The organism is Rickettsia aeschlimannii (assembly GCF_047973405.1).
Lineage (GTDB): Bacteria > Pseudomonadota > Alphaproteobacteria > Rickettsiales > Rickettsiaceae > Rickettsia > Rickettsia rickettsii.
In genome coordinates, this window is record NZ_JBFQGO010000001.1 from 57,188 (window position 1) to 114,858 (window position 57,671).

Consider the following 57,671-nt stretch of genomic DNA (forward strand, 5'->3'; position numbering starts at 1 on the left):
CCTTTCGGTGACTCTTTATAGCCTTTTAAATAGTTAACCGCTGCCCCGTTATAGTCTTTTTGTTTAAAAAAGCATTCCCCATACCAGAAATAAGCATTACTAATTAGCGAACTGTTAGGATATTTTTGGATAAAATTTTTAAACTTATCTTTTGCTTCAGTAAGTTTATTATCTTTATAAGCAGCAAGAGTCAAATCGTAAGCTTGCTTATCAGGAGCTATATCCTTATTAACCGCAATAGGTTTTTTAGGAGCATTATCCGGCATATCTTTAAGCAAAGCTATATCAAAAACATCTTGTTTTTTTGAATCACCAGCTTCTAAAACTTCAGTACTTTCTTCTTGATTTGAAATATTTGAGTTCTGCGTTAGCATATCAATTTTATGCTGTAAAACCTCAACTTTACCGATTAGCCTTCTGATTTCTTGTTCCTGTTCATCTAGTCTATTTTCAAAATCATTATTTGCTGCATATTTTAAAGGCTTTCCTTTAATAGTTTCGCTTTCTCCGAAAGAAAACATAGAAAATAAAAAAGTAAATAATAAGACAATTAGTTTCATATATTTTTTAAAAATTTATAATTTTTTATAATACCGAAAATTTTTTAATATTCCACACAATTTTTTATATTTCAATACTACCGTCATATGTAAAAGTTATTGTTATGGTGGTACCTTCATTTATCTTACTTTGCAAATCAAATTTACCGTTCATAAGTTCAACCAGCTTTTTAGTAAGCGGCAACCCAAGACCGGTACCTTCATATTTTCTACTAAGCTCACTATCAATTTGACCGAACACCGATAAAGTTTTTGGGATATCTTTTTCCTCAATACCGATACCGGTATCTATAACTTTTATATATACTAATTTTGCTAACTCATCTTTTTCAAGTGCAATAGTAACACTTCCTCCGGAATTTGTAAATTTCACGGCATTTGATAAAAGATTTAAGAATACTTGTCTTAGCCTTTTTGGATCAGCCTTTATAACCACATGCTCTTTTGGTAATCTACTAATTAAAGCCACTTCGGCTTGATCGGCACGAGACTTAACAAGTATCAGCGAAGAACTAATTAATTTATTTAAATCAAGATCTATACTATCCACTTTTAATTTATCGGCAGAAGCTTTAGAAAGATCTAAAATATCATTAATCATACTAAGCAAATGCTTACCGGCATCATTTATATCTTTAATATAATTTTTACTTTTTTCTGCATCTCTTTCCGACATAAGAATTTCCGAAAAGCCTATTATAGCATTAAGCGGTGTACGCAATTCATGACTAATATTAGCCAAAAACTTTGTATTTGAAGAGCTGGTTTTTTCTGCTTTTACTATTTGAGCTTTTAAATTTCTATTTGTTTCAAGCTGCTCCTCAATAATTTGTCTAGCATAGTTAGTATTACTAATAATTATAGTGCAGAATATTATAAAAATAATGATAAAAGTTATAAAAACCTTTTGCTCAAGAGAGGTTATATTTTGCCACTGGCTGGTAATATTAGTGTTAATCTCAAATACTGCATCTACAGGGAGACCTAAATTATTATCTATAACAGGAATATAGCTAGTAACAAAAGAAGCCTCTTCCACTGTTAAATCACTTTCATTTTCTATTACTACCCTTGGTAATAATATATGACTTGTAATACCTTCAAAAGCATCTTGAAGCGGAGCTTTTGAAGTAAAGGATTTAAAAAAAAATTTATCGATTTTTGCGGTAACTATCTCAACCAAACTATCATCTTTATAATTGTCTACACTATACATATGTAACATATTACTAGTGATGAATTTATTACCTTTGAAATCGTAGAGAGAAATATTAATATTAAGACTGGTGAACCATTGAGCAGTAATCTTTGCAAAATTAATAAAATCTTGATCTTGTAATAGTTTTAAATAATCGAATTTATGTAATTTACTGATTACGTTCTGATGAGTATTCCAAATATTATCAGTGTAAAGTTCTACAATTTTAGTATGTTCCAAAGCCACTTGTTTTACTATCATTTCTTTTATCATAAAATAACGATAAAACATCATATTTACTACAATATTAAGAAACAATATAATGAATGACAATCTTACTATATACTTATTATGGTTCATTATAAGACCTAGTAGTTATTTTTAGCTCAACTGATGTCATCCCTGCGGAAGGCTTGCTTGCATACCAAATCGTCATTGTGAGTGACTAAAAGGAGCGTGGCAATCTCATAAACCAGGGTTCCTGAGATTGCGTACGCACAAAACTTACAGTTTTTCCGTAGCTTATGACGAAGAATCTATCCATGCAGCAAAACCGAGAATGATATTATCCTCTCTACTTATCTTCTTGTTTAACTTTCTCTTTTGTTTCCAGCTTCTTATTAATAATCAACCCTGTAATTACATCATAAGCACGAGCAAATTGATAATCTTTTTTGTATAATTCCGATAATTCATTCTCTTCTTGTTTATTATTTTTGGCTTTTGTTTCTTTTTTGCTATCTTTGTTTTTTTCATTATCATTCTTCAAATAATTTTTTAAAGAACTCTCAGAAAAACGCTTATCTATTTTTTTCACTTCTGGATACTCAACTTTCGCCGGCTCAATTAAAATATCAGGTTCTATTCCTTCTGCTTGAATAGAACGACCGCTTGGGGTGTAATATTTAGATATAGTCAGTTTTACGGCAGCCCTAGAATTGATTTGCGTTAAAGCCTGAACCGATCCTTTACCGAAAGACTTAGTGCCAAGTATTATTGCTCTTTTATGATCTTGCAAAGCTCCGGCAACTATTTCCGAGGCAGAGGCAGAATTACCGTTTATTAAAACTATCATAGGTACTTTGGGAGCTTTTAACGAAAACTCATTTGCTTTAGTTTCGCTATTACTTGATGTAGTTCTACCTTTTGTTGTTACAATTACACCGGAATCAATAAAATAATCACTAACGGCAATAGCTTGATCGAGTATACCTCCGGCATTATTACGTAAATCTAGAATTATACCTTTAAGGTCATCTTTACTCTCAGTTTTTAACTTCTTTACTGCTGCCTTCAGCTCAGAAATTGTTGACTCATTAAAAGTAGTTATACGTATATATGCAATATTATTTTTTTCTAAATGTGCTTTTATCGGCTTGATTTTTACTATTTCGCGAGTAAGCTCTAGCTCTTGCGGTTTTGCCTCTTCTTCCTTAATTATCAACAATTTAACCTTAGTACCAGGCGTACCACGCATCTCTTTTATAGCTTTATTAGGACCAAGTGTAGAGACTAACTGGTCATTCACACCTACTATATAATCCCCGCCTTTAAGCCCTGCTTTGAAAGCCGACAAATCGTCGATAGGCGATATTATCTTAATTGCTCCGCTATCATACATTATTTCAACACCGATTCCACCGAATTCACCTTTTGTAAAAGTAAAAATATCTTCTAAATCCTCATCGGTATAATAGCTTGAATGAGGATCAAGTGAGTTTAACATACCGTTAATTGCTTCATCTATCATTTTTTGCCTATCGGGTACCTGTACATAATCCTTTTCGATACGTTCAAATACGTCTTGAAATTGCTTATAAGCTTCCTGATTTGATATTTTATTTTCAGTTTCTTTTTCTCCTTCTGCAAATGCACAAATAGAATTTATAATAAAAAATAGTGTTATAATTAAACGTAATAACATAATACTCCAAATATGTGTGTTTTTTAAGCAAAGCATCATTGCGAGGGAAATTGCGAAGTAATTTGACGAAGCAATCTTAGGATATTTGACGAGATTGCCGCGTCGCCTACGGCTCCTCGCAATAACGATTAAATATCCAGCTCACTAATAATTTTATCCATTTTAACTAAAGCCTGTTCATAAATAAATTGAAATCTTTTTTCCGGCTTTTTACCCATTAAATCATCTACTATTTTATCGACATTTTGAAAATCTTCTAAAGTTACCTTTAAAAGCGATCTTTTCTCCGGATGCATAGTAGTTTCCTTTAATTGTGCAGGCATCATTTCACCGAGACCTTTAAACCTACCTACTTCAATTTTAGCTTTACTAGCTTTTAATAATTTATCCGTTAACTTAGCTTTTTCCTCTTCATCGCCTGCATAATAAGTTTTATTAGACTGCGTTAAACGATAAAGCGGAGGCTTAGCTAGATATAAATGCCCCTCTTCTACCAATTTCGGCATTCGTAAAAAAAAGAAAGTCATTAATAGCGAAGCTATATGAGCACCGTCAACATCTGCATCAGTCATAATAATTATTTTTTCGTAACGCAGATTTTCTTTTTTATAATTCTTTAAACTACCGCAGGCAAGAGCTATTTCTAAATCTTGTATTGCTTGATTATTAACAATTTTCTCAAGCGTAGAACTCGCAACATTTAGAACTTTACCCCATAGCGGTAATACTGCTTGCGTTTCTCTATTACGTGCTTGTTTTGCAGAGCCTCCTGCTGAATCACCTTCTACAATAAATAATTCCGTCCCTTCAGGTGAAGTGCGTGTGCAATCAGCAAGTTTACCCGGTAAACGTAATTTTTGAGTGGCATTTTTACGGGAAATATTTTTTTCGTTTTTCTTACTGATTCTAAACTCAGCAATGCTAATTACATGCTCAAGTAAATTAGTAGCTAAAGCTTTATCGCTACTAAGAAAATGGTCAAAATGATCTTTTATTATATTCTCGACCGGTTTACTTACACCGTTTGATACTAATTTTTCCTTAGTTTGTCCTTGAAAAGATGGCTCAGCTATAAAAATAGAAAGTAGGACACTTGCGGTTTCTAAAATATCCTCAATAGTTAGATTAGCAGCTTTTTTATTCCCTATCATTTCACCATATGCTTTAAGCCCACGTAAAATAGCCGACTTAAGTCCTTGCTCATGTGTTCCTCCTTGAGGAGTCGGAACAGTATTACAATATGATTGAATAAATGCCGAGCTATCGTTATTTTGCCAACAAATCGCCCATTCAAGTTTTATCCTGTCCGGCGTAGACTCTATATTACCTGCAAAAATTCCCGGAATAACTAAATTATCTAAAGTTATTTTTGAATTTAAATAATCTTTTAAACCGTTCGGGAAACTTATTAATGCCTTTTTAGGTATATCTGACGGTACTTCTACTTCGCATACCCATTCTATAGTAACACCGCGATATAAATAAGCTTTTGACCTTGCAAGCTCATAAATCTTTTTAGGATTAAAATGTAATTTTTCACTAAAAATTTCCGGATCGGGAGTGAAATTTATTGATGTACCTCTTAGCCTTTTAGATGCTTTTTCACATATTAAATCAGTTAATTTTTCTCCTTTAGAATAACTTTGGCTATATAATTTACCTTGTTTATAAACCTTTATTTCTAAATGTTTAGATAAAGCATTTACTACCGATATTCCAACACCATGCAATCCACCTGCAGTATGATAAACATTATTTGAGAATTTACCTCCTGAATGAAGAGTAGTTAAAATTACTTCTAAAGCTGATTTGTCAGGAAATTTAGGATGATGATCAATAGGGATACCACGACCGTTATCAAATATAGTAATACTATGATCATGATGCATTTTTATCGTGATGATACTTGCAAAGCCGGCGACTGCTTCATCCATAGCATTATCCAGCACCTCAGATACTAAATGATGCATAGCATTTGAATCAGTACCCCCGATATACATCCCCGGTCTTTTACGAACAGGCTCAAGCCCCTCTAATACTTCAATATCTTTTGCACTATAGTTATTATCGACTAGCTTATTTTTCTTTTCTTTGTTAAAGCTGAATAAATCGCTCATATATTAGAGATTTAATTAATTATTTTCTCTCCTAAATTAAACTATTTAACATAGAAAAGCAATTAAGCTTTAAAGAAATTGTTTGAAAATTCTACGTTATTGCAAGACAAAACTATAAGTTTTGACGAAGCAATCTCAGGATTTTATACTATTTCATGAGATTGCCACGCTCCTTACAGTCGCTCGCAATGACGATAAAAATAATCTTATCAATTATATCCCTTAGCTTTGATTAACATACAAGCTATGTTAGCGTTTCCTTGAGCTAATGCAATATCTAATGGATATTGGCACTCATCATTTAGAGTAGAAATTTTAATACCTCGTATGACCAAAAATTTTACTAAATAGTAATTATCGTTATAAATAGCAGCAGTTAGTAATGTCTCACCGCTTCTACCTTTTTCTTGCAATATAGGATAAGCGTCAAGTAACGCACGCAACCCAAAAAGATTGTTTCTATCCACTGCTCTAAAAGCATTCTCTACTGCACTACAATAAGATAGATTGGCATAAATATCTTTCTTTTTATTTATATCATTATCATATTTAATAAAACTCTCTACAACTTTTCTTCTTTCGGCACTTGCTATCCATTCTTCTTTCTTTTGGAACAGCTCTATATATGCATACATATCCATCTGCTCTAAAGTCGCCTGCTCTGTTAGTTTACCAAGAACTATATCATCATCAGGTAAAAGTAACATTTGTGTTTCATCTTTAACAAATTTTGTTACCAACTCCGATGTTTCATTATTTATGTTATTATCTTGTTTTTGAATCGTGACATTTGGAGAGCTTACCGGAGGTGATTTCTCTTGATTATTTGTAGGTTGATTATTATTAATTTGCTTCTCTAAAGGCTGAAGTTGATTCGGCTTCACTACAACAACGGGTATAAGCGGCGTATTCCAATCTTGTTTTTTTGGGACATCTGAAACAGCCACAAATGTCTCTTGCGAGTTATTGATTTCCGCCGAAGAATCGGTTGTAGGAACTACTTTAGACGGAGTAGTAACGGGTGTATTTAGGCTAGTCGGTGTTATAGGTTGTGTAAAAGGTTGATTTGTAGGCATTACCGGAGGTGCAGGTACATTACTAGGTATTGCCGGAGTTCCTGCAGGAGGTACTGTTGTCGGCATAGTACTTGATGTAGTATCTTGGGTTACCGGCGGACTAACCACAGGTGGAGAAACAGCAGGCATATTAGGTATAGAGGGCGGTGCTATAGGTGCTACGCTTTCTTCCTCTTTATTAGCATCAGGAGGAGGATTAAGCGGAATAGGCTTATGCACAGACGGCAAATTGGTTGGTTTATATATTTGCACCGGTCGCTGCGGAGGCACTACATAACTTCCTGCTTGAGCCGGAGGCATAGATACTATCGGTCTCGGTACATTAGGAGTTATAATATTAGAAGCTAAATTTGTATCATTATGCTCATTAGCAGCAACTTGTTCTTCATGCATTTCATTACTTGTAACACTAGGTAACGTTGCACTACCAATATCTATAAAATGCTCAGATACCTCGTCTTCATTAGATTCCTGAATGTTATGAGAAGCTAAATTTACACTAATTTCATGACTGGGATTTGTATGAACGTTATCACTTGTAGCACTAGGCAATGCTGTATTACCGACATCTATAAACGGCTCAGCTTGTTCATTGTCATTAGGCTCTTGGGAAGCTAGCTTTGGTTCTTCTTGATGGGCTGCTTTAGTTTGTTCATTTGCTTGTTTAGGAGGTATATCTTTCTTTTTTGGTTTACTAAAAAATTGCTTAAATTTATCAAAAAAAGAAATATCGGCACTAGAGCGAACATCCTTATCTTTAGTATCTACTTCGACAACTGGTAATGATGGCGGTAAGGGCGGAGGTGAAGCATAACTTTGAACTGTCACTAATAACAAATTTATAAAAAATAATATCTTATATAATTTATTTAACATATAATTCCTTATTAAATAATTTATTTGATAGCATAAGGTTGTTCGATGTCATTCCTGTGAAAGCAGGAATCCACGGTAAAACGAGATAAATCGAGCTTTTAATATTAAAAACTTACTGTGTATATACCTTTTAATTGCTGGATTCCCGCTTCCGCGGGAATGACATAAACGAGCCATACACCTCCCCCACGCTTTTAGCTAGCAATGACATTCACTCCCCTACCTCTTACTATTCTGCACCAATTTCTTTATCTCAATCTCTACTAACTCTTTAACAAGTACAGGTAGATTTTTATCAAGCCAAGCTTTAAGTTCTGGTTTTAACATCTCAATGACTAATTCTTCAAGTGCATTTTTAGATGAGATATTATTATCCAGCTTTTTATCTTTAATAGTATCGGTAAAATTTTTAAAAATATCACCTACCTCTTCAGCAGATTTAGTTGATATTAACTTTTCTTCTTCATCTTGATTTACTATTTCCGTTAGCTCTAATACATCTTCATCTTCGCTATCATTTTCATGAATAGGATTTTTACGCTCGTTTATTACTCCTTTAATCGATTTTAATATGTCTTCTATCGACATGTCTTGGTTCTTTTTATTCTCCTTACTCACGTTAAAAACCTATAAACATTTTCTTTTTAATAGTCTTAAACTCTTCTTCAGGACTAAAATATTTTACTTTAAGTTTTAAACTTTGAGCCGTTAGCTCGCCGGTTAACAATTTCATTTGATATGCCGCAAGTACTGAAGATTTATACGCATCCACACGAGTTATTTTTGCTTCGTATAATTTTTCTTCGGCAGTTAAAACATCTAATATTGTTTTAGATCCGACTATTTCCTCTTGCACAGTACCGTCATATGATATTTGAGCAGCATCCACTCCTTGATTAGCGGCAACAATACGAGATTTTGCTGCTTCAAATCCCTCCCACACGCTTACAACCCCTGCTTGGGTCTGCTTTATCGCACTATCAAGCTGAACTGCACTATTTCTTGTTTGATTTTTAGCTGATCTGATTCTTGAATATTGAGCTCCTCCCTCAGGATAAATAGGGATATTTATCGAAAGAGTAGTAGTATAGCTTCTATTATTTATAGCATTTATATCATCTTGTGGATTGTAGTGTGTTCTACCGGATTGCAGTTGCACACTTACTTGCGGTAATAATTTCCCTTTTTCTGCCATTTCTAAAGCTTTAGCCGAAGTTACATTATGCCTTGCTGAATCAATATCAGGATTAAGCTTAGCAGCTCTTCTGGTTAACTCATCTAATGAAGCAGGTAACATTTTAGGTAACTCAGGCATAGTTATATTAGTCGGCTCTATTCCAAATACTCTAATAAAATTTGCTTTTTTTCCTTGAAAATCGGCATAAGCAGTTAGTTTATTCGTTTCTGCTGCTGCAAGCCCCGCTCTTGCGGTTGCTATATCTACTTCCGTTGCTTCTCCAAGTCTTAATTTTTCCTCAACGGTGTTAACTTGTTGTATGTTAGTGCGAACTCTACTTTCGAAAATATCATATTTCGCTTTGCTCTCAAAACAATCAAGATACGCAGTTATTAAATTTAATAATATTTTTTGTTCACCGGCATAATATGCACCACGTGCGGCTCTAAATCCTGCTTGAGCAGCTTTAAGAGCCGCAACGCTAGAACCACCATTAAATAGAGACTGTTGAATTGTTAATGCACCTTGATCACTATCTGTTTCCCTTGGAGTAATACCAAGCCTATCAGCATATTTTTTATTATATTTAGTCTTATTATTTTGTCTATTAATCTGTAATCCGGCACTAGGCATAAACCCCGAAAAAGCTCGCGGAAACTGCTCAATCGAGTCTAAAAACTTAATTCTAGCAGCTTTCAGCTCCTCATTATTCTTATATCCTTGAGTTAAAGCTTCCTGCAAATCAACTGCTGCAACCGAACTAGTTAGTAATAATGTAACAATAAATGTAGTTAATTTACGCATAAATTTCTTGAATAATTGATAATATGTTAGTTAGATTAGTTTAATCTTTCAAGAATATACCTATATCCTAATAAAACAATATAAATCTATTGTAGCAATGTTAGCACGTAATATAACAAAAATTAATCTCAAGGGCAATGATAACTATTTTACATTTTATTTTACGGTTATAAAGCTTTAAGATTAATTAATATTTGATAACAAAATAATAAATTTTATGTCTATAATTGATTTTTCTAGTTTCAGCGGGTTAAATAAAGAACAACAAGAAGAACTAAAAAGACTTTTAATAAAATTAAAAGGTTTTAGAACAAATTTTAAAATTTCAGCAAGAATTAGATAAACTCTGTCCTGGAGCTTCTAAAAAAATTATAGAATCATTAGACAATATATTAGTCGGGGTTATATCGACTCAAATACCGATTCTTGGAATATTTATACAAACAAGCGGAATACTTGAAAAAGTAAATAATCTTATTGACTCTGAAAAATTATTGCCAAAAATAACAAAATTGCATAATGATATAAAAGAAATAAGGTAAGGGAAGAGGCTAAATCTCATGAGAAGCTTGAAAACATCTATGAAAAAGCTAAAAAAGTTGCCACAATTTCAGAAATATCAAAAGAACCGCCTTGAAAAATTATTGAAATAGCAAATAAAAACCCTAATAACCAAACTTCACTAGAGAATGTTGTAAAAGCTGCTAAAGCTATACCAAAAAGCAAAGATGAAGTAGAAGAAAAAATAACAGAACTAAAAAGTAATATTGAAAGTGCAATTCCACAAGATATAAATATTGACAAATTAAACTCTGTAAAGAATTCTATTTCTGGTAATCTAAATGAAGCTAAAACAGAATTATTAAAAGTATTAAATCCGGAAGCTTCTTGTAGCGAAAAGATAGAGAATCCTTATTTATGTAAAGCAGCAGAAAAAGCTACGGAAATTGCAAGCGACATAAAAAAATAGTAGGAGTAATACCAGGAAGTAAAGAACTCGGAAGTGTTATAAGTCTAACAATAAAAACTAACTTATTACCACCTCCGATCTTAGCAATTGCAAAGCTAACTCCTGATATAGCTAACTTAGTTAATATAGGTAAAGCAGTGGTTACTATACTTTCTAAAACACACAACTTAACTCAACAACAAGGAAGAGCAAAATAATGTCTAATTCTAATACTCATATTTTAATTGCCATAGGTTGCTTAGCATTATTATTAATATTTTTAATGTATAAGAAAATAGCAGCACGTAAAAAAAATATATTACCTGCTGAAGGAGGTAATATTGATGATTCGCCAAATGTTGCCCTTAATAGTCAAAAACCAGAAAATAAAAAGCTGACATTACAAGAAAGAATAGAACTATCTTGGAAATTCCTTTATAACATCACGGAAGTTATTTTAAATAAATTCTCTAAAGAAGATGTTATTCAAGTGAATAAATGCGGTCAAGTTTTATTTGAAAATGGCGTTAGATATGAACATGTAGTCGATCTTGCAATCCCTCAAGTTAAGTCTCATACTCAAGCAGTTGAACAAGAACAATCTAAAGAAAAAAAAGCCTTAGGGGTATAACTCTTTTCTTTGAAAAGTAGTATTTTATATTTTTCTTTAAAGCATGTTTAAAATCAATTATGTTTTTTATCCTTTACTTATATTACTAATATAACTATTTAGGAGTTTATTCCTAAATAGTAAGCTTTTTTAGGAATAAACTCCAATTAAGTTAGATTACAAAAGGCAGCATTCTTAGCTAAATAGGTAATTTTATTTAAACTATGTCTAATATATATCTTGTTACTATATCGTTTAATAAAAGTAAGCAATTCTTATTAAAGGATTACGGAAAAGCGTGGCATTTACTTTGTAGTTTTATCGGTTCTTTATACCAAAACGGTAATATATTAAATAATGGAGAATTTTTTAGTCCTACAAAAAATAAATTGGTTTTTTATGCAGTAATTCCTAATAAAGATGCTTTGCATTTAAGCTATTATGCATTGAAAGATAAAGATGAATTAGAGCAATTTGGCGTAATAATTAGTTATAAAATAACAGCAGACTATGTTAGTGAAACACCTATTGATATCGAAAAAAATATTGAAAATGCAAAATTTTCTATTTATATCCTATTTCATGGTCAAAAGCTTATGAAGAGCAGCTTGTATTACGTACAGATGAGGAGAGATATCTACCTTTATATATAATAAATAAATGATAAAGACCGATATCTCGGAGGAACAATTACTTCTTGGCAAAATGATTATGCGGCGGCTTACAGCTTATGGCTTTCAAGCTATAAACATTAGAACCTTTAATAGAAAAACAATTAGCAGAATTAGATAGTGATATTTCTATAAAAGGAAGAAAAATTAGTAAACGAATACAAAAATGTTTAAAAAAGAAAGTTTTTTATCCTATAGCAGAACCGGTATCAGGGAACTCCTATGCACGTTCTAATTATTTAAATTTTCCATCTTGTAAAAAAGATTGGCAATTCAAAACAACATTTCATGAAATATTTGATTATAAATGTAATAAATGCCTTTTATTAGGTTATGAACTTCATAGTTAGCTTTTTATTGCCTAGAGATACCTTACATATTCTTAATAACGCCGGTTTAAACAAATCTGTTAACTTGATGCTCCCAGAGTTCCTTAAAAGTGCCGTCTTCTCCGATCTTCCTTTATTCATAACAATAATTCTATCCATCATATGCTTGATAGTAGATAATCTGTGGGCTATATATAGCAATTATCGTTACATTCTCAATATCAAGCATGGTATTAATAGATTTTTGTACTTCTTGCTCTGTATGGCTATCAAGGCTTGAAATTGCTTCACCTAAAGCCAAAATCGGAGCGTTTTTAAGAATAGCACGGACAATTGCTATACGTTGCGTCACTTAGCTTTACTCCTCTCTCACCGACAATGGTTGTTATATTTTTCCGGTAAACTTTCGATAAATTCATGGATATTTGCAGCTTTGGCGGCATTTTCTATTTCCCAAGGCAAAGCATTCTCTTTTGCATATCCGATATTCTTACCTACTGAGCGATGAAAAAGCATAATATCTTGAGGAATTAATGATATCTGCTCCCACAGGCTGTTAGAGGAAGTATCGTAAAGGCTTTGGTTATCGATTATAATATCGCCAATTCCGACTTTAAAATTTTTCAATAATAATGCAATTAAAGTGGATTTACCACTACATGAATGCCCGACAATACCCACTTTCTCAACGGCTTTAATATGCAAATTAAGAGACTGGAATACACTATTCACCTCTTTATAAGCAAACGATATATCCCTAAATATAATCTCTCCTTTGAAGATTTTTAATTCAGCAGCATTTTCTTTATCTATAGTATCTTGTGGGATTTGCATGATTGTAAAGGCGGAGCGAAACGCTGCTATATCTTCTAAAAAGTCTTTAAGTTCCATAGTGGCATGCCACGAATTTTCAGTAACTAAAAAAGTAAGAGACATAATAAAAGCAATATCGCCGATACTAATTTCACCAAGATTACGTAAATGAATTACATACACAAATACACCTGTTAAATATAACCAATATACTAAACTAAATATTATACAAATAATTAAATCATATTTGTAATATTTTATTGTTAGAGGATTATGTACATTATGGTAATAATCATTTACTTTATCTAATTCTCGCTGCTTTGCTGCAAACGAAAAAATAGTAAAGATGTTTGTAATACAATCAGCTACTATACCAAGAATCTTGCTTATCTTGTTCCATTTTAGCAAGTTTAGTAAAAAACTGTAAAGCAAGCGGTAAGTCAATAGCCATAAAGGTACTAATGACAACAAATACTTTAATATTAGTAAGACCCAGTGCAATACTGGAAAGCAAGGTAATTAATAACGATTTGCTTAATTGATACTCGATTGCTTGGTGCATTTTATAATAATTATCACCTATGCCCCGTACTCTTCCGACGATAGAACCGAAAAGGTTATTTTGAAAATAAGTATACGGCAAATTAAAACAGTGATTACATATTTTATTCATCATGCCTTAAAAGATATGAGGCATTGCTTTAAGTTATGCAAAGTTATGAGCACGCCAAGCACCATCAAGTATAGCTTGTGCTGCTACAAACCATATTATCGGTTTATAACTTTGAGCAAATATAATCTTTTCATTTTGGGTAAATAAATCAAGCAAAAGCTTTACGGCATAATTATATATAATAGGATGAAAGCCGCTTGCAATAGGCCCAAGCATCATAACAAAATACCAATATTTATACGGCTTTATAACAGACCATAAAAAAGAAACAGGATAAATTTTGATTTTCATAAATTGAGAAATGTATGTTATTCTTAGATAAAAGCAGCCTTATTACATAGCCCGTTTTATATCATACCTGCCTGCCCTTGTTGTATGACTCTTATGTCATTCCCGCGAAGGCGGGAATCCAGTACCTTAAAGCTTTATTTGAAAAGTAAAATTTATAAAAAAATCTTGGTCTAAAAGATTTTTTTGGAAAGCTCGATTTATCTCGCTTTACCCTGGATTCCCGCCTTCACGGAAATGACATCGATCCTTAAGTTGTCACCCATATGCGATCAACCGAATGACATTATTGTAGATAATCTATTAATATCAAAGGTAGCTTTCATTCGTTCCACTCATTACGTAATTTAGCCTAATATTCTAAACTATCTAGATTTTTATCTTTCCAGAGTCCAAAAGCGTTTTCAAATGCCTTATTATTGTGATCATTACTAGCAATGTAACTAGTTAAAGCTTGCCCAATAATTTTATCTCTTGATATTTTTTTCTTGAATAGTTTATCTAGAATTTTAATTTGCGAATCAGCTATATTAATAATAGTTCTCACATAATCTCCTTAGGATTTTTCCTAATTAGGATATCATATCCCTATGATACGTATTATTATCTTATATCATCCTTTAGATTTAAAATCTACAAATATTTCTCATTCTCTTCTTTAACCACAGCTATTAACTGCTCAACCGATAATACTTCTTGGTCAGTAGTTCCAAGCCTTCTAATCGCTACTTGTTTATTTTCTTGCTCTTGTTTACCGATTACTGCAATCATTGGTATTTTTTGATTAGAAAACTCACGAATCTTATAGTTAATTTTATCAGGTGAGATATTAAAATCCGTTCTTACCCCGTTATCAATTAAAGCTTTCTGCACTTCCAAAGCGTAATCGTTCAAATCGCTGGTAATAGTTGCAATAGCAACCTGCACTGGTGCAAGCCAAAGCGGGAACCTACCTGCATATTCTTCGATCAATATACCAATAAAACGCTCAAGTGAGCCAAGGATCGCTCTATGTAGCATTACGGGTCTTTTTTTCTCTCCACTTGCTGCAACATAGCTAGCATCTAACCGCTCCGGCAAAACAAAATCCATCTGAAGCGTACCGCATTGCCATTGCCGCCCTATCGCATCGGTTAATACAAACTCAAGCTTCGGACCATAAAATGCCCCCTCGCCTGGGTTTAGTGTATAAGTAAACCCTGCTTGTTCTACTGCTTCTTTTAAAGCATTCTCAGCCTTATCCCAAACTTCATCGCTCCCTGCTCTGATTTCAGGACGATCAGAGAATTTTACCTTTATATCAGTAAAGCCGAAATCCTTATAAACTTCAGTCAGTAATTTACAAAAACTAACCGTTTCATCGGTAATTTGTTCCTCAGCACAAAATATATGTGCATCGTCTTGCACTAAACTCTGCACCCTCATTAAACCGTGCAACGCACCGGACGCCTCATTACGATGGCACAAACCAAACTCCGACATACGAAGAGGTAAATCACGATAACTCTTGATACCTTGTTTGAAAATCTGCACGTGGCAAGGGCAGTTCATCGGCTTCAAAGCTAATGTCTTATCGTCTGTTTCTAACACAAACATATCATCACGAAACTTTTCCCAATGTCCTGAAGCCTCCCAAAGGCTTTTATCGACCAAAACAGGAGTCTTAACTTCGGTATAACCGTTTTTACGAATCTTTTTCCTAATATACTGCTCAATGGTATTATATATACTCCAGCCTTTATCATGCCAAAATACCATTCCTTGAGCTTCTTCTTGGAAGTGGAATAAATCAAGCTCACGCCCAAGCTTTCTATGATCACGCTTTTCGGCTTCTTCAAGCATCAAGAGGTAACTATCTAGCTGCTCCTTCGTGGCCCAAGCAGTACCGTATATACGCTGCAACATCTCATTACGACTATCACCTCGCCAATACGCTCCTGCAACTTTCATCAACTTAAAATGCTTAACAACCCCTGTAGAAGGAGCATGCGGACCTCGGCATAGATCAATAAAATTACCTTGCCTGTATAAAGTAATTGGCTCACCTGCCGGAATTGAAGCAATAATTTCGGCTTTATAATGCTCTCCTATCGATTTAAAAAACTCTACGGCTTTATCCCTATCCCATAGCTCTCTTGTTACTTTCTCGTTCTTTTGTGAAAGTTCTTGCATTTTAGCTTCTATAACGGCTAAATCATCAGTGGTAAAAGGTTTATCACGGGCAAAATCATAATAATAACCGTTTTCAATTGCAGGACCAATCGTTACCTGAGTTTCAGGGAATAGTTCCTTTACTGCTTCTGCTGTTAAATGTGCCGCATCGTGCCTTATTATCTCGAGACATTCAGGATCTTTCGCAGTTAAAATACGAAGCTTGCAATCATTTTCAATTACGATACTTAAGTCTTGAAACTCACCGTTTATTTCAGCAACCATTGCTGCTTTAGCAAGTGACATTGAAATTGCATTTGCTACTTCATAGGCGGTAATGTTTTTTGCAAATTGTTTTATACTACCATCGGGAAAGGAAATATTAATCATTCTTTTATAACTTATTTTTTCTTCAAATTTTTTACTTGTAGACCTTATCTCGTAGCTCTTATGTCATTCCTGCAAAAGCAGGAATGACACTTAGACTACTTTTTTTCTTGATCTATCATAGCCATGGCATTCATAAATTCTAATACTCTTGCATCACTAAGGATCTGATCAATAGCTTTATCGTTAAAGGTTAGTCCGGCATCTTTACTTTTTACATCAACTACTAAAGATTCAGCGTCTTTTAATTCAGAATTTTTACTAAAAACTTCTATTGCCCTAAAGCCGTATTGCTTTATTACTGAAGATTGTTTTCCTAGATTTAAAGCAAATTCCTTAGAATCTTCTATTTTATTAAGCACCGGCACAATAGCATTATTAGTATAATGCACAAAATTATTTATAATCGCACTCGGATCCGATAATTTTATTACGCTTTCTAGATTCAGAGGATTATCTATAGTAGGCATATCAATATCAATAGCAAAATTAAAATCATCCATTACAAGATTAGTTTTACCGGATAATTTTTTTGCTTCAGGATCAAACTTACCTTTTAAATTAAATTCGGAATTATTTATTTTTGCAAAAACACCCATTACTCTTTCCCCATCTTCTTGAGTAATAGGGCTAGTTAGTTTAAAAATTTTATCTAACTCAGCTCTTTTGTTTAAAACATTACTAAAGTAGCTTCCTAAAGCTTCAGCTGCCATTTTTTGGTATGTTTCAGAAGGTTCTATAGTAGATTTAATATTTAAAGCAAAATCAAAAATTTTATCTTTTTCTATATTTAATTTATATAAATTACTTTCTACTTTTCCTTTTCTTTCAATATCACAAGCAAATAAAAATGGCTTACCTTTTACTAATTCTCCTAACATCTGCATAAAAATAACAGCATGCATATTCTCATCTTGCTTTTGATCTAGAGAAAAATTTTGAATTAATAATTTCCCAAGAGCTACTAACTCATCACTATATTTTAGTTTTAATTTGGAATTGTAAGAAATAGGTAAATTCAATATATCTAACTTTGTCAAACCATACTCAAAGAAAGCAGTATCAGAGCTATTAGCTATTTTATCTCTCAAAAATTCAAAAATTTTATCATATAAATTTCTTCTGTAATTTTCAGAAATAAAAGAAACAGTATTTTTCCCATCCAAAATTAACAAATTAAGGTTATCCGATGTCTTAGTATTAGTAATTACAGAATTACTAATATCACTCTCTGCTAATTTTTCTGCATCTAGAGAACTATAAAGAGTTGATTTATTGTCACTCAAGCTTAATTTCCAATAATCAGGTTCTCTATTAAACAAAGATTTTCTAAACCAAATTGTTGTATGATGATCAGGTGAGTAAAAAATATTTTTTTCATCTTGAGCGGTAGTAATTTTTACATTATTTCCGTAAGAATCAATTTTTGTAATATTCAAAAACGGTATATGTCTAATAACTATTTCATCAAAATAAAAGTCTATAGGTTTTAACATTACTTTATTTAAAGTAACACTAAATCCATATTTATTAACTTTTATTGCATCATAAGTTATATATTCTTCATATTTATCAAGAATAGAGATAATATTTTCTTTACTTTGATGTTCAAATTTATAGGCAGCATATCCCCACCCTACTAGGATTAGAGCTATAAAGCTTATTATAATAAATCGTCTTTTCATCTTTTTGACTATAAAAAATTATTAAAAATCAGAAATGTTGTTCCTGCGTAGACACCTAATCGTCATTGCGAGCAGCCGTAGGCTGCGTGGCAATCTCGTCAAATATCCTGAGATTGCTTCGTCAATTACTTTGTAATTTCCCTCGCAATGACGAAAAACCAAACTTTGTAATAAAACATTAAACAGTCCAAAATAGCATATATCGCTTAAAAAATATATTTATTTTTCTTTTAAACGATCAGCTATTAGCTGATATGATTCAAAAACCTTATTTGGTTCTTTTTCGAGCAATTCAAATCCCAATTTTTCATTACTGTTAATATGCCATAATCTACAATTATCCGGACTAATTTCATCAGTTAACATAATGATAGATTCTTCACCGTTAAACACACGCCCAAATTCTAATTTACACTCAACAAGCCGAATCCCAACACCGATAAATAAGCCGCTTAGAAAATCATATATACGCAAAGCCTGCTCTTTTACCGCTTTAATTTCATCCCTAGTTAACCAGCCGAAACTTAATATTTGATACTCATTAACTATCGGATATTTAAATTCACGACTTCGGACCTTAAAATCAATGATAGGTTTATCAAATACATACCCTTCATCCATTCCGAATTCTTTTACAAATCTACTGCACGCTACTGATGATATTATTACTTGTATCGGGAAAACCTCGACATATTGAATTAATTGCTCCCTCATATTTATTTTTTCGATAAAATGATTTTCAATGCCGATCATTTCCAGTTTATCCATTAGAAAGGAAGAAATATTATTATTAAGTACTCCTTTACCTGATATATCAACAGTCTCACCGGTTTCTAAAATAGCCTTATCGGAAAAAGCCATTATAAGTAAAAAATCTTCTTCGGCAGAATATAAAATTTTACTTGAACCTTCATATAATTTTTTTTTCATTTATTTGTCTCAAAGTTCGGTTTTTCGTCATTGCCAGGAAAATTACAAAGTAATTGACGAAGCAATCTCAGGATATTTGACGAGATTGCCACGCACAGCCTAAGGCCGCTCACAATGACGACTCTGGTATCCACACAAGCATATCATTAAAATCCCTGAAGATCATTCGGACCGATAATTGCTGACGTAGTAGTACCACTAAATATTTTATTTGCCGTATTAATAATATCATCAACTTTTATGCTCATGATAATTTCCATAATCTCTTCAGGAGAAACATATTTACCGAAAACAGAATAATTTTTACCTATTTCTTCTGACTTATAGGTATTTTTCTCTTGAGCCATTTGTAAATTACTACGCAGTTGTGTTTTAGCTCTAAGAATCTCTTCTGTGCTTACTTGTTCAGTCATTTTTATTATTTCGTTTTTAATCTCTCTATATAATAATTCTAATTTATCATGTGCAGTGGATGCATAAATTGTAAACACTCCACCATCAAAATAAGCACTATTATAACTACCTACTGCATATGCTAAACCTAATTTCTCACGAATACTTTGAAATAAACGCGATGACATACCGCCACCGAACATTATAGAAAGTAGATGGGTTTGGTAAAGCTTTTCTAAATTAATATATGATGTACCTTCAAACCCTAGCACTAAACTAGTTTGCTCTAACTCCTTATTAATAAAGCCGTTTCCGCCTATATATTTTGCCGGAATAAAGCTACTTTTTACTCCTTGCTTCAAAGAAGAAAATAACTGTTCCGCTATAATTACTATTTTATCATGATCAATATTACCGGCAATTGATAAATAGAGATTTTCAGCATTATAATGTTTATCTATAAAATTAAAAAAATGTTCTTTCGTAAAAGTTGCAAGGGTTTTAGCAGTACCTAAGATTGACTTACCCAACGGTTGTTCTCTATAAACTTTATTATAAAATTTCTCATATACTAGGTCATCTGGATTATCCTGATGATGAGCAATTTCCTGCATGATCACCTGATATTCCTTAGCTATTTCCTCATCAGCAAAAATAGAATTTTGAATTATATCGGCAAGTATATTAAGTGCTTTATCACAATTTTCAGACAAGACTCGTGCATAATATATCGTATTCTCATGACCGGTATAGGCATTAAAATGTCCGCCTATAGAGTCAAACTCTTCCGCTATCTGTTTTGCCGTTCTAGTTTTTGTACCTTTAAAAGCCATATGCTCAAGAAAGTGAGATATGCCTTCCTCTTCTGCATTCTCATAACGTGCTCCAACTTTAGCAATTAAATTCATTGCTACCGAGTTAACATAAGGCATGTTATATGTTAAAATTGTCAAACCGTTTTTTAATTTACTAACATTAAAATTTTCTTTCATAATTTATCTTTTATTTTCTAAATCGTCATTGCGAGGAGATGCATAGCATCGACGCGGCAATCTCAGGAATTTTATATTACTTCATGAGATTGCCACGCTTCTTATACCCGCTCGCAATAACGTTTTTTGATTTAAGCGATGACTCTCTTAACTTCGCAAGCCTTAGAAATCTTGCAAAAGCAAAAATTATTGAATCTACAAAACCGTCAAAACCAAATACAAAATAGCGTCTGATAAAAAACGCTTTAAAAAAACACCATATCATTTCAGTTGTTAAACGAAAATTTGAAAGCTTTTTTCCTTGCTTAACTAAATCTTTTGCTTGCTCGCTAGAATAAAAATTTGCTTTAGTGACCAACTGCTCAATTGAAGTACCAGAATAATGATAAGCAGCTTCATTTAATAGATAAATTTTACCTGCAAAATCAACATCTTTATTAAATATTACCGAATCATGAGTAGTACTATTTACGGTATTTGCAAAGCTTGCAAATTTTTTATTATACAACCGAGTACATTTATTAAATGGAGCAAACATTCGTGGCTTTTGGTCATTACGATGCATTATTAACAGCTTTATTTGATAAGCTAAATAATGATCTTGATTATGAGAGGCAAAAATATACTCTATTTCGTCTTGTAACTCTTTAGACAACTCCTCATCGGCATCAATATTAAGAACCCAATCATTTACGCAAAGGCTTTCGGCAAAAGATTTCTGTCCTACATAACCAAGCCACGGTTTTATTACTACCTTTGCTCCTAATTTTTCAGCTATTGCTACCGTATCATCAGTACTTTCGCTATCGACTACTATCACCTCATCAGTAATATTTTTTACGCTATTTATAGCTCGTGCTACCCTTGCGGATTCATTTTTGGTAATAATAAATGCTGAGATTTTTTCAGTTAATGACTCATTCATAATGCGTATACATTCTAAGAATTTTTACAACTTTTTCTTGTTTATAAACTTCATAAACCAACCTATGTTGAATATTAATTCTTCTTGAATAGCAACCGCTAAAGTCACCAACGAGCTTTTCATATGGAGGGTAAATTTTCCAAGGATCAGTACTAACTATGTTTAATAAAACTTCTACTTTATTCTTTAAATCGTCTTGCACTATTTTCTTAGCATCTTTTTGTGCTTGTGTAGTATAACAAATTATATACATTTATAAAAAATTACCAATTTAATTTATAGCTACACTTTTCTATAGGCTCTGCTCGTCCTTCAATTATAGACTTATGCATATCTGGAATAGATAATAAATATAAAGTTTCTTCCATATTACGATAATCTTCTTCTGAAATTATAACTACATTATTTCTTTTACCTTTAATATAAACAGGTTTGTGTACATCAGAAACATAATCTATAAGTTTATAAAGCTTACTTCTTGCTTCGCTTGTATTATATATTTCCATTATTTTTTCCTTATAGTTAGTAAGACTTAATATTAATAACGTACTATAAACAGTACGTTTTGTCAAGGTTATATTCCTACTATCACCCTAAACACCAGTTTCACTACATAAGTTAAAAGTAATGTGGATAATAATCCGCTAAGCCATAGGATAATAAACCATTGCCACCCTTTGAGACAAGAGGTTATTTTTTTTAATTTTTTAATATATCGGATGATGAGATGATTTGCCACGGAATATATAATAACAATAGAATGTGTAGCCAAGTATGACAGGTAGGAATATCCCAGCCCCTATTAACAGTAAAGACTGTGACTCCGGTGCTGCTGCTGCAGTTTCAAGCGTAATTTTATAAGGAACGATATATGGCCATATGCTTATCGCGAGCCCTAAATATCCTAATAAAAATAACAAGATCGTATAAATAAACGGCTTTACTTCTTTTTTCTGCTTAATGGCTTTAATTAACTTGATAAATATTAAAGCAGTTACAATAGGTACAATAGATAAATAGTAAATATTAGGTACACTAAACCAACAATGATGTATGTGGTTATTTAAGAAAGGAACCCATAAGCTTACAAGCCCCATAAAAAGTGCAACGTAAAATAAAATATATAAAGCAGATTTATAAGCCCAATCTTGTGTTGTCTTTTCTGTTTTCAGAATAAGCCAAGTAGCACCCAAGAGTGCGTAACCGAATATTAATGCTATCCCCGTCATAACGGAAAAGGGAGTAAGAAAATCAAAGCTCCCTCCTGCAAATTCTCGTCCTTCTATCTCTATTCCTTGGACAAACGCACCAAGCATTAAACCTTGACAAAAAACAGCAAGCATAGAACCGAAATGAAAAGCGTAGTCCCAAATATAACGATGACCTATATGAGCCTTAAAACGGAATTCAAAAGCCACACCACGAAATATTAGACCAAGTAACATCAATATAATAGGAATATATAAAGCCGGCATTAATAGCGAATATGCCAACGGGAAAGCTGCAAATAAACCACCGCCGCCAAGTACTAACCAAGTTTCGTTACCGTCCCAAAAAGGAGCAATAGAATTGATCATTTTATGACGGCAATCATCGGTAGGTGCAAACGGAAATAAGATTCCTACTCCTAAATCAAAACCGTCTAATAAAACATATAAACAAATAGCGGTAGCTATAAGCCCACCCCAAACAAGCGGTAAATCTATATAAGGTGCAAAATTTAACATAAGCTTATTACTTTTCTAATAATGGGTTATTCAAACCACTCTCTCCGTACATTTCCTTATTATCTATCGCTTCTATACCTTTCTTTATCAAATGCATTATATAATATATACCAGCTCCGAAAATGATCACATACACTACTATAAAAGCAATTAGAGAAATAAATACATATTTACCGAGTACCGGTGATACCGTATCCACGGTTTTTAAAATATTATATACTATATAAGGTTGTCTACCTACCTCGGTTACGAACCAACCGGCAAGTACTGCAATAAAACCTGAAGGTGACATTAATATATACCAATATTGAAACCAATGCATAGTATATAATCTTTTCTTCAAGTAAAGATATAACCCCGCAATACCTGTAAATACCATTAAGCAACCGATTCCTACCATAATACGAAAGCTAAAAAATACTACTGCAACCGGCGGGCGCTCTTCTTTTGTCCATTCTTTTAATCCTTTCACTTCACCGTCTAAGCTATGCGTTAAGATTAAACTACTAGCATAAGGTATTTCTACAGCATATTTTGTTTTTTCTTCTTCCCCGTCAGGAAAGCCGATAAGATTAAAAGCTGCTCCTTTTTCTGTATTCCAAATACCTTCCATAGCCGAGACCTTGACCGGCTGATATTTAAGAGTATTTAAACCATGCAGATCACCAATAACTATTTGAATAGGTGCAACGATTAACGCCATTAACACCGCCATAAAAAGCATAATTTTAGCATGCTCTTTATAACGATTATTTAGTAAATAAAAGCTAGCTACACCACCAATAACAAAAGAAGTAGTTAAATAAGCCGCCGTAATCATATGGAAAAAGCGATATGGGAAAGAAGGGTTTAAGATAATTTCTAGCCAATTTAAAGGATAAAAGAATCCTTCGCCTCGCAGTTCAAAACCAGCAGGCGTATGCATCCAGCTACTAGCTGCAAGTATCCAAAAAGCTGAGATTACAGTACCAACGGCAACTATTAACGTAGAAATAAAATGTACTTTTTTACTGACTTTATTAAAACCGAATAACATTATACCTAAAAAAGAAGATTCGAGGAAAAAGGCAGTAAATACTTCAAAACCGAGAAGCGGACCGAGGACATTTCCAACCTTATCTGAAAAATTCGACCAGTTAGTACCGAATTGATAAGACATTACAACGCCCGAAACTACTCCCATACCGAAAGTAACGGCAAAAATCTTCACCCAAAATTTGTATATTTCTTGATAAACCGGCTTTTTTGTTTTTAACCATAACCCTTCAATTACCGCTAAAAAGCTTGCAAGCCCTATAGTAAAAGCAGGGAATATTATATGAAAACTTATGGTAAAAGCAAATTGAATCCTTGATAATAATACTTGATCAAATTCCATATTTAAGCTGTTGTTTTAAGATAATAAGCTTTGTGACAATAACAATATACTCCCAATGTAATAACGTATACTTAATACGTGAGTACCACAGTACTTATAGGACGACGTAGCCAATTTTTCAAATTAAACGAGTATACAGTATTTGATTTAATCATCCACCTTTGCTATTATTAAATTCTATCTGATTAGTTTTAACAAATTTTCCTTTTTCGGAGTTCCAATTATAATGAACATTTACTATTCTTACTTCTGTAACATTAATATCACCATTGGGCAATTGCGTTACATCATACCCTTTTCGGATAGAATCCGTAATTAATAAACTTGCTTGACAAATATATTTTACATCAAAGAACGGAGAATCGTCTTCCGTAGACTTTTCTTGTTCTTCTAAAAAATTATTAGATAATTCTTTTTCTTGCATTTCTAATGATGTTGAAGTTATTTTCTGAATTTTGTAGCATTATTTAAGGTAAGAAGCAAGACTTGTTTATTATTTTCCACAGATTTAATATTTTTAGGTATATTTTTGCAAAATAATTAAATTAAAATATGCTCCAAAATAACACGAATTAATATATTATTTTAAAATCGAGGTACATTATCGTGATAAAATACCCTACTTTATCCAAATCAACATTTAGCTTAGGTATTTATTTTTTAAAATTCGATAAAGTTAAAATGACTTTATTGACTGTAATTTGTATTTTACTCGGTATAATTCCGGCAATTGATAGTATATTACTTCAGAAAATCATTGATTTAATAGAATCTTTCAGCGATGAGAACGCTAATAATCTTTTATCTTCCATGATTTACTGGGCAGTATTTTATGCTCTTTGGTGGGAGAGTATTAATATAGCATATCGTTCATATGATTATTTGTATATCAAGACTATGCCCGTAATAAAAGGGAAAATACTAAATGAACTTTATAATTATACCCAATATCATAGCCATAAATTCTTTCAGGATAATCTAGCAGGACATATTAGCAATCGTATTACCGAAACTGCAAAATCGTTTGAGATGATTATTTCAATATTCGGTGAAAAAATTCTTCGTAAACTCGCTATTATTGTATTTGCATTAATTGCTTTATATTCGGTACATTACATTTTTGCTACAATATTTATTTTATGGATTACGGTTTTTTTAGGACTTAGTGTTCTTTTCTCAGATAAAATCAATAAATACTCATTAAATTATGCTAGAAGCCAATCTTTTGTTGCCGGTAGTATCGTAGACGCAATTAGCAACATTAATGCGGTTAGAATGTTTACAGCCCATAAATTTGAACGTCAACATCTAGAAACAAGAGTAGAAAATGCCGTAGCCGATGAGCAGACTATGCAATTCTTTATGTTCAAATTGCGTTATGCTCTTGGGACTTCTTGTTCAATAATGATTTCTATAATGATTTATTATTTATCTAAACTTCGTAGCGAATTATCTATAAGCATAGGTGATTGCGTATTAGTGCTGACATTATGTATAAATGTAGCAGACGATATTTGGGATTTAACGCAAGAAATCGGTGATATGTTCGAGCAGGTCGGGGCATTTAATCAAGGCTTATCTTTAATGGCACCGCATATTATAACTGATATTGAAAACGCTACTCCATTAGATATCAAAGAAGGGGTTATTGAATTTAGAAATGTTACATTTAATTATCATCATAATAACAATCTATTTTACAATAAATCGGTATTAATACCGAGTAAACAAAAAGTAGGACTAGTTGGATTTTCAGGTTCAGGGAAAACCACTTTTATTAGTTTACTCACTAGGTTACATGATATAGAAGAAGGAATGATTTTAATAGATAATCAAAATATTAAAAACGTAACTCAAGATTCTTTAAGAAAAGCCATTAGCCTTATACCTCAAGAACCGGTGCTTTTTCATCGTACCATTTTGGACAATATCAAATACGGGAAAAAAGAAGCTACTCTTGAGGAGGTTATAGAAGCAGCAAAAGCTGCACATATTCATGATGTTATCGATAATCTACCGGACGGTTACGATACTATGTGCGGTGAACGGGGGAATAACTTATCAGGCGGTCAGCGTCAAAAAATTATCATAGCAAGAGCCATCTTAAAAAATGCTCCTATTTTAATTCTCGATGAAGCAACAAGTAGCTTGGATAGCGAAACTGAAAGCCTGATTCAAGAGTCAATAGATTATTTAATGCAAAATAAAACTGTGATAGTCATTGCCCACAGATTATCTACTTTACTCAATATGGATAGAATTTTAGTTTTTGAAAAGGGAAGTATAATCGATGACGGTCGCCATGCAGAATTACTAAAAAATAGTAAGCTATATCAAAAATTATGGAACTCTCAAGTTAAAGGGTTAATAGTGTGAGGAGGTATTACCTATGTATTATGTCATTCCTGCTTTTGCAGGAATGACATAATACCAGCCTCAACCTTTAAACTAAATCATTATAAGCCACTTGTTTTTCCTGTTGCTTCAACTTGAAGTAGTACATACTCTGTCATCGCTTTTATTGCACTCTCAAGTAATTCTATCTTATCTGTAGCGTTACTATCAATAATATCTTCAATTTTTAAAATGCATAAAAACTCTAAAGGCGGTATCAATTTAGCTATCTTTTCTCCTAATTCTATTAATGGTTGTTTTATAGAATCATCCGAATCCAAACTCATTTGATTTGAAAATTTATATAGTTCTAATAGGCTTTTAATATACTCATTCTCAGAAACATCTTTTGTAACCGGTAATATTGCTGTTTTCCATTAAACAAATGCAGCTAAATCTTTCTTGTCAATAGCCTTAATTTTCTTGTAATCATTCTTACGAAATGCGGATTCAAGCATTAAAAGGGCTTTCAGAGGTTCATAAATTGCTTTCTTGTCACAGACCATTTGACCGTCAGGATCGAGTATATCCGGATTAGCACCATATTGTAAAAATACTTTTACCATACCTGTGCTCTGCTTCCTATCATTAAGATCTCTAATTAGGTCTACTAAACTTTTAAATGCGGTTTTTTCATAACGGATAAATTCCATATTAGCACCATAAAGCGAGCAATTTAGTTACCATGGCTATATTTAGGCATAGGAACGTACATATTTCTAAATAAGTCATATTGTCACCTGTTACGTAATTAGGATCCGCACCATTTTCAATTAGAAATGCTGCCATATCAAAATGTTGAGCTGTTAGGGCAGTGTGAAAAACAGTCATACCGTTGTTGTGGTCAAGGATTATATTTGCACCTTTTGCAAGTAGAAGCCTTACTATCCCTTTCTGATTATTATGACACGCAAAATATAAAAAAGATTTAGCCTCACCTTCCAATGTATATACTTCTGTATTTGGATCAATATTTAAAGTGGTTAACATACTATCAACTAAATCATAATCACCTTGACAAATTGCTTTAACTATAGCGGTGTCAGGAGATCTTGCTATTTTATCTACAGTGCAGTATGCCATATTGTACACACTAGAAATATTTGTATTTGGATCTTCAATCAAAGCTTTGAATTCTTTGACAAAACTTTCTCTAAAAAATTCATATCTTTTTATTTTATATATATTATTAAATCCCATATTTTACTGTTCTTCTATATCTTTACTGCTTAATATTTCATGAAATTTATTTCTAATTATATCATCGGTTATCATAGTATTTCCCTTAATGATTCAATTGATAGTATTTTCGTACAGAAAAAATCATTTTATCAACAAATAGTTTATTTATTAGCAAGCAATCAATAAACTAAAATATTATATTAAATATTGTCATATGCTGTTATAATCACTTTTTTAGCCACTAATATTTAAACAATGAAACTATCCGATTTTGACTTTGATTTACCAAGCGAACTGATCGCACAATATCCATCTAGTGAACGTGATAATTCAGATTTACTAATTGCTGTTACGCCGCCTATTAAAACCAAATTCTACAACATAATAGATTACTTAAAAGAAGGGGACTTATTAGTCTTTAATAATAGTAAGGTAATAAAAGCAAAGTTAAATTTGGGGAAAAATATTACAATAAATTTGAATCAAAAATTATCAGATGATAGTTGGTCGGCTTTTGCTAAACCAGCTCAGAAGCTTCGTGTAAATGATGAATTTTATTTTGATAATCATAAGGTAATTATTACTGAAAAACTTGCAATGGGTGAGATTAAAGTAAAATTTGAGCTTAATGATATTTCTGTATTCGAGTTCTTAAATAAATACGGTGAGATGCCGCTACCGGTTTATATTAGGCGTTCACACTCATTATGTCATCTCGTGGCTACGACCACGGGATCCAAAAAATATTTAAATAATGACTGGATACCGTGGTCAAACCACGGGATGACAAACACTCAAAACGACAACGACCGCTATCAAACTGTCTATAGCCAAATAGAAGGTTCAGTTGCAGCACCGACGGCAGGCTTGCATTTTACAAAGGATATACTTGATAAGCTTAAGGCAGAAGGCATACAAGCTACATTTTTAACATTACATGTGGGAGCGGGAACTTTTTTACCTGTAAAAACCGAAAATATTCATGAACATAAAATGCATACCGAATATTGCTCTATTACTCCTGACACTGCTGAAATCATCAATAAAGCAAAGCAAGAAGGGAAACGTATTATCGCAGTCGGCACTACAACACTTAGAACACTTGAGAGTTCTTGCAATAACGGCATCGTAAAAGCAGGTAGCTTTGAAACCGATATTTTCATAACCCCAGGTTTTAAATTTCAAACAGCCGATATGCTACTTACTAATTTCCATTTTCCTAAATCTACTTTATTTATGCTTATATGTGCTTTTGCCGGATTTAAAGAGATGCATGAATTATATAAATATGCTATAAAAGAAGCAATGCGTTTTTTTAGCTACGGCGATGCAACGCTTTTATGTAGGAAATGATAATCACAACCGTCATTGCGAGCGACTAAAAGGAGCGTGGCAATCTAGCAAAAATAACAAAAAAAATGCTAAAGGTTAGCATTTTTCACTGAATCCTGTGCTCAAACCACGGGATGACGGAGGTGAAATTGATCCACGCAACAAAGCCTTCTTGCTTTTAGCTAGGAACGACATTTTAGAAAAAAACTATAACAAACTAGATAAAAAATATTTTGGATGATTAAATCCTCTACTTCATTAATACTAGATTCAAAACAAACTGCTTTACGAGAAGAATTAAAACAGCTGGCAGCAGCACTTAATAAGCCTAAAAGTTTATTCAAATTCTTTAATCAAAACAACTTAAAAAGCGGGATTTATTTATACGGTCCGGTGGGCAGCGGTAAAACTATGCTCATGAATTCTTTTTTTGAAGAATTAACCACACCTAGAATAATAATACATTATCAGAACTTTATGCAGGAAATTCATAAATCTATGCATAAATTACAAACAAATCAGAAAGATGTCATCCCTAAAATTGCTAAAAACTATGCTAAACAAACTAAAGTGTTATGTATAGATGAGTTTGAAATTAAAGATATTACTAATGCAATGATAATCAGTAGATTATTTAATGAATTAACAAAGCAAAATATTTTTATTTTTATAACTTCTAACACGAGTCCCAATAATCTGTACAAAGACGGATTACAACGAGAATCTTTCTTACCTTTTATAAAGATAATCAATAATACATTTTATGTTAAATATCTAGATAATCACCATGATTATCGATTTGATAAAGCGTTAGGAGTTAAAGAGGCAAGGATAATTTATCCTTTAACTTTAGAAAACCAAAACAAACTTGAAAAAATTATCACGGATATTAGTGATAATAATCTTGCTCCTCAAAATATACAGGTTCTAGGTAAAGAAATATCATTTCAAAAAGTGCATAAAAAAATATTAGTAACAGATTATAATGAATTATTTACAAGAGACTTAAGCTATATCGATTATGTTAATATTTGCCAAAATTTCAACGTTATTATAGTGGGGAACGTTCATACTATCGATGCTAACGATACAAATACAGCCGTTAGATTTATCAACTTTATCGATAATGCCTATTTCTATAAAATACTCTTATTTATGAGCCTAGAAGATAACACCAATAAAATATATCAAGGTTCAGCACGAGCCGCAGAATTTAAACGCACTATTTCAAGACTAAATGAAATGAATAGCGAATCTTATTTATTAAATAATGATTTTAAGAATTAACTTCCTTAAGAGGTTGAAATGGAGAATATAGTAAATCACTTTAAATTAAGTACGATTTCTATTTTATCTTTTAATTTTTTAAAAATATATCTCATACCGTAAATGGGTTAGCATTAAAACGTTATTCGCCATATTCTTAAACAAATAAAATATTTCTCACCTAATTTAAGGTGATTTACTATATTCTTTCAAAAATCTTATCAATTTTCGCTAAAAAAGCTCTTTAATTACTAATTAAAATTTATTTACAGGACCTCTAAGAAACTTAATAAATTCATCAATATTAATCTTTATATCGTCTTCTAAATGCTCTTCTTCTGTTGTCTGATCTACATAAAAAGGATAATAATCACATGACATATAATTTGCCATTCTTTTATAAAAACTTCTAGAGGGAGTTGTACTATGATTAATCTCTACTACTTTGCATTTTGGAGCCGCAAAAATGAAAGTTAGCAAATCCTGATCCATACGGTCCAACTATTATTTTTGCTTTATTAAAAAGCTGGGCCTGTTCATACGGGGAGGATAGCTCTAGATATATTACTTTAAAACCGAATCTCTCAATTTTTTCTATTAATTCCTCTTCATTAACTATTTTTCGGGTAGAAGCGTATTTACGAGAAATATATATTTTATCGTATGCTTTACTATTAATCTTTAATAAAAATATTTCTTAAATCTTTTTTTAACCATAAAGGCAAAGGCGTACCTTTTACTGGAATAAACGGTACAGATGGAACAATTAGTCTAGTAGCTTGAATTATACAGTCACTATTTACTACAAAAAGCTTATCTTCCGGTATATTTAAATAATTTAATACTATTTCTAATGACTTAATTTGTCATGAATATTTTAAATTATTAATATAAATACGATCATATTCAAGAGCTGATTCTTTTAATATAATTAATCTAGGCAAAATTTGTAGCAGCCAATGATACCAATTTTCAGAACCAGAAGATGAAATTACTGCTAACTTTCCATTAAAATATAAAGGATTTTCAGTATTAATATCTCGTTTTTTTAATAAACGATGTTGATCACCTAAGCTTGTTTAAGTATCTTGTAGAATATAACCTTCTTGAATTAAAATTCCACCTTCATTAATTACTGTGCCATTTGGTAACTCTCAAATAAATTGACTAGTGATGTTTATTCTTTAATACGTAGCATTACTAATATAGAGAAAGGTAAAAATTATGAATATAAAATATCTCATAAAGAGAAAGAAAGATAATTAAAAGTTTGCATTGCAAGCTTGGCAGCGACTTACTCTCCCATGCCTTATGACATAGTACCATTAGCGCTATGAGGTTTCACGTTCGAGTTCGGGATGGGATCGTGTGTTTCACTCATGCTATAACCACCAAGCTAGCAATACAAACTTTTAAAAAGATAGACTTGTATTATAGTTTACTGTTAATGTTGTTGCACAACTCAAAAAAATTTTTATCTTAACTTTTACTACGATACTTAGCAAAATAATTTTTGCTGGATATCGTGGCGGGGCTACATACAGTATAATATTAGTTATGCAATAACATTTTTATTAGTTGATAAAGCTATTTAACCTGATAACTTTGTGAGTTGATATACACTCTTATAACATTAACACTATATGCATATGTAATCTCACAGCAAAGTAAATCAATCGAGCTATTAGTATCGGTTAGCTACACACATTACTGTGCTTCCACACCCGACCTATCAACGTGGTGGTCTTCCACGGCTCTAATGGGGAAGTCTAGTTTTGAGGTGGGTTTCCTGCTTAGATGCATTCAGCGGTTATCCCTTCCGTACTTAGCTACCCAGCTGTGCCGTTGGCACGACAACTGGTCCACCAGGGGTACGTCCACCTCGGTCCTCTCGTACTAAAGGCAGATCCTCTCAAACTTCCTACACCCACGGCAGATAGGGACCGAACTGTCTCACGACGTTCTAAACCCAGCTCACGTACCACTTTAATCGGCGAACAGCCGAACCCTTGGGACCTTCTCCAGCCCCAGGATGTGATGAGCCGACATCGAGGTGCCAAACGATTTCGTCGCTATGGACGCTTGGAAATCATCAGCCTGTTATCCCCGGAGTACCTTTTATTCGTTGAGCGATGGCCCTTCCACTCGGGACCACCGGATCACTATGACCGACTTTCGTCTCTGCTCGTCTTGTCAGACTCGCAGTCAGGCTAGCTTATGCCATTGCACTCTAAAAGTTGATTTCCGACCAACCTGAGCTAACCATCGCGCGCCTCCGTTACTCTTTGGGAGGCGACCGCCCCAGTCAAACTACCCACCATGCATTGTCTCGGACCCTGATTCAAGGATCTCGGTTAGATGTCAAGAACCAAAAGGGTGGTATCTCAAGGGTGACTCCACAAAGGCTGACGCCTTCGCTTCGTAGTCTCCCACCTATCCTGCACATCTGATTCCTAACACCAGTGCAAAGCTATAGTAAAGGTTCACGGGGTCTTTCCGTCTGACCGCGGGAACTCCGCATCTTCACGGAGAATTCAATTTCGCTGAGTCGATACTGGAGACAGTGGGGAAATCGTTACGCCATTCGTGCGGGTCGGAACTTACCCGACAAGGAATTTCGCTACCTTAGGACCGTCATAGTTACGGCCGCCGTTCACTGGGACTTCAATTCAGAGCTTGCACCCCTCCTTTTAATCTTCCAGCACTGGGCAGGCGTCAGACCCTATACGTCGTCTATTGACTTTGCAGAGCCCTGTGTTTTTAATAAACAGTCGCTACCCCCTAGCTTGTGCCACCTGCACATGGTTGCCCATATACAGGTCATCTTTCTTCCGAAGTTACAGATGCAATTTGCCTAGTTCCTTCAGCATCGTTCTCTCAAGCGCCTTGGTATACTCTACCTGTCCACCTGTGTCGGTTTCGGGTACGGTCTATAATGAAGGTGCTATTTCCTGGAAAATATTCACCGCACAATCAATCCAATAAGACTGTACAATTTACTATTTTCGTCACATCCTTCAGGTTCAGGAATATTAACCTGATTCCCATCGATTACGCCTTTCAGCCTCATCTTAGGGGCCGACTAACCTTGCGCAGATTAACTTTACGCAAGAACCCTTGGACTTTCGGCGAGAATGTTTCTCACATTCTTTATCGCTACTTATGTCAGCATTCTCACTTCCGATACCTCCAGCAAACCTTACGGTTCACCTTCGCAGGCTTACGGAACGCTCCGCTACCACTTATGCCAAATGCATAAACCCGCATCTTCGGTACATGACTTGAGCCCCGTTACATTGTTGGCGCAAGAAAACTTATTTAGACTAGTGAGCTATTACGCTTTCTTTAAATGATGGCTGCTTCTAAGCCAACATCCTAGTTGTTTTGGTCTTCTCACATCCTTTAACACTTAGTCATGATTTAGGGACCTTAGATGGCGGTCTGGGCTTTTTCCCTCTCGACTATGGACCTTAGCACCCATAGTCTGTCTGCTATGCTGTACTCATCGACATTCGGAGTTTGATTGAGTTTGGTAAGTCTGTGGGACCCCCTAGCTCATTCAGTGCTCTACCTTCGATGGTAATCGCTATAACGCTCTACCTAAATAGATTTCGCGGAGAACCAGCTATATCCGAGTTTGATTGGCCTTTCACCCCTAACCACAGCTCATCCCCTACTTTTTCAACAGTAGTGGGTTCGGTCCTTCAGTGGATTTTACTCCGCTTTCAACCTGGCCATGGCTAGATCACCCGGTTTCGGGTCTAATTCATCTAACTAAACGCCCTGTTCAGACTCGCTTTCGCTACGCCTACACCTAACGGCTTAAGCTTGCTAGATAAACTAAGTCGCTGACCCATTATACAAAAGGTACGCCGTCACAAGACATATAAATACGCTTGCTCCGACTGCTTGTAAGCATTTGGTTTCAGATACTATTTCACTCCCCTTGTCGGGGTACTTTTCACCTTTCCCTCACGGTACTTGTTCACTATCGGTCACTAGAGAGTACTTAGGCTTAGAGGGTGGTCCCCCTATGTTCAAACAGGATTTCACGTGTCCCGCCTTACTCAAGGACTTCAAACTTTTTACCTATACGGGACTATCACCCTCTATGGTCAACCTTTCCATGTTGTTTTAGTTATTTTTTGAAGCCACTGGCCTGGTCCGCGTTCGCTCGTCACTACTAACGGAGTCTCGGTTGATGTCCTTTCCTCCAGCTACTTAGATATTTCAGTTCGCTGGGTTTGCCTCATATAGCTATGTATTCACTATACAATACCTAATAAATTAGGTGGGTTTCCCTATTCGGAAATCTTCGGATCAAAGTTTATTCGCAACTCCCCGAAGCTTATCGCAGCGTATTACGTCCTTCATCGCCTTCTAGTGCCAAGGCATCCACCAAATGCTCTTATTATATTTACTTACGCTTTTAACTTGAGATTACACGATGCACACAGAATTAATTTCACAATTATTTTCAGCATCTACTCACGAGATAAATTTTTATTATCGCGGTGTATTTAGTTTTTAGCTTTATCAACTTTTTAAACAGCTACAAAGTTTTACGTTTCAAACTTTGTGTGATGATTTTATATCTATATTTTTAAAGCTTGTCAAACACTAATTTCAAATAATTTAAATTTTATTTCTTATGAGAGGGCTTAAAGTTATTTTAACCTCTTTTTAAAGTAAGCTTTGTCGGCTTTTTGTTTAGATTTGCGGTCCCTAATCTTGTATCTACCTTACCGCCTAAATCTTTAAACAAAAATCTGCCTTTTTGTAAAACATGATTTACTGCTGCCATTTCTCCTTCTCTGTTTACCAAACCGCTTTGAGTTTTAACAAACAATAATTTACCGTCTTTTCTAAAGACTAGATTTTCATCAATTGCAAAATCTTTAGTTATACTTAAATTACCGTTCTTATCAAATTTACCTAAAATATTCTTCTGTAAATCAGCAAATGCGGCATGAGTGTATAATTTTGAAATTTCTTTTATTTGCTTTGGATCGTTTATATGTTCGCTGGCTTTGTTAATAAAGCCGCTAATTTCATATTGAGATGTTTTACCATGTGGAGTTTTTTCATAAGAAATTGAGTTTCCGTAAATAGCTTAGTTTGATCCTCTACTTCATCATCTACTATATTAATTACTTTCCTTTTTACAGAATAAATATCACTATTCTTTTCAAGCTTTGAGGTAAAAAACTCCTTAACGTCTCAATTATCATTAAACCTAACTTCTTTTTTATCTTTACCCATAATAATACTCTTATTTTAATACTGTACCTTTTACAATATTTGTACCACGTAAAAATTCTTCTATATTCAAAGCTTTTTTACTCTCTTGCTGAAGTTTTTTCACTCGTAATATACCGCTTCCACAAGCTATTTCCAGCTTATCGCTAATAACGGTACCGGAAGTAAAGTGATGATCCGCATTTAAATATTCTGCTTCAAGGATTTTAATTATTTTATCATTATAACTAAAATATGCTCCGGGCCAAGGATTCATGCCCCTTATTTTACAATCTATTTTATATGTGGATTCATACCAATTAATTTTTCCTTCTTCTTTAGTTAATTTATGAGCATACGTAACGCCGTCACTTGACTGTTTTATTGGTACTATATTATCGATATTTGCAAGCGTTTTAATTAATAACTCCGCTCCGAGATTTGCACATTTGTTATGCAATTCTTCCAATGTTGTTCTTTCTTCTAAATCAAAATCTTCTTTCATCAATATATCACCTGTATCAAGCCCTGTATCCATACGCATAATACATACACTACTTTTCCGGTCCCCCTCTATAATAGTACGCTGCAGAGGAGCCGCTCCTCTGTGACGAGGCAAATCGGATGGATGGATATTAAGACAACCGTATTTCTTAGCTTCTAATATAGCTTTCGGCACAATAAAACCATATGCAATAACAACTATAATATCAGTATTAACTTTATTAATTAGATTTATTATTTCATCATTACGAAGAGTAGAAGGAGTATAAACAGGAATTTGATGCTCAAATGCTAATTGATGTATTGGAGATTTAGCTAAGTTAAGTCCTCTGCCCTTAGCTTTAGGTTGCTGTGTAAAAACAGCTTTAACTTCGTGATGAGTTATAAGTTTTTTAAGAGCGGGAACAGCGAATTCAGGCGTTCCCATAAAGATTACTTTCACACTATATTATTTTTGAGTTTCTTAAGCTTACGAAGTACTACATCTCGTTTTAAATTACTTAAATAATCAATCATAAGCTTACCTTCTAAATGATCATACTCATGCTGGATAACTCTTGCAAGCCAATCATTTGCTTTAAGCTCTTGCGGTTTACCATGATAGTCTAAATACCTAATCTTTATAGATTCCGGTCTTGCCACCTCAATACGTTGCTCTGGTAATGAGATACAACCTTCGTTAGCCGTAACTAGCTCTTCTGATTTTTCTATTATTTCAGGATTCACTATAAAAAGCGGATAAAAATCTTTTGGTCTTGCTACCGAATCATGATCTTTTATATCAATTACTAAAATACGTTTCAATACCCCTACTTGTACTGCTGCAAGCCCTGCACCATCTTCATGGTACATAGTTTTAAGCATATCATCCATAAATTTTCGTGTTTGATCGGTAAACTCTAAAACCGGCTGAGATTTCTGCTTTAATCTTTCATCAGGTGCCGTTACTATCGGTAATATTGACATAATTAAATCTTAATATTTTATTTTAAAATACCAAAAATCACCAAAATGTAAAGAAAACAAACCTGCCTAATTCCGGCAATAGTTGCATAATAAACTCACCTATTTGCAATAATTTGTCGAATTAATAATATTTAGTAAAAAATAATAGCAAATATCAGATAACATGTTAATAAATAAGGCTTACATAAAATTAAGGAGGAATAATAATGCATTGGGGTGATATTGAAGAAATTGCAGAACAACTCGAAGAACATTGTAGCGATCAGTATAATGAAAAAAAAATTTCATTATTAAAGCTAGAGAAACTGATTAGGGACTTAAAGGACTTTGAAGATGGAGAGAAAAAAGTCGAAGAAGTTACATTAGAAGAAATTTTAGACAAATGGGAAGAATTACGTGAAGAAATTAGAGAAATCGATTAAGTAGCTTTTGAGTTATTTTCAGACATTTATAAATTAACTTTATAAAAATACATTATAATCAATAAAAATATAGCAACTGCCTGAAAAAAAACTCTTAAAGTCATTAACTTTGAACTAAATTTCTTATCAAACTTTCCTCCGATAGCCATCGACACTACCCCTATAATAAGAATCGCAACGGTTAAACCAATCGCAATTAATAACCACATCATAATTTATTACCAATATATCACTTTCCACACAAAGATTATATGCTTTTTCTCTTTTAAATCAATTATCTAATTAATATTTGAGATTTGGTTAAAAAATTCACTAATTCTTCATAAAAAATAATAATTCAAGGAACACAAATATCTAATTTATCAAATATAGATAATTCAACAATTACTTTAAAAGAAAAAGAGATATTAGGCTCTTGCGTTCTTATTAATTTTTGCTCAAGAATATCTAAAAATACAAATAATTTAATTTTCTGCACGCAAGAACCTAGAGTATTTTGAGAAACCTCGTCCTATTGCTAAAATATTTATTAATGCTCACGGTGGGACATGACTTGCTCCATGCAAATTTGCTTAAATTAAGCTTTCTGAGTTACACTATATATATTATCTATCAGTTTAACAAAAGCACCATTTCCTAAAACATTAGCACAAGTGATCACAGGATCAAATAAGATATAAAGAGCTGTAATCAGAGACATCATATTAGTATTAAAACCTAGATATTGTTCAAGTATAGGGAGCATTACAATAATTCCGCCACCTGGTATAGCTGCTACTGAAAATTTTGCCAATACAAAATAAAAAGTAAAAATAAAATAATTAAATAAAGTAGGTTCAGCTAATCCATAACTTTTTAGTATAGCATAAGCCAAAATCGGTATGGCAAAACAATCGCCAACAAGATGAATATTTACTGTTATTGGACAACGGTACGAGCGAGTGCTTTATTATTTGTATTATTTTCCGCTCCTATTATACTAAGTGGCATACTTATAACACTAGACATTGCACTAAATCCACTTATAGACGCTGACATCATATTACTGAGGCTAGCTATGAATTCCTTAACTCGACAATTACTTAAAATAAGCAAGAAAGATATAACCAAACTGAGCAAATGCGATCGTCACAAAAATGAACATATAATCTTTAATAATTATATCTAATACTTCATCAAACTGTAGTTTTACGATAAAGCCTATTATAAATAAGGGAATTATATAGATAAACAATCACAATATTTTTGCAACAAATGCTTCTAGCTTGCAAGCCAATCCAATTGCAACTTCAGCACACAATTTTGAGGAAATAAAGCCTAAGATAATACTACTAAATACGATTTTATCATTAGAAACAATATTAGGAAAATTAAGCAACCATAAATAAAGGCTTTAAGCTATCATTTTCTATAGGAGAGATCATTGATAAATCGAATTGATATATGTATATATACCTACATAATGACTTATGCAGGTAGCACAAAAATTAGACTAACATACTAGTAATAATATTAAGAAAACTATACGTGTTGCATATTTGGCTAGCATTACAACAAATTTAAAAAGTAAGCTAAAAATAATTAAAGGCAGAAATAATCCAATTATAGATTTAATAGATAGACTTATTGAATACAATAACCTTTGTACTTCTAAACTTATTAGTGGGTTTAACAATATGATAGCTATGATAATAGCCATTAAAATAAGTGGCATTTTACGCAACATAAAACTTACCTAATAATAATTAGTTAATTTAAATAGATGGATATAATTAAAAGAAAGGTATAGAGATATTGTTACCGGCTTAGACCAGTTGTAGTAGTAAAAAAAGACTGGAAAGTTAATATTTGCATATTCATAAATTCAATATACAGTTATTATAGAGAGAAAAATTAGTGTTGCAATACTTTTCTAGAAGTTCTTTTGGGGGTATTGTTAACTAAAAGCAGATCAATTAATAAATTAACGTCATTGCAAGGAAAATTACAAAGTAATTTGTACGTCCACAATCTCAGGAGTTTTATTATTTCATGAGATTGCCACGTAGCCTATGGCTGCTCGCAAGGCATTGTTGCGTGAATCAATTTCACCTCTGTCATCCCGTGGCTTGACCACAGGGTAACACAGTGGGTTTTACCGGTCCACGCAACAATACCTCCTCACAATGACGACTTAGGTATCTACGCAAAATGCTTTCGCAAGAATGACATCGAGAGCTTTTTAAGAGCTATGCGGGAATAACAACGCCTCAGCCCTTACACCTCTTCAGATTGCTCTAATCCCTCTTCCTCTAACTCACTATCTTCTTCACTTTCAGAAGTTTCAGCAATTAAAGAGACAGACACGACTTTTTCACCATCATCTAGCTTAAATAGGATTACGCCGCTAGTGTTACGTCCCGTAATACGTACTGACTCAAGTTTACAGCGAATTAACTTACCGCTATTGGTAATCAGCATTAACTCATCATCCATTTTAACCGGCATAACACCGACGACTAAACCAGTTTTGTCGTTAATATCCATATTGATTATACCGCTGCCGCCACGGTCAGTAATTCTATAGCCATAAGCTGAGCTTCTCTTACCAAAACCGTTCTCAGTTACGGTTAAAATGAATTCTTCGGAATTTGCCATTTCCAAAATAGCCGGGGCAGTTAAGCTTACGCCAAGTTCTTTAGGATTAAACGCCTCACCTTTAGCAATCTCTAATCTCTGCTCCCACGGCACGGATAAATAAGCATCTCTATCCTCTTTTGTACTACTAATACCTTTAAGCACAGTCATAGAAATTACGGAATCCTCTTTGGCAAGCTTCATACCTCGTACCCCATCGGAAGTACGGCTCTTAATAACACGCAGCGATTCAACAGGGAATCTTAAAGCTTTACCGGCTTTGGTAGCAAGTAAAATATGCTCGTCTTCTTTACATGGTTTTACGTCTATTAATTTATCGTCCTCATCAAGCCTAATAGCAATTTTACCGTTCGACTGAAGCTTTTTGAAATCTAATAAATCGCTTCTTCTGATATTACCCTTGGCAGTTGCGAACATAATGTTTAAATTATCCCTCTCATCCTGATTTTCAGGTAGCGGCATAATATTTGTAATATGCTCATTTGTTTTCAACGGTAATATATTAACCATCGGTCTACCCTTACCCTGCGGATTACTTAAAGGCAGTTTATACAGTTTTAAACTATAAACCTGACCGATATTTGAGAAGAACAACATAGAAGTATGAGTACTACCGACAAAAACTTGCGTGGTAATATCTTCATCACGCATTGAAAGCCCTGATCTTCCTTTACCGCCACGTTTTTGCGCACGATAGCTACTTAGAGGTACACGCTTGATATACCCACCAAGCGTTACGGTTACAACCATTTCTTCACGCTGAATTAAATCTTCTATATCTTGATCAAATTCGCCGAATTCAATTGAAGTAAGACGAGGAGTCGCAAATTCTTCTTTAACTTTAATGAGCTCTTCCTTTAAAATTTCAAGTAACCTTGTACGAGAGCCGAGTATATTAAGATATTCGGTGATTTCCGTAGCGAGGTTCTTTAAATCCTCTTCAAGCTTGTTTTTCTCCATATCGGTCAGGCGTTGCAATCTCATTTCTAAGATTGCCTTAGCTTGCACTTCGGTAAAGTTACATTTACCCTGCTCGTTTAACATTGCTTTATCATCAACCAACTTTACAAGAGGTAGGATATTTAATGCTTCCCACTGACGAGCCATTAATTCTTGTTTAGCTGCATTCGGGTCATTTGAAGCTTTAATAATACGTATTATTTCATCGATATTACTAACGGCAATAGTTAGTCCTAGCAAAATATGAGCTCTATCTCTTGCTTTATTGAGTAAATATATAGTACGCTTAGTAATTACTACTTCCCTAAAACTAACGAAAGCTGCAATTACTTCTTTCAAATTCATCACTTTCGGTAGCCCGTCTTTAAGAGCAAGCATAATAACACCGAAGCTAGTTTGTAGCTGCGTACATGCGTATATTTGATTTAAGACTACTTCAGCAACTACATCTTTCTTTAACTCAATAAAAATCCTTACACCGTTTTTATTCGATTCATCACGTAAATCACTTATACCTTCTATACGCTTTTCCTTAACCATTTCAGCGATTTTCTCAACGAGTCTTGCCTTATTTACCATATACGGTATTTCGGTAATAATAATTGCTTGACGGCTATTACCGATATTCTCAATCTCGGCTCGACCTCGCATAATGATACTACCTCTACCGGTAAGATATGCCGATCTAATACCGCTAATACCTAAAATCATTGAACCTGTAGGAAAATCCGGTCCTTTAACGACTTCAAGTAAATCTAATATTTCTATATCGTTATTATTTATATATAAACAGCACGCATCGATAACCTCACCAAGATTATGAGGCGGGATATTAGTTGCCATACCGACCGCAATACCTCCGCTACCGTTCACCAATAAATTGGGAAACATTGCAGGAAGTACGGAAGGCTCTTTTTCAGAACCATCGTAATTAGGGTTAAAGCTGACAGTCTCTTTATCGATATCCTCTACGAGCTTATGCGAAACTTTGGCCATTCGAGATTCGGTATATCTCATTGCTGCCGCCGCATCACCGTCCATCGAGCCGAAATTACCCTGCCCATCTACAAGCGGTAAACGCAAGGAAAAATCTTGTGCCATACGTACTAACGAGTCGTAAATAGCACTATCGCCGTGCGGATGGTATTTACCCATCACGTCACCGACTATTCTAGCAGATTTTCTATAAGGTTTACTAGCATAATTACCGGCTTCATGCATAGAATAGATAATTCGGCGATGTACCGGCTTTAAGCCGTCCCGAACATCCGGTATAGCTCTACTTACTATAACACTCATAGCATAATCAAGATAAGATACTCTCATCTCATCTTCGATATTTACCGGTACTAAATTAGAAGAAGATTTATCAGTCACGATTACTTAGCCTTAAATTTAATGAATTATATTTAATAATAGAGACATAATAAATTTCTTTCAAGGATTGCTTGTATTTATAATCGTGGCATTGTTTCTAAGTTACCGATGTCATTGCTGCGGGGCATTGTTGCACGGATGCCGATGTCATTCCTGCAATAGCAGGAATCTAGTCTTTTAAGCAAATTATATACTAAATTTTTATGTAATTTTCTTTGTTTTATCATTTTTTACTGGATTCCGGCTTTCGTGGAAATAACATAAACGAGCCATACAATAAGGCCTTTAGTCGCTTACAATAACGACATCAACCGTTTCTAGGCAATAACATAATCGTAAAAGTTAACAAACTTTTTATATATTAGAATTATTTTATACTTTCTAAATATAATGAACGCTGCTCTATTCTTGTTATCTCATCTATCGTTACCTGTTCTTCTAACCTTTGTTTAAACTTAGATCTTAGTTTTTCTAAATCTTTATTTTTCTTAGAGAACGGTAATATTTTAGATAATAATTTATTATTTTTGCATGTAGTTGCTCCCGTGATTAAACTTAAATTGCTCAAGTTTTAACCACCGAAGATTTTAACTTCTGGTGATTGGGACGTTCAAAGAACCGTCACAGAACAGTTATAATAGCTTTTAGGTTTAAAGCTTACACTTTAAACCCTGTACATAGCTACTATCGCCCCGACCATGAGACCATGAAGTCGAGAATTATACCATTTATACGGCTAATAATACCGCTTAGGATAGAGACTTTGAAACCACGGAATAACGTCACCGCTATTCTTGCAAGAGATTTTAGCCAATTTTTTGAAATATCAATTAGCTATCCATGTCATTCCTGCGTGGATCAGTTTTTTCGTCATTGCGAGGAAAATTACATAGTAATTTGACGCAGCAATCTTGAGAAGGATTCCTGAGATTGCCACGCTCACTAACGTTCGCTCGCAATGACGACTTGATATCCACGCAACAAAACCTCCGCGGGAATGACATCGAGCTGGTTTTACCAAACCACTTAATAAAGCTTGTAGTTGATATAATGATAAATTTTAAGAATGTTCCTCTTCTTGCTGTTTATACCAAAGTTCGGCATAATAGCCTTTGTGCTGTAGCAAGGTTTTATGGTTGCCCCGCTCAACTATATAACCGTTATCTAAAACGATAATCTCATCTGCATCGATAATAGTTGAGAGTCTATGGGCAATGATAAGGGTAGTATGGTGAGCCGAGATCTCTTTAAGGCTTGCTTGAATTAGCTTTTCGGTTTTAGTATCAAGCGAACTTGTTGCCTCATCAAAAACATATATTGCTGGATTTTTTAAGATGGTTCTTGCAATTGCAATACGCTGTTTCTCACCGCCCGAAAGCTTTAAGCCTCTCTCGCCTACCTGCGTCTCATACCCCTCGGGTAACGTGCTAATAAACTCATGAATATGAGCATTTTTTGAGGCTGCTATAACTTCATCGTAGCTTGCTGCATTATTACCATATGCAATGTTGTAATATATCGTATCGTTAAACAGTACCGTATCTTGTGGGACAATTCCAATAGATTTACGCAGCGATTGTTGCGTGACTTCTCTTATATCCTGACCATCAATAGTAATATTGCCACTATTAATATCGTAAAACCTAAAAAGCAAACGTGATATCGTCGATTTCCCTGCCCCGCTACTACCGACTACTGCTAAAGTTTTACCGCTCTTGATCGTAAAACTTATATTATGTAAAATCGGACGTTCCTGATTATAAGCAAAGCTAACATTATCGAAACTAACCTCACCTTTTAAGATAATTAGCTCCTTAGCGTTCAAAGCATCCTCTACTTCTGCCGGTATATCAAGCAGCTTAAACATATCTTCCATACTAACTAGAGCGTTTTTAATTTCTCTATAAGCGAAGCCAAGTATTGAAAGCGGGATTGATAGCTGAAATAGATAAGTATTAACCATTATTAAATCGCCGACGGTCATTTTATTTTGGTTAATAGCATTTGCTGAAAGTATCATAAGGCTAACAAGCCCTAAGGATATTATAACATCCTGCCCGATATTTAAAATCGATAGGCTGTTAGTAGTTTTAGTAGCTGATTTTTCATAAATTTGTAAAGCCTCATTAAACTTTATCGCCTCATATTCTTCATTACCGAAATATTTAACGGTCTCAAAATTCAGTAAACTATCGATTGCTCTATTATTGGCGGTGTTATCGCTTTGGTTCATTTCCCTTGCAAAAGAAATACGCCAAGTACTGATTAGGCAAGTATAACCAACATAAACTATCATTGTTATTAAAATAGTTACGGCAAACCAAATACCGTAAACATACCATAACATCCCGCTTACTAATATAATTTCTACGCTTGTCGGGAAAATATTAAATAACGAATACCGCAGTACCGCTTCAATACCTTTAGTACCACGCTCTATTGACCTACTTAAGCCCCCTGTTTTTCTAGTAATGTGAAAACGCATACTTAAATTATGCATGTACTTAAAGACATTTAGAGCAACTAAGCGAGTTGCTTGATGCCCTACTTTTGAAAAAATGATATTTCGTAATTCACTGAAAATTTGAACAAGTATTTTTGTTCCACCATATGCAACAATAATCCCGATAATAACCGAAAGAGCAAAGTTTTTATTTAGCCCATCTATTATATATTTATAAACAATAGGAACGAAAATATTTATTACTTTAGCTATGACTAGACAAATAAGAGAGGTAATAATACGCAGGCGTATATCAAAATCCTTCGACCATAAATACGGCAGAAGTAGATAGAATGAATTTTTGCGAGTTTTGTTTTTGGACATTTTGAAGTTTTTGTAGTTTTCAGCATCATTGCGAGCGGGCATTGCTCGCGTGGATACTAAATCTTCATTGCGAGCGACCGTATGGAGCGTGGCAATCTCATGAAATAATAACAAGCTCCTGAAATTGCTTCGTCAATTACTTCGTAATTTCCTCGCAATGACGTTTTTATTAATTACGCTCCGGCAGCAGGTGAAGTCTTCTTTGGCTGATTTTCTAACAGCTTATCTAGCCTTCCCTCTTTTTCAAGATCAAACAGAGCATCACAACCGCCAACATGCATATTATCTATAAATATCTGCGGGACGGTCTTTTTTCCACCAGATTTCTTAATAAATTTTTCTTTCTCTTCCTGAGTAAAATTACTTACTTCAATTTCCTCATAAGCAACATTTTTCTCATCAAGCAATGCTTTAGCTTTTATACAATAAGGACAACTAGCGAGAGTATAAATAATAATTGTGTGTAATATAGCTTTATTCATAATGTTATATTTTTTTATTAGATTTTAATGTATTATCTTAAACTATATTTTTTAAAGCAAGTAAAAATGCATGAACAATTTTTCTATTATCTCAGAATATAAACCGGCAGGCGATCAACCAAAAGCAATAGATGAAATTATAGCAGGGTTAAGTAGCAAAAAACGCTCACAAATATTGCTTGGTATTACGGGATCCGGCAAAACCTTTACTATGGCAAATATTATAGAGAGAACTAATCGTCCTACTCTTATTATGGCTCATAATAAAACTTTAGCTGCCCAAATCTATTCAGAGATGAAATCGATTTTTCCAAAGAATGCCGTTGAATACTTTGTCTCATATTATGATTATTACCAGCCCGAAGCTTATATAGCACGCACCGATACTTTTATAGAAAAAGACTCATCAATTAACGAACAGATTGATTTAATGCGTCATGCCGCTACAAGATCGCTATTAGAGCGTCGTGACGTTATAGTAGTTTCTTCCGTTTCCTGTATTTACGGGCTTGGCTCTCCCGATTTATATTACCAAATGATGGTTAATCTAGAGCCTGGTCAAAGCTACCCTCGTGATCAGCTACTAAACGATTTGATAAATCTACAATATGAGCGTAACGATATCGGATTTGAACGTGGCTGTTTTAGAGTTAAAGGCGACAACATCGATATTTTCCCCTCACATTACAGCGATAAAGCTTGGCGTTTATCGTTTTTCGGTAATGAACTCGAATATATCCATGAATTTGATCCCCTAACAGGTGAAAAACTTGCTAAGCTCGATAAAGCTATGGTTTTTGGTAATTCACATTTTGTGATGCCTCAAGAAACGGTCAATAATGCCATATCAGGTATTGAAGAAGAATTACAAAAACGCTTAGAGTTTTTAAAGTCACAAGACAAACCACTTGAAATTCAAAGGCTAAATCAACGTACTCAATATGATCTTGAAATGTTAACGGAAACCGGCAGCTGTAAAGGCGTTGAAAACTACTCTCGCTTTTTCACAGGACGTAATGCCGGTGAGCCGCCTCCTACATTATTCGAATACCTACCAGAAGATGCATTATTATTTGTTGATGAAAGCCATGTATCCGTACCGCAAATTAGAGCGATGTATAACGGCGATCGAGCAAGGAAAGAAGTTTTGGTAGAGCATGGATTTCGTCTCCCCTCTGCACTTGATAACAGACCTTTAAAATTTGAAGAATGGGAAAAATTTAGACCACAAACTGTGTTTGTATCTGCAACTCCAGGACCGTTCGAGTTAGAAGAAACGGGCGGCACGGTTGTAGAATTGATTATCAGACCTACGGGACTGCTTGACCCTGAATGTATTATCAAACCCGCTACTAACCAAGTTGAGGATTTAATTAGTGAAATTCAAACCACTATCGCTAAAGGTTTTCGTGTGCTAGTCACCACCTTAACTAAAAAAATGGCAGAAGATTTAACCGCCTATTTGCAGGAACTAAAATATAAAACTTCTTATTTACATTCTCACGTTCATACTCTAGAGCGTATAGAGATTTTACGAGATTTAAGACAAGGTACTATTGATATTTTAGTCGGTATTAATCTATTAAGGGAGGGGCTTGACATCCCTGAATGCGGCTTAGTTGCTATACTTGATGCAGACAAAGAGGGGTTTTTGCGGTCGGAAGTATCGTTAATACAAACAATAGGAAGAGCTGCAAGAAATAGCGAGGGTAGAGTTATACTTTATGCCGATAAAATGACTAAATCTATCGATAAAGCCGTTAGTGAAACGTTGCGTAGAAGGCAAATTCAGCAGGAATATAATGAAAAACACAGCATAATTCCAAAAACCATCAACCGTGCTATTCACGCTTTAGCAGAATTTGAGAAAATCGATAGTAAGCTTGATAAAAAACAAGCTCATGCTTTATTTGATAATCCTGCTAAGCTAAAAACCCATATTGATAAATTAAAGAAAGAAATGCTTAAAGCCGCAAGTAATCTTGAATTTGAACAAGCCGCAAAACTTCGTGATCAGCTAAAAACTCTAGAAGAGGCAGCACTCGAGTTGAGTTAATGGTGTGCGTTGTGGATACCAAAATCGTCATCGTCATTGCGAGGAAAAACTGTAAATTTTGACGCAGCAATCTCAGGAGTTTGTTATTATTTTATGAGATTGCCACGCAGCCTATGGCTGCTCGCAATGATGATTCAGTGTCCACACAGGCAATACCATTAACAACACCTAAAACTCCTACGATGATACGGTGATAAGCCGTGTATATTAATAGCTTCGATATGTTCTTTGGTACCGTAGCCGGAATTTTTGTGCCATAAATATTGGGGGAATTCAGCACTTAAGTCTAGCATCAAATGATCCCTAGTAACTTTTGCAACAATAGAAGCCGCAGCAATCGATAATGATAAATCATCACCGTTAATTATACTGATAAATCTTTCATCCTTAAACTGCATATTACCATCAACTAACACTATTTCTGGCTCAAGGCTAAGATTTGCCACAGCAATAGAACAAGCTTTTTTAGTTGCCTCTAATATATTAATATCATCAATTTCGATATGAGAAATAATAGCAGTTGCCCAAACATAATTACTAGTGATTTGTTCATATAGTAATTCTCTTTTCTTTTTGGAAAGCTTTTTAGAATCTTTAATGCCCGTTATAATATTGGCGTTATCTATTATAACGGCACTTGCTACTACCGGACCTGCAAGCGGTCCTCTACCTGCTTCATCTATACCTGCTACAATACAGTTCTGATATTTTTTTTCAAAATGTAATAGATCTACTTCCATAATTGTATTTTTTTAATTTTTGATATATGATAGAGCAGTTTAGAATTACAAAAAAGGAAAAGTGCAAAATTATTTTCAATTATTAGGACTTCCGCAAGAGTATAATATTAATTTAAAGATATTAGAAAAGCAATATTTTGCTATGCAGGTAAAATATCATCCCGATAAAGCAAAAACTTTGCAGGAAAAGGAACAAAATCTAATTACTGCGGCTGAATTAAATAACGCTTACTCTACTCTTAAAGATGCCTTAAAACGTGCTGAATATATGTTGCTTTTGCAAAATATAAATTTGAATGACGAAAAAACACGTAGTTTACTTTCGCCGCTAGAATTAAGCATATTCTGGGATGAAATGGAAATAATCGAAAATACTATCCTATTTAGTGATTTAGAAAAAATAAAAGACAAATATGAATTAATGAAAAAGCTTGAAATTGATTCTTTAAAACAAGCTTTTGAAGAACAAAATCTATCAGACGCAACTATAAAAACTAGCAAGCTTAAATATATTGGGACATTGCTGCATAAACTGCAAGAAAAAATAAAATCATGCAAATAATAGAAATTAGGGAACCGGAGCAAGCTGATTTTAAGCAAGAACGGCAAATAGCAGTCGGTATCGATTTTGGCACTACTAACTCATTAATAGCTATTGCAGCTAATAGAAAAGTTAAAGTTATTAAATCTATAGATGATAAAGAATTAATCCCAACTACTATAGATTTTACAAGTAACAATTTTACTATAGGTAATAATACAGGACTGCGTTCTATTAAAAGACTATTCGGTAAAACATTAAAAGAAATTCTAAATACTCCAGCACTTTTTTCGTTAGTTAAAGATTATCTAGATGTAAATAGTAGTGAGCTTAAGCTAAATTTTGCAAATAAACAACTGAGAGTCTGTGAAATTGCAGCAGAAGTTTTTATTTATCTAAAAAATCAAGCAGAAGAACAATTAAAGACTAATCTAACTAAAGCAGTAATAACAGTACCTGCACATTTTAACGATGCAGCAAGAGGCGAAGTAATGCTTGCGGCTAAAATAGCAGGTTTTGAAGTATTAAGGCTAATTGCCGAACCTACTGCAGCTGCCTATGCTTACGGCTTAAACAAAAATCAAAAAGGCTGTTATTTAGTATATGACCTAGGCGGCGGCACTTTTGACGTATCTATTCTTAATATACAAGAAGGTATTTTTCAAGTTATAGCAACAAACGGCGATAATATGCTTGGTGGCAACGATATAGATGTAGTAATTACACAATATCTTTGCAATAAATTTGATTTACCTAATTCTATAGATACTTTACAACTTGCAAAAAAAGCAAAAGAAACTTTAACATATAAAGATAGTTTTAATAATGATAATATATCAATTAATAAGCAAACATTGGAGCAATTAATTTTACCCTTAGTAGAACGTACTATCAATATAGCTCAAGAGTGTTTAGAACAAGCAGGAAATCCAAATATAGACGGAGTTATTTTAGTAGGGGGTGCAACCCGTATTCCTTTAATAAAAGACGAATTATATAAAGCATTTAAAATAGATATTCTATCAGATATCGATCCTGATAAAGCAGTTGTATGGGGGGCTGCATTACAAGCAGAAAATTTAATAGCACCCCATACAAATTCATTATTGATTGATGTAGCACCTTTATCGCTGGGTATGGAATTATATGGCGGTATAGTTGAAAAAATCATCATGCATAATACTCCGATTCCTATTTCGGTAGTAAAAGAATTTACGACTTATGTCGATAATCAAACCGGTATACAATTTCATATATTGCAAGGTGAACGTGAAATGGCTGCCGATTGCCGCAGTTTAGCTCGATTTGAGTTAAAGGGACTTCCTCCTATGAAAGCAGGATATATTAGAGCTGAAGTTACTTTTGCTATTGACGCAGACGGTATATTATCCGTTTCTGCTTATGAGAAAATCAGCAATACATCACATGCTATAGAAGTAAAGCCAAATCACGGTATTGATAAAACGGAGATTGATATTATGTTAGAAAACGCGTATAAAAATGCTAAAATAGATTATACTACAAGATTATTACAAGAAGCAGTAATTAAAGCAGAGACTTTAATCTTTAGCATAGAACGTGCTATAGCGGAATTAACAACTTTATTATCGGAAAGTGAGATATCTATAATTAATTCTTTATTAGATAATATAAAAGAAGCCGCACACGCTAGAGATCCGATCTTAATTAATAATTCTATTAAAGAGTTTAAATCCAAAATAAAAAAATCTATGGATACAAAGTTTAATATAATAATTAATGATTTGCTAAAAGGCAAAAATATCAATCAAATTAAATAGCCTCAGTTATATATAAAATATTATATATAATCGAACTAATTTAGATAAGGAAAAATAAGAAGAATGTCAGGAAAAATAAAAGTAACATTTATTATAAATGATGGAGAAGAAAAAACAGTGGAAGCACCGATAGGGCTTTCTATTTTAGAAATTGCCCATAGTAACAATCTAGACCTTGAGGGAGCTTGTGAAGGATCGCTTGCTTGTGCTACTTGTCACGTTATTTTAGAAGAAGAATTTTACAACAAATTAAAAAAACCTACGGAAGCAGAGGAAGATATGCTTGACTTAGCCTTTGGTCTTACCAATACTTCTAGATTGGGATGTCAAATTATTTTAACCGAAGAATTAGACGACATAAAAGTACGCCTTCCTTCTGCTACTCGTAATATAAAATTATAATGGATTAAAAAAGTGATACGTAAAATACTTCTTTTTGTGTTTTTAGCCTTTACTATAATATGGTTTGCAACTGCATATACTATAAAAAATAACGTTGTAAGTTTAATTAAGAATTCTGAATCTGATAATCTTAAAATATCTTATAATGCAGTTAAGTTTTCAGGCTATCCTTTTAATTGGGAAATTACCGTAACGGATCCTAAAGTAAAATTAATTGAGCATGTAAATTCTAAAGAATTTACATGCAAAAATATTGTCCTAAATATAGCTTTTAGTACTAAAAGAGCCGCTCTTAATTTCGGTCCTTTTATTAGAGAAGTCGATAATTACGGCGACAAAACATTTACCTATGATGTACGCAGCGATGATAACATAAAGGGTATAGGAAAATTTAATAAACCTTTATATAAAATATCAAAAGATGATAATTTAAAAGAAATATTAAAATCAATTCAGTTAAATAATAAAGCATTATTGATATTTAAAGATAATCAAGAAATCTTTAAAATTAATGATTTAGCATTTCTTATAAGAAAACAGAATTTAGCAAGTGAGGAAAATATATCCTTATTTTTAAATATGAATTATTATTCAGAAAAAGATATTTTGAATTTTAAAAATGCTAATTTAGATATTGCTGCTTCTTTAAAATTTGCTGAAGACGGAGAAGATTCAGCTATTTTACAAAATTTTAATATAGAAAGATTTATTTTTACTTGTGATAATGATTCTAAAGTTAATTTAAACGGTGCTTTACAACTCTTTGCCAATAAATTACCGAAAGGAAAACTATATTTTGAGCTGGAAAATTATAATTCCATAGTTGATAAATTATTACCGAATAATATTATTTTTTCTAAGAAAATAATTAAAACAATTATTGCTAAAGCAATTAATAAAGCTTCCGACGCGCAATTAAATACAGAGCAAAATGATTCAAATTCGGCTTACAACAATGTAGAAAAAGCTAAGTTTGATATTGAGTTTTCAGACAAAGGAATAAATATCGGTTCTATTAATTTATTAGAACTAAAAATTGGTGAACATAAAGAAGACTAAAATACTGCAAATAATTCAAATTAGTTTTATGAACAATTTTAAACTAGCAACTATTATTAGCATATTTCTTATTTGCAGTAATATTTATGCTGATCCAAAAGTCATTAAAATCGGTACCGGCTCTATTTTAAAAGGATATTATGCTATTGGACTTGATTTATGCAAGACTATTACAAATGACGATAAAAATAATGAACATATTAAATGCGAAGTTGTTGCAACAAACGGTAGTATAGAAAATTTAAAATTATTACAACAAGGCAAAATTGATTTAGCCCTAGTGCAAGCTAATATTGCAGTAGAAGCATATGAGGGCATAGGTTATTATCACGATCAAGAAAAAATGCAAAATTTACGTCAGGTGCTTAATCTACATGATGAGTTTTTTACGGTTATTGTAAAAGATGAGGATAAAATAAAAGTTTTTGCTGATATTGACGGGGGGAAAATAACTAACGGTCCGGCATTTTCCAGTAGTAATATTACTTATGATGCCGTACGTTCTTTATATAAATTTGCTAAGGAACCTGAAGAGCTACACATTAATTATGAAGATTCTAGTGATAAATTCTGTAATAAGGAAATAGATGCTATAATAATGATGGTTGGACATTCTAACCCCTTAGTAAATTTAATAGCTAATAAGTGTGAAATTGATTTCGTTTCAATTGACAATGATAAAATAATGGAATTAATAAAACAAAATAGAGCTTTTCATAAAGCCATACTTCATAAGGGCTTATATCCAGGGATTACCGATGATCAAACCACAGTAAAAGTATCGGCAATCCTAGTAACTAGAGATGAGGCGAATCGTGATATTTTAGATAAATTTATCGGAGCTTTTCATAGAAACGTAGCAAATTTTAAACTTTCTAATTACTTATTAAATAACCTGGACATTAACTATTTCGCCGATACTAAAAATTTTGTTCTACCAAAACATGATTCAGTAAGAAACAAAAACTAACAATATCTTATGTCTGAAAATACCATATTTAAAAATATACTTATACCTATAGATTTAAATGATAAAAAATCTATAAAAGGTATTCTTTCTAAGGCTTTAATGCTTGCGACGAACTTTCAAGCAAAATTACATTTTATGTATGTAATTTCTGAATTCGGTACGAAAATGTTTGAAGATTATTTACCTAAAAATTGGAGAACGGAGAAAAAAGAAAAGTATAAAGCTCAAATTAAAGAGCTTATCAAACAATATATTCCCGATGAAATTGAAACAGATTATTATATAGGTAGCGGTGCAGTTTATGATGAAATAATTAAGCACTCTAATGAAATTAAAGCCGATTTAATAATAATTTCTGCAGTCAGACTACAATTAAAAGATTATATGCTTGGACCTAATGCTTCTAAAATCGTCCGTCATTCAGATATATCAGTGTTAGTAGTAAGAGACGAGTAATAAGTATTATTTACGACTCTTGGGAGTACATTGCTAGCGTGGGTCCATAATCGTCATTGCGAGCAGCCAGCCGTAGGCTGCGTGGCAATCCACAAAAAATAAAAAAAAATGCTATAAATTAGCATTTTTTTTACTGGATTGCTTCGTCAAAACTTACAGTTTTTTCTCGCAATGACGATTTTGGCTGTTATAACTTCACTTTCAACTTCATAAAGCCTTGATAGCTTTGATATTTCTTTTGTAAATGACAGTTATATTCAAGTAATACGCTTACATTATCTTTTTCAGTTAAAACGCTAGCACCGATATTATAAGCGACTTTAGGTTGCTTCGGTAATGCGATAGTGTCATTAACTTCTCTATCTTTCCATTTTACTTTAGCATTAAGTTTTTTACTATTATCATTAAAGTAATGTTCTACAGATGCTTGAAGTGCAGGCGTGACACTGAAACCTTCAGCTATTTTCTGCGGTGCTAAAGCTACCTTAGCGCCTAAAATACCGCTCCATAAATGCTGCTTTTTAGAAGCAATATTCAAATGCTGAATACCTACATGACTTTCTTGACATGTATCGTCTTTAGAGTGGCCATATCTTATACCAAGATTTGGAGTAAGAGTAATATCACCATTCATAAGATGATTATAACTTAATAAAGTTTCAAAGTTATAATTATTATTCTTATATTTACCGGTTGCAATAGTACCTAAACGGTTGATTTTACTCTTTACTATATTATGATTGTAAGCAAACATAGCTTGTATCATAAAGTTTTTCGGTAATTCTTTTTGTCCGTATAAAGTTACAATATGGCTATCGATATTAGCATTTGACCTGCTACCGTTAGATTTAAACTTTAAATCCAATTTAGTATAAGCAATACCGAATCTTTGTAGTTATCAGAACCAATATCAAAACCTATAGTACCGCCCGAAGCATGACCTTTATAACCGGCAAAACCTTTTGGCGTATTAGTTTTTTAATTTTATCGTTAATACTGACAGCATTGCCCCTTCAGCTTTAGCAAGGATTTCCAATAATTGAAGTCTATTTTCTAGAGCCATCTCTTGCTCGTTACGTCCTGTTTCTACTGCTGTATTACCTGTTAAAATCAACAACTTCAACACCAGCTGCACGTGCTTCTCTTCTTTCTCTAGCACCGTTAAGTACAAGAGCAACTGCTTGAAGTCTAGTGACTTCTATTATTTCGTTATTGAATAATCTTCTTTCCCACGGCATAAGATCATCAACAAGGTTACCGAAATCCGTACGGTCCTAAATTCCTTTTATAACATTAAGCTTTTGAGCAGGAGTTAATATCTAGTAGTCAGCAGTATGGTTTAATATATCATAGATTTCTATATCTGCTCTTGCTTCCCCAGTCATAGCGGTAAGGATTGCAGCATTAGCACAGCTAAATAAGAATAATTTTGTAAGTTTAGAATCTATAGATTTAATATTTTTTCCCATAATATCTAATTTCTTTTTAATAAATCTTAATAATTACTTAAAATATTAATATTTTTTAATACACAGAAATATTATGTCAAAATTTATATTGATAGGCTATAAAATAGGATAGTAACGTGGATTTTATATGATATTTTAGTATTTATAGGAAGCGTAAAACTTAATTTTGTTAACGTTTAGTTAATTTATTAATATCTTGTAGAGCATTATACAATATTTCTTCTATACATGCAAGCTATATTATTAAAATTTTCATTATTTTTAAAATGCTTTATAATGATTGTTATATAACATGATGTCATTCCCGCATGAATACCCAAGTTGTCATTGCGAGCGAACGTTAGTGAACGTGGCAATCTTCAGGAATTTTTCCAATATTGCTTCGTCAAAACTTACAGTTTTCCCTCGCAATGACGAAAAAATCATTCCACGCAAGCGCGCTTTCTTGCCTACGCGGAAATGACATTAAACTATAAGGTATATACTTTGCCTCTCAAAACCAAATTACTTTTTATTACAGCGGCATTATAATATTATATTTTGCTATTCCTCCTGCACCTTTACTTAAAGACGTAAGTTTCTCACAAAAAGTATTTGACCGAAACGGCGAGTTAATGCGTATTTCGCTTTCTAAAGACGATAAATATAGGATATTCACTCCTATACGTGAAATACCGGCAAGTTTTATAGAAGCAGTACTATTATATGAAGACAAGCATTTTTATGAGCATTTTGGCGTTAACCCCGTTTCTTTAGCCAAAGCTTTTTATTCTACTTATTTACAGAATAATCGTAAAATAGGCGGCTCTACTATAACAATGCAAGTAGCACGTTTAAGATATGGAATAAACTCTTCTACTATTCTTAGTAAAATCCATCAAATCATTAAAGCTATTCATATAGAGCATTATTCAAAAGATGAAATCCTAGAAGCTTATCTAAATCTAGTGCCTTACGGTAGTAATATTGAAGGGATAGCAGCCGGCAGTTATATTTACTTCAATCATGACCTAAAAGATTTAAATTTGATCGATATTCTAAGCCTTGCAGTAATCCTACAAAATCCGCTTAAAAGAGGCGGGAATGATATTAATATTTTTAAAGCACGTAAATATCTATTTACCGAGTGGCGATTCACCCACAAGATATTATTTATAATAAGTTAATTAGTTTGCCGATTAAATTTAATCAAAATAAAAAGCTTCCTTTTATTGCACCGCATTTTACTTTAGACATACTAGCAAATAATGATAGCCCTATTATACGCACTACTATAGATAAAAATCTGCAAGCTACTATAGAAAAACAAGTTCGGCTATATATTAATGATCGGGAAAAATATGGCATTAATAATGCCTCCGTAATTCTTCTTAATTTTACTACTATGAAAGTGCTTGCAAGTATTGGCTCCGGAGAGTTTTTTAATAACTATATTTGTGGACAGATTAACGGCACTAAAAGCCATAGATCTCCAGGCTCAGCTTTAAAAGCGTTTGTCTATGCACTTAGTTTTGATCAATCACTAATACATCCGTTAACTTTACTAAAGGATACAACTACTTACTACGATCATTGTAAACCGGGAAATTTTGATAGTAGGTTTGCAGGCGGTTTAAGTGCTAGAGAATCGTTAATAAAGAGTCGTAACGTACCTGTAATATTTCTGGCGTCTAAGTTAAAAAACCCGAATTTTTATGAGTTCTTACAACAAGCAAAAATTAGCGGCTTACGAAAACCTGAAAATTACGGTTTATCTATAGTACTCGGCACAGCAGAAATTACTCTTGAAGAGTTAACTACTCTTTATGCTATGCTTGGCTAATTTCGGTACTTATAAACCGCTTAGAAAAGTATTGGATTCTCCTATGTCATTCCTGCGAAAGCAGGAATGACATAGGAGAGGACAAGGATGACACGGACACCGTACTACTTATCCCCCGAGGCAAGCTATTTAACACT

General features: G+C 33.3%; 58 protein-coding genes, 2 rRNA genes and 4 pseudogenes (2 of these 64 running past the window's edge). 18 read left to right on the top strand and 46 right to left on the bottom strand.

The window, feature by feature from the left end; all coding sequences use genetic code 11:
- The 8 genes and pseudogenes from ybgF to AB4K15_RS00420 all read right to left on the bottom strand — a co-directional run.
- Positions 1-560, bottom strand: partial view of a tol-pal system protein YbgF gene (gene ybgF / locus AB4K15_RS00385; protein WP_032073967.1) — the 5' portion only. The gene continues 178 nt to the left of window position 1, outside the view; only the first 560 of its 738 coding nucleotides appear in the window; the start codon lies at positions 558-560; its stop codon lies beyond the left edge, outside the window.
- 64 nt (positions 561-624) lie between these two features.
- Positions 625-2,118, bottom strand: coding sequence for a sensor histidine kinase (locus tag AB4K15_RS00390; protein ID WP_032073966.1), 1,494 nt, complete (start codon positions 2,116-2,118; stop codon positions 625-627).
- Between the two features lie 214 nt (positions 2,119-2,332).
- Positions 2,333-3,682, bottom strand: a complete 1,350-nt coding sequence (locus AB4K15_RS00395) for a S41 family peptidase (protein WP_032073965.1) — start codon at positions 3,680-3,682, stop codon at positions 2,333-2,335.
- Between the two features lie 128 nt (positions 3,683-3,810).
- A complete protein-coding gene (gene parE, locus AB4K15_RS00400; protein WP_500224808.1) occupies positions 3,811-5,799 on the bottom strand; it encodes a DNA topoisomerase IV subunit B in 1,989 nt (662 codons plus the stop codon).
- Positions 5,800-6,008: 209 nt separating this feature from the next.
- A complete protein-coding gene (locus tag AB4K15_RS00405; protein WP_500224804.1) occupies positions 6,009-7,751 on the bottom strand; it encodes an ankyrin repeat domain-containing protein in 1,743 nt (580 codons plus the stop codon).
- A pseudogene (locus AB4K15_RS00410) lies at positions 7,741-7,962 on the bottom strand (hypothetical protein). The gene AB4K15_RS00405 and the pseudogene AB4K15_RS00410 overlap by 11 nt, the downstream one beginning before the upstream one ends.
- An 8-nt stretch (positions 7,963-7,970) precedes the next feature.
- Positions 7,971-8,369, bottom strand: a complete 399-nt coding sequence (locus AB4K15_RS00415; RefSeq protein WP_032073962.1) for a PopZ family protein — start codon at positions 8,367-8,369, stop codon at positions 7,971-7,973.
- A 1-nt stretch (position 8,370) separates the two neighbouring features.
- Entirely contained in the window at positions 8,371-9,732 is a 1,362-nt protein-coding gene (locus AB4K15_RS00420; protein ID WP_500225636.1) for a TolC family protein, read from the bottom strand.
- Positions 9,733-9,949: 217 nt separating this feature from the next.
- Between AB4K15_RS00420 and AB4K15_RS00425 the strand changes: the two genes are divergently transcribed.
- Entirely contained in the window at positions 9,950-10,075 is a 126-nt protein-coding gene (locus tag AB4K15_RS00425; protein WP_500224799.1) for a hypothetical protein, read from the top strand.
- A 133-nt stretch (positions 10,076-10,208) separates the two neighbouring features.
- Positions 10,209-10,702: pseudogene (locus AB4K15_RS00430) on the top strand (hypothetical protein).
- On the opposite strand, the gene AB4K15_RS00435 reads toward AB4K15_RS00430, so the two are convergent.
- Complete coding sequence (locus tag AB4K15_RS00435) at positions 10,671-10,868, bottom strand: hypothetical protein (protein ID WP_032073960.1); 198 nt, start codon at positions 10,866-10,868, stop codon at positions 10,671-10,673. The pseudogene AB4K15_RS00430 and the gene AB4K15_RS00435 overlap by 32 nt on opposite strands.
- A gap of 30 nt (positions 10,869-10,898) precedes the next feature.
- On the opposite strand from AB4K15_RS00435, the gene AB4K15_RS00440 reads away from it, so the two are divergent.
- From AB4K15_RS00440 to AB4K15_RS00450, 3 genes are all read left to right on the top strand, one after another.
- Entirely contained in the window at positions 10,899-11,312 is a 414-nt protein-coding gene (locus AB4K15_RS00440) for a DUF2660 domain-containing protein (protein WP_014366108.1), read from the top strand.
- Positions 11,313-11,515: 203 nt separating this feature from the next.
- Positions 11,516-11,944, top strand: a complete 429-nt coding sequence (locus tag AB4K15_RS00445) for a hypothetical protein (protein WP_500224796.1) — start codon at positions 11,516-11,518, stop codon at positions 11,942-11,944.
- Between the two features lie 212 nt (positions 11,945-12,156).
- A complete protein-coding gene (locus AB4K15_RS00450) occupies positions 12,157-12,312 on the top strand; it encodes a DUF8594 domain-containing protein (RefSeq protein ID WP_500225653.1) in 156 nt (51 codons plus the stop codon).
- A 130-nt stretch (positions 12,313-12,442) separates the two neighbouring features.
- Here AB4K15_RS00450 and AB4K15_RS00455 read toward each other — a convergent pair whose 3' ends face one another.
- The 15 genes from AB4K15_RS00455 to AB4K15_RS00525 all read right to left on the bottom strand — a co-directional run bounded on the left by AB4K15_RS00455 (position 12,443) and on the right by AB4K15_RS00525 (position 25,057).
- Positions 12,443-12,643, bottom strand: coding sequence for a hypothetical protein (locus AB4K15_RS00455; RefSeq protein WP_500224793.1), 201 nt, complete (start codon positions 12,641-12,643; stop codon positions 12,443-12,445).
- Positions 12,644-12,660: 17 nt separating this feature from the next.
- Complete coding sequence (locus AB4K15_RS00460; RefSeq protein WP_500224791.1) at positions 12,661-13,512, bottom strand: ATP-binding cassette domain-containing protein; 852 nt, start codon at positions 13,510-13,512, stop codon at positions 12,661-12,663.
- Positions 13,466-13,780 (bottom strand): hypothetical protein, encoded by a 315-nt coding sequence (locus tag AB4K15_RS00465; RefSeq protein ID WP_500225639.1) that lies wholly within the window; start codon positions 13,778-13,780, stop codon positions 13,466-13,468. The genes AB4K15_RS00460 and AB4K15_RS00465 overlap by 47 nt, the downstream gene beginning before the upstream one ends.
- A 30-nt stretch (positions 13,781-13,810) precedes the next feature.
- Positions 13,811-14,068 (bottom strand): hypothetical protein, encoded by a 258-nt coding sequence (locus tag AB4K15_RS00470; RefSeq protein ID WP_500224788.1) that lies wholly within the window; start codon positions 14,066-14,068, stop codon positions 13,811-13,813.
- A gap of 349 nt (positions 14,069-14,417) precedes the next feature.
- A complete protein-coding gene (locus AB4K15_RS00475; protein ID WP_500224786.1) occupies positions 14,418-14,612 on the bottom strand; it encodes a hypothetical protein in 195 nt (64 codons plus the stop codon).
- An 86-nt stretch (positions 14,613-14,698) separates the two neighbouring features.
- The gene (gene thrS / locus AB4K15_RS00480) at positions 14,699-16,606 is read right to left on the bottom strand and encodes a threonine--tRNA ligase (protein ID WP_032073958.1); all 1,908 of its coding nucleotides are present in this window, start codon (positions 16,604-16,606) and stop codon (positions 14,699-14,701) included.
- Between the two features lie 95 nt (positions 16,607-16,701).
- Positions 16,702-18,288 carry a hypothetical protein gene (locus tag AB4K15_RS00485; RefSeq protein ID WP_032073957.1) on the bottom strand — a complete coding sequence of 529 codons (1,587 nt, stop codon included), beginning with the start codon at positions 18,286-18,288 and terminating at the stop codon, positions 16,702-16,704.
- 219 nt (positions 18,289-18,507) lie between these two features.
- Positions 18,508-19,218, bottom strand: a complete 711-nt coding sequence (locus AB4K15_RS00490) for a phosphoribosylaminoimidazolesuccinocarboxamide synthase (protein WP_032073956.1) — start codon at positions 19,216-19,218, stop codon at positions 18,508-18,510.
- Positions 19,219-19,364: 146 nt separating this feature from the next.
- Positions 19,365-20,603 carry a M16 family metallopeptidase gene (locus tag AB4K15_RS00495; protein WP_032073955.1) on the bottom strand — a complete coding sequence of 413 codons (1,239 nt, stop codon included), beginning with the start codon at positions 20,601-20,603 and terminating at the stop codon, positions 19,365-19,367.
- A gap of 76 nt (positions 20,604-20,679) precedes the next feature.
- Positions 20,680-21,528 (bottom strand): glycosyltransferase family 2 protein, encoded by an 849-nt coding sequence (locus AB4K15_RS00500; RefSeq protein ID WP_032073954.1) that lies wholly within the window; start codon positions 21,526-21,528, stop codon positions 20,680-20,682.
- Positions 21,521-21,781 carry a Txe/YoeB family addiction module toxin gene (locus AB4K15_RS00505; RefSeq protein ID WP_500224782.1) on the bottom strand — a complete coding sequence of 87 codons (261 nt, stop codon included), beginning with the start codon at positions 21,779-21,781 and terminating at the stop codon, positions 21,521-21,523. The genes AB4K15_RS00500 and AB4K15_RS00505 overlap by 8 nt, the downstream gene beginning before the upstream one ends.
- Before the next feature lie 10 nt (positions 21,782-21,791).
- Positions 21,792-22,034: a type II toxin-antitoxin system Phd/YefM family antitoxin gene (locus AB4K15_RS00510; RefSeq protein WP_032073952.1), complete on the bottom strand. Its 243-nt coding sequence runs from the start codon at positions 22,032-22,034 to the stop codon at positions 21,792-21,794.
- Between the two features lie 201 nt (positions 22,035-22,235).
- Positions 22,236-23,255 carry a cytochrome d ubiquinol oxidase subunit II gene (gene cydB, locus AB4K15_RS00515; RefSeq protein WP_032073951.1) on the bottom strand — a complete coding sequence of 340 codons (1,020 nt, stop codon included), beginning with the start codon at positions 23,253-23,255 and terminating at the stop codon, positions 22,236-22,238.
- A gap of 7 nt (positions 23,256-23,262) precedes the next feature.
- On the bottom strand, positions 23,263-24,633 hold the full coding sequence (locus tag AB4K15_RS00520) for a cytochrome ubiquinol oxidase subunit I (RefSeq protein ID WP_032073950.1): 1,371 nt from the start codon (positions 24,631-24,633) through the stop codon (positions 23,263-23,265).
- Positions 24,634-24,784: 151 nt separating this feature from the next.
- Positions 24,785-25,057 carry a DUF2671 domain-containing protein gene (locus AB4K15_RS00525; RefSeq protein WP_014365351.1) on the bottom strand — a complete coding sequence of 91 codons (273 nt, stop codon included), beginning with the start codon at positions 25,055-25,057 and terminating at the stop codon, positions 24,785-24,787.
- Positions 25,058-25,239: 182 nt separating this feature from the next.
- Between AB4K15_RS00525 and AB4K15_RS00530 the strand changes: the two genes are divergently transcribed.
- A complete protein-coding gene (locus AB4K15_RS00530; RefSeq protein WP_032073949.1) occupies positions 25,240-27,009 on the top strand; it encodes an ABC transporter ATP-binding protein in 1,770 nt (589 codons plus the stop codon).
- An 80-nt stretch (positions 27,010-27,089) separates the two neighbouring features.
- Here AB4K15_RS00530 and AB4K15_RS00535 read toward each other — a convergent pair whose 3' ends face one another.
- From AB4K15_RS00535 to AB4K15_RS00545, 3 genes are all read right to left on the bottom strand, one after another.
- Complete coding sequence (locus AB4K15_RS00535; RefSeq protein ID WP_500224780.1) at positions 27,090-27,314, bottom strand: hypothetical protein; 225 nt, start codon at positions 27,312-27,314, stop codon at positions 27,090-27,092.
- A gap of 90 nt (positions 27,315-27,404) precedes the next feature.
- A complete protein-coding gene (locus tag AB4K15_RS00540) occupies positions 27,405-27,680 on the bottom strand; it encodes a hypothetical protein (protein ID WP_500224778.1) in 276 nt (91 codons plus the stop codon).
- Between the two features lies 1 nt (position 27,681).
- Positions 27,682-28,227: an ankyrin repeat domain-containing protein gene (locus AB4K15_RS00545; protein ID WP_500224776.1), complete on the bottom strand. Its 546-nt coding sequence runs from the start codon at positions 28,225-28,227 to the stop codon at positions 27,682-27,684.
- Between the two features lie 237 nt (positions 28,228-28,464).
- On the opposite strand from AB4K15_RS00545, the gene queA reads away from it, so the two are divergent.
- Both queA and zapE read left to right on the top strand, forming a co-directional pair.
- The gene (queA, locus tag AB4K15_RS00550) at positions 28,465-29,562 is read left to right on the top strand and encodes a tRNA preQ1(34) S-adenosylmethionine ribosyltransferase-isomerase QueA (protein ID WP_032073948.1); all 1,098 of its coding nucleotides are present in this window, start codon (positions 28,465-28,467) and stop codon (positions 29,560-29,562) included.
- A 216-nt stretch (positions 29,563-29,778) separates the two neighbouring features.
- Positions 29,779-30,828, top strand: coding sequence for a cell division protein ZapE (gene zapE / locus AB4K15_RS00555; RefSeq protein WP_500224775.1), 1,050 nt, complete (start codon positions 29,779-29,781; stop codon positions 30,826-30,828).
- Between the two features lie 234 nt (positions 30,829-31,062).
- On the opposite strand, the gene AB4K15_RS00560 is transcribed toward zapE, so the two are convergent.
- From AB4K15_RS00560 to def, 7 genes are all read right to left on the bottom strand, one after another.
- Complete coding sequence (locus AB4K15_RS00560) at positions 31,063-31,299, bottom strand: hypothetical protein (RefSeq protein WP_500224772.1); 237 nt, start codon at positions 31,297-31,299, stop codon at positions 31,063-31,065.
- Positions 31,238-31,501 carry a glycosyltransferase 61 family protein gene (locus tag AB4K15_RS00565; RefSeq protein WP_500225655.1) on the bottom strand — a complete coding sequence of 88 codons (264 nt, stop codon included), beginning with the start codon at positions 31,499-31,501 and terminating at the stop codon, positions 31,238-31,240. The genes AB4K15_RS00560 and AB4K15_RS00565 overlap by 62 nt, the downstream gene beginning before the upstream one ends.
- Before the next feature lie 587 nt (positions 31,502-32,088).
- Positions 32,089-32,203 (bottom strand): 5S ribosomal RNA (gene rrf, locus AB4K15_RS00570).
- Positions 32,204-32,470: 267 nt separating this feature from the next.
- Positions 32,471-35,230 (bottom strand): 23S ribosomal RNA (locus AB4K15_RS00575).
- A 249-nt stretch (positions 35,231-35,479) separates the two neighbouring features.
- On the bottom strand, positions 35,480-35,902 hold the full coding sequence (locus AB4K15_RS00580) for a hypothetical protein (protein ID WP_032073945.1): 423 nt from the start codon (positions 35,900-35,902) through the stop codon (positions 35,480-35,482).
- Positions 35,903-36,079: 177 nt separating this feature from the next.
- On the bottom strand, positions 36,080-36,991 hold the full coding sequence (fmt, locus tag AB4K15_RS00585) for a methionyl-tRNA formyltransferase (RefSeq protein WP_032073944.1): 912 nt from the start codon (positions 36,989-36,991) through the stop codon (positions 36,080-36,082).
- Positions 36,988-37,515: a peptide deformylase gene (gene def, locus AB4K15_RS00590; protein ID WP_032073943.1), complete on the bottom strand. Its 528-nt coding sequence runs from the start codon at positions 37,513-37,515 to the stop codon at positions 36,988-36,990. Before def ends, fmt begins: the two co-directional genes overlap by 4 nt.
- 206 nt (positions 37,516-37,721) lie before the next feature.
- On the opposite strand from def, the gene AB4K15_RS00595 reads away from it, so the two are divergent.
- Positions 37,722-37,937: a Fe-S cluster assembly protein IscX gene (locus AB4K15_RS00595; RefSeq protein ID WP_010976937.1), complete on the top strand. Its 216-nt coding sequence runs from the start codon at positions 37,722-37,724 to the stop codon at positions 37,935-37,937.
- 26 nt (positions 37,938-37,963) lie between these two features.
- Here AB4K15_RS00595 and AB4K15_RS00600 read toward each other — a convergent pair whose 3' ends face one another.
- The 4 genes from AB4K15_RS00600 to AB4K15_RS00615 form a co-directional block, all read right to left on the bottom strand.
- Entirely contained in the window at positions 37,964-38,149 is a 186-nt protein-coding gene (locus AB4K15_RS00600) for a twin transmembrane helix small protein (RefSeq protein ID WP_032073942.1), read from the bottom strand.
- 125 nt (positions 38,150-38,274) lie between these two features.
- Positions 38,275-38,415 (bottom strand): hypothetical protein, encoded by a 141-nt coding sequence (locus AB4K15_RS00605; protein WP_032073941.1) that lies wholly within the window; start codon positions 38,413-38,415, stop codon positions 38,275-38,277.
- Between the two features lie 99 nt (positions 38,416-38,514).
- A complete protein-coding gene (locus tag AB4K15_RS00610; RefSeq protein WP_014409989.1) occupies positions 38,515-38,811 on the bottom strand; it encodes a cation:dicarboxylate symporter family transporter in 297 nt (98 codons plus the stop codon).
- Positions 38,812-38,855: 44 nt separating this feature from the next.
- Positions 38,856-38,945: a transporter gene (locus tag AB4K15_RS00615; protein WP_231288556.1), complete on the bottom strand. Its 90-nt coding sequence runs from the start codon at positions 38,943-38,945 to the stop codon at positions 38,856-38,858.
- Between the two features lie 503 nt (positions 38,946-39,448).
- On the opposite strand from AB4K15_RS00615, the gene AB4K15_RS00620 reads away from it, so the two are divergent.
- Positions 39,449-39,676, top strand: a complete 228-nt coding sequence (locus AB4K15_RS00620) for a hypothetical protein (RefSeq protein ID WP_500224884.1) — start codon at positions 39,449-39,451, stop codon at positions 39,674-39,676.
- Between the two features lie 517 nt (positions 39,677-40,193).
- Here AB4K15_RS00620 and gyrA read toward each other — a convergent pair.
- The 4 genes from gyrA to grxC form a co-directional block, all read right to left on the bottom strand.
- Entirely contained in the window at positions 40,194-42,911 is a 2,718-nt protein-coding gene (gene gyrA / locus AB4K15_RS00625) for a DNA topoisomerase (ATP-hydrolyzing) subunit A (protein ID WP_032073938.1), read from the bottom strand.
- A gap of 367 nt (positions 42,912-43,278) precedes the next feature.
- Positions 43,279-43,479, bottom strand: a complete 201-nt coding sequence (locus AB4K15_RS00630) for a hypothetical protein (RefSeq protein WP_500224770.1) — start codon at positions 43,477-43,479, stop codon at positions 43,279-43,281.
- 492 nt (positions 43,480-43,971) lie between these two features.
- Positions 43,972-45,738, bottom strand: coding sequence for an ABCB family ABC transporter ATP-binding protein/permease (locus AB4K15_RS00635; protein WP_032073937.1), 1,767 nt, complete (start codon positions 45,736-45,738; stop codon positions 43,972-43,974).
- A 173-nt stretch (positions 45,739-45,911) separates the two neighbouring features.
- Positions 45,912-46,220: a glutaredoxin 3 gene (grxC, locus tag AB4K15_RS00640; protein ID WP_014365335.1), complete on the bottom strand. Its 309-nt coding sequence runs from the start codon at positions 46,218-46,220 to the stop codon at positions 45,912-45,914.
- 70 nt (positions 46,221-46,290) lie between these two features.
- Between grxC and uvrB the strand changes: the two genes are divergently transcribed.
- Positions 46,291-48,276, top strand: a complete 1,986-nt coding sequence (gene uvrB / locus AB4K15_RS00645; protein ID WP_032073936.1) for an excinuclease ABC subunit UvrB — start codon at positions 46,291-46,293, stop codon at positions 48,274-48,276.
- Positions 48,277-48,434: 158 nt separating this feature from the next.
- Here uvrB and rnhB read toward each other — a convergent pair whose 3' ends face one another.
- Positions 48,435-49,016, bottom strand: coding sequence for a ribonuclease HII (rnhB, locus tag AB4K15_RS00650; RefSeq protein ID WP_032073935.1), 582 nt, complete (start codon positions 49,014-49,016; stop codon positions 48,435-48,437).
- A 61-nt stretch (positions 49,017-49,077) separates the two neighbouring features.
- On the opposite strand from rnhB, the gene hscB reads away from it, so the two are divergent.
- From hscB to AB4K15_RS00680, 6 genes are all read left to right on the top strand, one after another.
- Positions 49,078-49,578, top strand: a complete 501-nt coding sequence (gene hscB / locus AB4K15_RS00655) for a Fe-S protein assembly co-chaperone HscB (RefSeq protein WP_004996487.1) — start codon at positions 49,078-49,080, stop codon at positions 49,576-49,578.
- Positions 49,569-51,356 carry a Fe-S protein assembly chaperone HscA gene (gene hscA / locus AB4K15_RS00660; RefSeq protein WP_032073934.1) on the top strand — a complete coding sequence of 596 codons (1,788 nt, stop codon included), beginning with the start codon at positions 49,569-49,571 and terminating at the stop codon, positions 51,354-51,356. The genes hscB and hscA overlap by 10 nt, the downstream gene beginning before the upstream one ends.
- Before the next feature lie 63 nt (positions 51,357-51,419).
- Positions 51,420-51,758, top strand: coding sequence for a ferredoxin family 2Fe-2S iron-sulfur cluster binding protein (locus AB4K15_RS00665; RefSeq protein WP_500224767.1), 339 nt, complete (start codon positions 51,420-51,422; stop codon positions 51,756-51,758).
- A gap of 12 nt (positions 51,759-51,770) precedes the next feature.
- Complete coding sequence (locus tag AB4K15_RS00670; protein WP_500224765.1) at positions 51,771-52,817, top strand: RP198 family tick cell line-upregulated protein; 1,047 nt, start codon at positions 51,771-51,773, stop codon at positions 52,815-52,817.
- A 28-nt stretch (positions 52,818-52,845) separates the two neighbouring features.
- Positions 52,846-53,787 carry a TAXI family TRAP transporter solute-binding subunit gene (locus AB4K15_RS00675; protein ID WP_500224764.1) on the top strand — a complete coding sequence of 314 codons (942 nt, stop codon included), beginning with the start codon at positions 52,846-52,848 and terminating at the stop codon, positions 53,785-53,787.
- A gap of 9 nt (positions 53,788-53,796) precedes the next feature.
- Complete coding sequence (locus AB4K15_RS00680) at positions 53,797-54,243, top strand: universal stress protein (protein ID WP_500224762.1); 447 nt, start codon at positions 53,797-53,799, stop codon at positions 54,241-54,243.
- 187 nt (positions 54,244-54,430) lie between these two features.
- Here AB4K15_RS00680 and AB4K15_RS00685 read toward each other — a convergent pair whose 3' ends face one another.
- The 3 genes and pseudogenes from AB4K15_RS00685 to AB4K15_RS00695 all read right to left on the bottom strand — a co-directional run bounded on the left by AB4K15_RS00685 (position 54,431) and on the right by AB4K15_RS00695 (position 55,712).
- Positions 54,431-55,108 carry an autotransporter outer membrane beta-barrel domain-containing protein gene (locus AB4K15_RS00685; RefSeq protein ID WP_084698789.1) on the bottom strand — a complete coding sequence of 226 codons (678 nt, stop codon included), beginning with the start codon at positions 55,106-55,108 and terminating at the stop codon, positions 54,431-54,433.
- Between the two features lie 52 nt (positions 55,109-55,160).
- A pseudogene (locus AB4K15_RS00690) lies at positions 55,161-55,562 on the bottom strand (cell surface protein).
- Positions 55,563-55,712 (bottom strand): hypothetical protein, encoded by a 150-nt coding sequence (locus tag AB4K15_RS00695; RefSeq protein ID WP_500224760.1) that lies wholly within the window; start codon positions 55,710-55,712, stop codon positions 55,563-55,565.
- A gap of 486 nt (positions 55,713-56,198) precedes the next feature.
- Between AB4K15_RS00695 and pbpC the strand changes: the two are divergent.
- Positions 56,199-57,671: pseudogene (gene pbpC, locus AB4K15_RS00700) on the top strand (penicillin-binding protein 1C) (it continues 841 nt past the right edge of the window).

Excerpts from the sequence above, each read along its gene's own strand:
- AB4K15_RS00505 (WP_500224782.1), bottom strand. The coding sequence starts at position 21,781 with ATGTATATAATTTGTTATACTACACAAGCACAAAAAGATGCTAAGAAA.
- AB4K15_RS00600 (WP_032073942.1), bottom strand. The coding sequence starts at position 38,149 with ATGATGTGGTTATTAATTGCGATTGGTTTAACCGTTGCGATTCTTATT.
- AB4K15_RS00510 (WP_032073952.1), bottom strand. The coding sequence starts at position 22,034 with ATGGAAATATATAATACAAGCGAAGCAAGAAGTAAGCTTTATAAACTT.
- AB4K15_RS00695 (WP_500224760.1), bottom strand. The coding sequence starts at position 55,712 with ATGGGAAAAAATATTAAATCTATAGATTCTAAACTTACAAAATTATTC.
- AB4K15_RS00595 (WP_010976937.1), top strand. The coding sequence starts at position 37,722 with ATGCATTGGGGTGATATTGAAGAAATTGCAGAACAACTCGAAGAACAT.
- AB4K15_RS00680 (WP_500224762.1), top strand. The coding sequence starts at position 53,797 with ATGTCTGAAAATACCATATTTAAAAATATACTTATACCTATAGATTTA.
- thrS (WP_032073958.1), bottom strand. The coding sequence starts at position 16,606 with ATGATTAATATTTCCTTTCCCGATGGTAGTATAAAACAATTTGCAAAA.
- AB4K15_RS00495 (WP_032073955.1), bottom strand. The coding sequence starts at position 20,603 with ATGAAAGAAAATTTTAATGTTAGTAAATTAAAAAACGGTTTGACAATT.
- AB4K15_RS00485 (WP_032073957.1), bottom strand. The coding sequence starts at position 18,288 with ATGAAAAGACGATTTATTATAATAAGCTTTATAGCTCTAATCCTAGTA.
- AB4K15_RS00470 (WP_500224788.1), bottom strand. The coding sequence starts at position 14,068 with ATGAAAATCAAAATTTATCCTGTTTCTTTTTTATGGTCTGTTATAAAG.
- AB4K15_RS00465 (WP_500225639.1), bottom strand. The coding sequence starts at position 13,780 with ATGATGAATAAAATATGTAATCACTGTTTTAATTTGCCGTATACTTAT.
- AB4K15_RS00490 (WP_032073956.1), bottom strand. The coding sequence starts at position 19,218 with ATGAAAAAAAAATTATATGAAGGTTCAAGTAAAATTTTATATTCTGCC.
- queA (WP_032073948.1), top strand. The coding sequence starts at position 28,465 with ATGAAACTATCCGATTTTGACTTTGATTTACCAAGCGAACTGATCGCA.
- AB4K15_RS00405 (WP_500224804.1), bottom strand. The coding sequence starts at position 7,751 with ATGTTAAATAAATTATATAAGATATTATTTTTTATAAATTTGTTATTA.
- AB4K15_RS00500 (WP_032073954.1), bottom strand. The coding sequence starts at position 21,528 with ATGAATGAGTCATTAACTGAAAAAATCTCAGCATTTATTATTACCAAA.
- def (WP_032073943.1), bottom strand. The coding sequence starts at position 37,515 with ATGTCAATATTACCGATAGTAACGGCACCTGATGAAAGATTAAAGCAG.
- AB4K15_RS00425 (WP_500224799.1), top strand. The coding sequence starts at position 9,950 with ATGTCTATAATTGATTTTTCTAGTTTCAGCGGGTTAAATAAAGAACAA.
- AB4K15_RS00545 (WP_500224776.1), bottom strand. The coding sequence starts at position 28,227 with ATGGGATTTAATAATATATATAAAATAAAAAGATATGAATTTTTTAGA.
- AB4K15_RS00535 (WP_500224780.1), bottom strand. The coding sequence starts at position 27,314 with ATGAGTTTGGATTCGGATGATTCTATAAAACAACCATTAATAGAATTA.
- AB4K15_RS00390 (WP_032073966.1), bottom strand. The coding sequence starts at position 2,118 with ATGAACCATAATAAGTATATAGTAAGATTGTCATTCATTATATTGTTT.
- rnhB (WP_032073935.1), bottom strand. The coding sequence starts at position 49,016 with ATGGAAGTAGATCTATTACATTTTGAAAAAAAATATCAGAACTGTATT.
- hscA (WP_032073934.1), top strand. The coding sequence starts at position 49,569 with ATGCAAATAATAGAAATTAGGGAACCGGAGCAAGCTGATTTTAAGCAA.
- AB4K15_RS00560 (WP_500224772.1), bottom strand. The coding sequence starts at position 31,299 with ATGGATCAGGATTTGCTAACTTTCATTTTTGCGGCTCCAAAATGCAAA.
- grxC (WP_014365335.1), bottom strand. The coding sequence starts at position 46,220 with ATGAATAAAGCTATATTACACACAATTATTATTTATACTCTCGCTAGT.
- AB4K15_RS00395 (WP_032073965.1), bottom strand. The coding sequence starts at position 3,682 with ATGTTATTACGTTTAATTATAACACTATTTTTTATTATAAATTCTATT.
- AB4K15_RS00675 (WP_500224764.1), top strand. The coding sequence starts at position 52,846 with ATGAACAATTTTAAACTAGCAACTATTATTAGCATATTTCTTATTTGC.
- uvrB (WP_032073936.1), top strand. The coding sequence starts at position 46,291 with ATGAACAATTTTTCTATTATCTCAGAATATAAACCGGCAGGCGATCAA.
- cydB (WP_032073951.1), bottom strand. The coding sequence starts at position 23,255 with ATGTTAAATTTTGCACCTTATATAGATTTACCGCTTGTTTGGGGTGGG.
- parE (WP_500224808.1), bottom strand. The coding sequence starts at position 5,799 with ATGAGCGATTTATTCAGCTTTAACAAAGAAAAGAAAAATAAGCTAGTC.
- AB4K15_RS00635 (WP_032073937.1), bottom strand. The coding sequence starts at position 45,738 with ATGTCCAAAAACAAAACTCGCAAAAATTCATTCTATCTACTTCTGCCG.
- AB4K15_RS00445 (WP_500224796.1), top strand. The coding sequence starts at position 11,516 with ATGTCTAATATATATCTTGTTACTATATCGTTTAATAAAAGTAAGCAA.
- AB4K15_RS00420 (WP_500225636.1), bottom strand. The coding sequence starts at position 9,732 with ATGCGTAAATTAACTACATTTATTGTTACATTATTACTAACTAGTTCG.
- AB4K15_RS00615 (WP_231288556.1), bottom strand. The coding sequence starts at position 38,945 with ATGTCTAGTGTTATAAGTATGCCACTTAGTATAATAGGAGCGGAAAAT.
- AB4K15_RS00665 (WP_500224767.1), top strand. The coding sequence starts at position 51,420 with ATGTCAGGAAAAATAAAAGTAACATTTATTATAAATGATGGAGAAGAA.
- zapE (WP_500224775.1), top strand. The coding sequence starts at position 29,779 with ATGATTAAATCCTCTACTTCATTAATACTAGATTCAAAACAAACTGCT.
- AB4K15_RS00520 (WP_032073950.1), bottom strand. The coding sequence starts at position 24,633 with ATGGAATTTGATCAAGTATTATTATCAAGGATTCAATTTGCTTTTACC.
- AB4K15_RS00440 (WP_014366108.1), top strand. The coding sequence starts at position 10,899 with ATGTCTAATTCTAATACTCATATTTTAATTGCCATAGGTTGCTTAGCA.
- AB4K15_RS00525 (WP_014365351.1), bottom strand. The coding sequence starts at position 25,057 with ATGCAAGAAAAAGAATTATCTAATAATTTTTTAGAAGAACAAGAAAAG.
- AB4K15_RS00540 (WP_500224778.1), bottom strand. The coding sequence starts at position 27,680 with ATGGAATTTATCCGTTATGAAAAAACCGCATTTAAAAGTTTAGTAGAC.